Origin of the sequence: Rhodohalobacter mucosus, assembly GCF_003150675.1 — a bacterium.
Lineage (GTDB): Bacteria > Bacteroidota > Rhodothermia > Balneolales > Balneolaceae > Rhodohalobacter > Rhodohalobacter mucosus.
This window is the reverse complement of record NZ_QGGB01000005.1, coordinates 57,672-115,342: the sequence shown is the minus strand read 5'-3', so window position 1 is coordinate 115,342 and position 57,671 is coordinate 57,672. Positions and strand designations below refer to the sequence as shown.

Below are 57,671 nucleotides of genomic sequence, written 5' to 3'. Positions count from 1 at the left end.
CCTCGACCGTGAGTTTTACTGTGAAGGCCTTGGCGGACAGGACATCACCAGGCTGCGCGACATCATTAAGCTTCTCAGAAATACCTATTGCGGCAAGATAGGCGCTGAGTACATGCACATTCTGGATCTCGATGAGCGCAAATTCCTTCGCGAGTCGATGGAGTCGACCACGAACACTCCAAACCTCACCAAGGACGAAAAAGAGGATATATTGCATAAGCTCAATCAGGCTATGGCCTTTGAGCAGTTTCTTCACAGAAAATACATCGGGCACAAAAGGTTTTCACTGGAGGGTGCCGAGACGCTGATCCCCATGATGCATTTTCTAATGGAAAAAGCGGGTGAAAAGGATGTGGAGAAATTTTTCTTTGGCATGGCCCACCGCGGCAGGCTCAACATCCTGGTCAATATTATGAATAAACCTTATCAAAAAGTCTTTGCAGACTTTGAGGGGAACATTGACCCGGATTCCATCCAGGGATCGGGTGACGTGAAATACCATCTTGGCACGAAAGGAAACTATGAAACCAAGAGCGGACATGAGATCGAACTGGAGCTGCTGCCGAATCCAAGTCACCTTGAAGCGGTAAACCCGGTTGTGGAAGGTGCTGCACGGGCAAGCCAGGATCACCACGGATCGAATGATGCAGAGAAGAAAATTATTCCCGTATTGATGCATGGCGATGCTGCGTTTGCGGGACAGGGTGTGGTCGCCGAAACGCTCAATATGTCGCAGCTGCGCGGTTATGAGACCGGCGGCACCATCCATATCATTATCAACAACCAGATTGGGTTTACCACGCTTCCACTGGATGCACGCTCCACGGAATATGCTTCGGATCTTGCCAAAATGATTCTGGCTCCTATTTTTCACGTCAACGGAGACGATCCGGAAGCTGCCGTGCATGCAATGCGTCTGGCACTTGAATATCGACAGCAGTTCGGAAAAGACGTGGTAATCGACCTGATCTGCTACAGAAAGCACGGGCACAATGAAGGTGACGAACCGGCCTTTACCCAGCCCGGCCTTTATAAAGAGATAGAAAATCACCCAACTGCGCGAGACATCTACCTGGAGGAGCTGTTACGTAAAGGTGAATTCAGCAAGGAAGAGACCGACTCCATTTTCAATGAATTTGAGGAGCTGCTGAATCAGGCTTTTGAAGACGCGAAAAGCTCACCGGCTCTTGAAGTAACCGATAAGATGCTCGACCGGTCGGAGGAGACGCAAAAGGAACGCGACACCTTTCCTGATACCACCTTCCCGATTGAAGACCTTAAAGAGATTGCCGTTAAGCTGAATACGGTTCCTAAAAATTTTGACGCCAACCCAAAACTGCTTCGACAGCTTGCCAAACGTGCTGAAGCTGCCCAGAACAATGAGAAAAAAATTGACTGGGGTTTTGCAGAGGCGCTTGCTTTCGGGTCACTGCTAAAAGACGGAACCACCATTCGCCTTACCGGCCAGGATGTGGAGAGAGGTACTTTTTCACACCGGCATGCGGTGCTTCACGGAACGAATACTGCACAGAAGTTTATACCACTCAACAATCTCTATGAGAATCAGGGAATATTTACGCCCTATAACAGTCTTCTCAGTGAGTTTGCAGCGCTCGGATTTGAATTCGGATATGCCTCAGCAAAACTGGATGCCCTGGTAGTATGGGAAGCGCAGTTCGGAGATTTTGCGAACGGCGCGCAGGTCATAATTGATCAGTTCATCACTTCATCCGAAGCCAAGTGGGGGCAGCAGTCGTCCATCGTTATGACGCTTCCACACGGCTATGAAGGACAGGGACCTGAACACTCTTCCGCCAGGCTCGAACGCTTTCTGCAGCTTTGCGCTGAAGATAATATCCAGGTAGCCAATTTTACCACGCCCACACAGTATTTCCATGCTCTGAGAAAGCAGGTTCTTCAGGACAAAAAGAAACCCCTGATCATCATGTCGCCTAAGAGCCTTCTTCGTCATCCCCTTGCCGTTTGCAATGTGGAGGAGCTGGCAACAGGGAAATTTCATCCTTTTATAGAGGATCTTGACGTAGAAGATGAGAAATCGATTGACCGTCTGGTTATCTGTTCGGGCAAGGTGTACTACGATCTTTACAAGGAGCGTGATGAACAGGAGAAATCATCCGTTGCACTCGCGCGACTCGAACAGTTCTATCCGTTCCCTGACAAGGATCTGCGCTCTTATCTGAAAAAAATGAGCCATGTCAAAGAGATCGTATGGTGTCAGGAAGAGCCGCGCAATATGGGTGCATGGACATTTGTTTCCAACAGAATTGAATCTATTCTGGGCAAGGGTCAGAAGTTAACCTATGCGGGCAGGCAAGCCTCTGCGTCACCCGCAGCCGGACAAAAAGCCATCCATGAGGCGGAACAGAAAAAACTGATTGAAACAGCGCTGGGATAGAATTCAGAATCCGGGGCTCAGGGTTCAGGGCTCGTGGTGCAGTCTACTACGCTGAAGCTTCGTAGACCAAGGGGTGCAGGCAGCAAGCTACAGGCAACAAACCACCAACTTCTGCCTTTTGCCTTCTCCCGACTCAAGACCAACTTCTACCTGAGTCCGTTGGGAACGCCTTTGCAGATTCGGCTTACGGCGTCGTGGCTGTGCAGACTTTCAAGGTGGGCACATCGTACCACAAAGTCGCGGATGCGCTCATCTTTGTTCAGTTCGTCGTAAAGAAGGCGTGCTGCGTCCTCCACAAACTTCTGAAATGCACCGTTCATCTCGGCAAATGCCTGCTCATCTTCACGCTTTACTATTACCTGCGTTTCCGTCTGAAGGGCTTCACGGCAAATCTCTACCATATCATCTACAAAGATTTCACTGTTCAGCTGAGCGGTAATCGTGGCCACGCTGCGCTGGCTGTGCGGTATGGCTGCAAGATCTCTCGACTCCCGTGCGTGCTCCGATAGTTCATAGGAGCACGGACATGCACTGCTGTATTCGAAATCAAGGTGCATATAGCTTGTAAACTGTCCGCTTTCATCAAGTTTGCCTTCGATGGATACATTATAGTACTGATACCCTGCCAATCCGGACCGGAGGCTCTCCTTCATCATAGGATAGCTGAATGAGAGCTTCAGGAATGCTGACCGGCTTTCCAGGTCATCCTGATAGGCTTTGAGCACCTCTTCCAGCTTGTCGGGATGGAAAACGTCGTGCTGAAATTTGTAGAACGTTCTCATGATCCGTCCCATATTGATACCTTTCTTTCCGGCATCCAGTCCTACATATCCGTCAACCGATGTCTCGAGTGTGAGAAGCTCACCGCTCGGGGTCGGATATTTAAGTGGCAGCTTGAAATTGGAAATACCCACCTGCTGAATCGGTACATTGGCTCCTTCAATCAATGAAGCAGGGCCGTTTTGCAAATCGGGCAAACTCTCCTTGTATGAATCGGTAACTGTAAATGTGGGGTCGTAAAATCGTCGTAAATTTGTCGTAATCATGATCTGTATGTATATCTTTTTTAATCTCTCCGGAAAGGACAATATTCTGCAACATTTCGTTCGGTCTCGAATAACTTCACCGAATAAAGCTTTGATTCTCCGTAAGCTGCAGATGATACCTGTTCATTCAACCGTTGAAAAAACACCTTCACAAGATTCTCCGTAGTGGGTATAATTCCCTCCAGAAAATCCACTTCCAGGTTCAGGTTTTTATGATCGCACGGGTCGAGGATTTTGTGCTTAATAATCGATTTGAGATCTCCCAGGTCGATAACATAACCGGTTTCAGGATCCGGCAGTCCCTGAACAGTGACTTCTATCACATAGTTATGCCCGTGCCAGTTAGGATTGTTGCACTTGCCAAATGTCTCACGATTCCACTGATCGGATTTCTCCGGATTATGAAGCCTGTGAGATGCATTGAAATGAGCTTTTCTGGTTACGTAAATCAAATCGGTCTTTATTTTCTTTGGTTTGAATAGGTTTTAACACTACCTCCTGCTTTCCGGTTCCCTTTGATGAAAAGAAAGTAGCATAAGCAGTCGGATCAGCAACCGATCTCCGTATACATAAAAAAGCCGTGTACGGTTTCTCTTGCTGCCAAGAGACCGTACACGGCAGAATATTGACTTTTTATCCGTTAAACGAAGCTAAATCAAAATGAATATTTGATTCCAAGGCTGACCGACCGGCCAGGATCAAAGCTGCTGAATATTTCACTTTCAGCTCTGAAGGCTTTATACAGCTCCTGGTTGGAGTCGTTCAGAATATTGGATACGCTCAGGTTTACGGAAGCTTTATCTCCTATCGACTTGTTCAGATTAAATCTGAGGTTGTGAAACGGATCTGCATAGACGTCCGGGAAAAGCCCCCCGCCTACGATCACAAGGGTTTCACCATTTACGTTGTAGAAGAATCCTGCGTCCATGCCGATCTCCGGATTATCGTACTGAAGCCCCGCATTGATAATGTAAGGAGCCTGGCCGGCCATTTGACGTGAATTGTCAACACTTTGGCCATCTTTTTCCCTGCTGAGCCGGGCATTAAACTCCTGATCGGTCATATCGATCTGAGACAATACATAGGTAAAGTTTCCATTCACGTTAAACCATCTGAACGCTGAACCAAGAAAATTCAGATTTTTCCTGAATTCCAGTTCTGCTCCAAACACCTCGCCATCACCCACATTTCGGGGCTGAAACTCACTGGATGTTGCCTGAACCTGTATTCGAACCACTTCAATGGGTTTATCAAACGTTTTATAGAATCCGCTCAGTGACAACAGCTGCCCGTCAGCACCAAATCGCTCCCATCTCAGGTCGACATTGTCGATTCGGGTTTCGGTCAGGTTTCCGTCCCAGTCACCGATAGGGAATAATCCGCCATTAAAAATCCTGTCGGATACGGGATCCAGAATCTGTGCAAATGAAAGCTCCTTGAATGTAGGCCTTGCAATGGTTCTGGAGTACGACAGCCTCAGGTTCATATTGTCAGTAATGTCGTAGGTGAAATTAGCTGACGGAAAGAAATCGGTGGAGTCGAGTACTTTAGCGTTATCCAGGTTATTCCCGGATGTGCCGCTCTGTGCAAAAAGCGCATCACGGCCCGTGTGTCGTTGCACGTAGTTCTCTACGCGCAGGCCCAGATACGTTCTCAGTCTTGGTACCAGTACAAATTCGTTGGAGATGTACGCTGCGGCGTAATTGACATTCGATGAGTACTGGTTCGGATTTGGATCGGGGTTACCTGACTGGTAATAGACCGAACCGTTCGGGTAAATGTTCTCTTCCCTGAGCACCTCCGAAGGATCGCCCGTCAGTGCAGGCCAGGAGCCGAAACTCTGAAGGTCAAAAGCCAGAATTTCAAAATCCCTCTCCTTGTACGAATAACTTGCACCTACACGCACTTTGGCATCACCCGAAAAAAGAAAGTAATCTTTGTTGAGGTCAAGACGCCCGTTGTAATTCACTTCATCCATATATCTCCACAAACGGCTTGGGTTACCACCGGCACCGGCATTAAACCTGGGAGGATTGTCCGTCAAAGACAATGTGTAGGCTGTCTTGCGGATATCAGGGTCGTTCATGGTTGAGAACGTCGGTGAAAACCTCCAGTCAATCTCGATGCTGGGACCGTCAAAATAGTGAGTACCGCCCAAAAAGAAGTTGGTAATGCTTCGCTGAGAATATTCGAGATTGTACGAATCAGCGGTGTAACCCGACTGTCCGGGTGCATCATTGCTGTTATCAATAAAGAAGTTTCCTGCACTGCTGTCACCATTCTGAAGCCTCATGGCAGTTAAGCGATACTTTGAACGTTCTGTCTTGAATGCAATACCTCCCAGTCCGCTGAGCAATACATTTCTCTCAGAAAGTGTTCCGTTCTGCGTTGTGGCATAGATCAGGTCATAATTCGTCGCTCCCACCTGCGTCTGGTATTCACCGTACCGCATGTCTGAATAGTGATTATTCGCATTTTTGTAGGAACCTGTAAGAATATAGCCCAGCTTTTTATCACCAAATACATCAAACTGATTGCCAACGGTTACCCCAAAGCTGTAATCCATCAGGTTGGTGTTTTCCGTAGGGCCCAGTGTGGAGTTGAAGCTGTTTACAAATTCACTTACCTGCTGCGGGGAATCGCCGCTGATTGGTGTGGGGATGGTAGCGTTCCGTGCAGCATCAGGCAGAGCCCTTGCTCCGTTGTCAAAACCCAGGAAGTCCGTATTGCTGCCACCGTATGATAAAAACCCGTTGTTAAAATGCATATCGGGATTGTAGCCGATACTTGCGGAAATATCCAGAATCGGAACTTCCGGAAAATCCTTGGTCTCAATGTTCACAATACCACCGGTGAAATCGGCCGGCATATGCGCAACCGCACTTTTCGATATCACCATATTATCGATGAGATTTGTAGGAAAGATATCGATTTGAAGGCTGTTTCTGTCCGGATCAAGGCTGGGAATGTCAACCTGATTAAGCATGGTTTTGGTGTACCGGTCGCCAAGGCCGCGAACGTAAACGTACTTGCCGCCTTCAACGGACACACCGGTTACGCGCTTAAGCGCTTCGGATGCGTCTGAATCTCCTATTTCATTGAATCGCTGGGCGGTAATACCGTCCATTACATTCGGAGATCGCCTTTTCATGCTCATCATGGCCACTTCCGATGTGCTGATCATGGCAGCGGTTACCACCAGTTCATCCATCTCCTCAATGGAGCTGCGCATAAGAACATCTCCCAGAGATGTTACCTCCCCTTCAATCACTTCCACATCTTCAACCACAATCGTGGTATAGGATACAAATGAAAACCGCACATCATATGTGCCGGGAGCAATGCGAATATCAAATTTACCATCAAAATCGGTGCTTGCACCGCTTGAGGTTCCAAGAACAAAAACCGTCACCCCAAATATGGGTTCCGCGGTTTCGTGGTCAAGTACAGTTCCCCTGATCGTGCCCGTATTTTCATCAGATCCGGATCCCGGGGTAACATTTTCCTGTGCTAAAGATAGTTCTGTTAAACCCAGAGCAAAGAGAAGGGCAACAGTTATAACGGCTATTATTTTATTCATTTTATGTATTGTGTTAGACTAACGGATACTATCAACATGTAGAAAAACCCGCTTCCGGCACTTTGGCCAGAAGCAGGCTTGTATATAGGTGAGAATGATTTATTCAACTCCAAGTGAACCCAATGCTCCTGACTGGCTGGCCCAAGTCCATCCGAATACGGATGCGTCTGCGCCAAGCGTAGCCGCATTGAGGTCAGCAATTTCGGTTACTTCAGATTCGAGACCGGGAAAGAAATCTGTAACGGTGAACCCAGCCGGAATAATGGCTTCGATACTGGTGATGGCATATCCATCCGGATTAGCCGCATAATCGGGATAATCTGATGAAAGAGAACCACCTTCATCCAAGCCAAAGAAGAGAAGATTATTCATGGATACGTCTGTGTTATCATCCACATCGATCAGCTCTTCTGCGCCATTACCCTGCAGGTAGATGGTAGCATTTTGTATAGTGTGGCCGGTGCTCGTGAATGAACCTTCTGGACCGTCAAGTTCAAATGCTGAGTCTTCCGGGCTTACGATAACAGCATTATCCAGCGTTCCCGCCCATGCCTGGTCTGTATCGATGGCGTCATCGAATGAATTCCAGACCAATACGTTGGTCACGTCAACCGTGCCGCCGAACCACTCAATACCATCATCCTGATTCGCCACAACTTCTACATTCTGAATGTTTGTGCCGGAACCAACGCCACCCAGTGTGAGGCCGTTAATTTCATTACCTTCACCGATATTGGCACCGCCATGACGGATAGAGATATGGGTAATGGATCCTGAGCTGTCTGATGGATCATTGCCTCCATAGAGTCCGTTTGAATCAGAGGTCGGAATACCTTCGATTTGTGTCTCAGTGATGTCACTGCCTTCGCTTGAAGCAGAAATCGGCGCATTACCGAGAATAAGAACGCCTCCCCAGAGACCGCTAATATCGGGATCCAGGTTGGGACTTGTGAAATCACCTGCAGCTACCTGCTCGGGGGTAATCTCATCTGCAAAGGATGTGAATATGATTGGCGCATTTGCTTCACCATTTGCATTCAGCGTACCGTCACGCGCAATCAACAGTGCTGTCGCGTTGGCACCGGTTCCTGCTTCTCCTTTCACAATTACTCCCGGCTCGATGGTGAGGGTTGCACCCGCAAGAACGGTAATACGACCGCCGAGAATGTAGGTGTTTCCAGTCTCCCAGGTTGTGTTGCTTGAGATATTCTCAGTTACCTGAAACACCGTTTGCTCGGCAACTACCGTAACAACGGCCGTAGCATCGTCGGTCTGCCCGTCCGAATCGGTTACGGTAAGAGTGACAGATGCCGCACCAACACTATTCGGTGTGAATTCAACTTCTACAGCTCCGCTTGTTGCACCGCTGGCAGGCTCAGTAGTGACGTTTGCGGATCCATTCTGGGCAGATGCCTGAGCAGAAGCATATCCGCCGGAGATAGTTACGCTGAAAGAAAGAGTGACTGAATTACCGAGCACGACTTCCTGTGCTCCCGGTGCAGTTAAACTAGGTGGATTTACGTCTACTTCGGCGGGATTGTCATCGCCGCATGAAGCAATAAACCCGAGTAACAGAACAGAAATCAGGATTCCCTTTAGATAGTACGAGAGGTTCATATGATGGTTTGAATGAGTTTAGATTAGGATTAGTTTTTACCCGATCTAAAACTAACATTACACCATTATGAACAGGTTACTCCAATGTTACGAAATTGCTAAGAATTGCTGTTCCCCTTGCTATTCTGTGGGGGTAATCGTCAGAAACCTCCTGGGAGGCTGATGGCCTTGCATTAACCAATTAGATACCAATGGCTATTGATAAAAAGGCTGATATTGTTTTCATTATTTCTCGCATAGTTTAATAAATAAAGGATACTATTAACAGGTAGAAGTACCTGCTTTCGATTTAAACCGAATGCAGATATGAATTAGGAGAGAAGATTGATTATTCGAGACCGATGGATCCTTGTGGATTATCCTGCCTGGCCCAAGTCCATATAAAAGCGTTAACATTAGCTCCAACGGTTGCAGAACCGAGATTAGCAACAGATGTAACTTCCGATGCCAGCTCTGTAGGAAAGAAAGTTCCAATTGAAGTTCCAGGTGGGAGTATAACTTCGATGTCCGTAATTGCATAGCCATTCGGATTATTGGCATAATCAATATAATCTGAAGAGATTCCGCCACCTTCATCAAGGCCAGTAAAAAGCAGATTATTCATGAATACGTCCGTATTGGCATCCACATCTATCATGAGTTCAGAACCATTACCCTGCAGATATGTAGTTGCGTTTTGAATCGTGTGCCCCGTACTGGTAAAATTTCCTTCCGGTCCATCCAATTCAAAGGCTGATCCCTTAGGGCCGACAATCAGAATATTATCGATCGTGCCTGAGAATGCCTGATCGGTATCAATCGCATCATCACCTGCGTTCCAGACAAGGACGTTAGTTACGTTAACCGTACCGCCGAACAACTCAATACCATCATCCTGATTGGCAACAATTTCCACATTTTGAATGGTCGTACCAGAACCCACGCCACCCAGAGTAAGACCATTAATCTCATTTCCTTCGCCAATATTGGCACCACCATGTCGGATGGAGATATACCTGATAGAACCTGAGCTGTCGCCTGGATCGTTACCACCGTATAATCCATTTGAATCTGATGTCGGAATGCCTTCAATCTGTGTTTCGGTAACGTCGCCGCTTTCATTAGTAGCTGATATCGGGGCATTACCAAGCACAATTAAACCACCCCAGAGTCCGGATATGTTCGGTCCAAGGTTAGGACTGGCTAAATCGCCCCCTGCCAATTGTTCAGGCGTAATATCATCACTAATTGATGTAAGAACAATCGGTAAGTTTGTTTGTCCATTTGCATTCAGTGTCCCGCCTCTGGCTACAAGAAGTGCAGTCGCATTTGATCCTGAACCAGTCTCACCTTTGACAACTACGCCGGGCTCAATCGTTAATGTCGCCCCTGCCAGTACTGTAATACGGCCACCCAGAATATAGGTATTTCCGGTTTCCCAGGTCGTGTCGCTTGAGATATTCTCTGTAATGTTAAACACGGTAACATCAGGAGAATTGACTTCTGTTGAAGCTGGATTATCGTCACCACAAGCAGAAACAAATCCAAGCAGGAGAACTGACATCAGAATACCCTTGAAATAGTATGACAGGTTCATGTGACAGTATTAAGAAGTTTGTGAGTCTGGATTCATTATAGTCCACTCTCAAACTTTAATCTACTATTTAGAAAATATTATTTCAATATGACGAAATTGATAAGATTTGATGTTTCCCTTTCTTTTCTATCCGTCTTTATCGTCGCTAATCTCTTGAGAGGCCTGTTTTTTATCCGTTTCACCTGTTTTGCCATTTGAGGTACCGTTTTTGGGTACAGCCTGATCGTTCTCTTTGTTTTCCTCTTCGCCGGCCTCATCGCCATCCTGCTCAGTCTCAAATATTCCTTCAGGATAATTTCCGCTTGGCCGGTCACCCAGCATTTCCCTCAGATCCACATGGTTCAGCACTTCTTTCTCCAGAAGCGTTTCCGCCATTTGTTCCAGTTTGTCACGGTGCTTTTCCAGAAGCTCTACCGTACGCTTATAATTCCGCTGAATTATTCCCCGGACAGCTTCGTCAATCTGCTGTGCCGTATGCTCCGAGTATTTTTTGTTGAATCCGTAGCTGTTCTCGGGGCTGCTGGAGTCTTTCAGCGACAGGTATCCAAGTTCGCTGCTCATTCCGTATTCGGCCACCATGGCGAATGCCATATTGGTAATACGCTCAAGGTCATTTTGTGCACCGGTGGAAATTTTCCCAAAAACAATTTCTTCGGCAACGCGCCCGCCCAGAAGGGCACAAATTTTATCATCCAGCTCCTCTGTAGTCATCAGAAAACGATCTTCGAGAGGGGTCTGAAGGGTATACCCTAGCGCTGCAAAGCCCCTGGGTACAATGCTGACCTTGAGAACCGGGTCGGTGTACTCCAGGTACCAGCCTACAATTGCATGTCCCGACTCGTGATAGGCTACAATTTTTCTCTCATTCGAATTGATCAGCTTGTTTTTCTTCTCCAGACCGGCAACAACCCGTTCGATGGCATCCTGGAAGTCGATCATTTCGACAGCCTCCTTGTTCCTGCGTGCCGCCAGCAATGCCGCCTCATTACACAGGTTGGCAAGTTCCGCCCCCGCAAAACCGGGTGTTTGTGATGCAAGCACCTTCAGGTCAATATCTTTGGCAAGCTTAAGCTTTTTCGAATGCACCTGCAGCACCTTGATTCTGCCGTGAAGATCGGGTTTGTCGATTAGGATCTGGCGATCGAAGCGGCCGGGCCTGAGCAGAGCTGAATCGAGAATATCCGGACGGTTGGTGGCGGCCATGATGATCACGCCCTTATCCGAGTTAAATCCGTCCATCTCGCTCAGAAGCTGATTCAGGGTATTTTCACGCTCATCATTGGAACTCATCTGCATTCCGCGTCCACGCGTACGGCCTATGGAGTCAATCTCATCAATAAAAATAATACACGGCGCTTTCTCTTTGGCCTGTTTGAACAAGTCGCGTACACGCGCAGCGCCCACACCTACAAACATCTCTACGAAGTCGGAACCGCTGAGTGAAAAGAACGGTACATCCGCCTCACCTGCCGTAGCTTTGGCAAGAAGGGTTTTACCCGTACCCGGAGGCCCGACAAGGAGCACGCCTTTCGGAAGGTTACCGCCCAGGTTGGTAAACTTTTTGGGATTGCTGAGGAACTCTACAACCTCTTCCACTTCCGCTTTGGCTTCCTGAAGGCCTGCCACGTCCTTGAAAGAAACTTTACTCTCGGTTTGTTTATCGTATAGCGATGCTTTGTTTTTTCCAATGTTGAGCACCTGCTGGCCGGGGTTCATTCGTCTGAATATGAAAACCCAGAATGCAATGATAAGCGCAATCGGTATCAGCCAGATAAGGATGCCGCTGAACCAGTCTTCCTCAATCCGAACATCGTACACCACTTCGTTTTGGTCAAAAAGTGCACGTATTTCATCACCTTCAAGCATGGTGGTGGTAAAGCGGCTGGTGTCGCCTTCGGTACGCTCCCAGCGGTTTTCTGATGGCTGTGGCGGCTCAATAATACCGTCTTCAATTGCTTTGTCAGAGAATTGCCCCTCTATTCTTGTATTATTTACAATCACTACCTCTTCCACGTAGCCGTTTTGTACATAATCCAGGAACTCGCTGTACTTGATTCGTTCGGAGCTCTCTCCGGGCACGAAGTAAAAGTTAAACGCAATGAGGACGAGAAATAGAACGATGTAGATCCAAATAGGAAATTTGGGGGCCTTTCGCTCACTATTCTTCTGAGAGCTGTTTTTCTTAATTGGGTTCTGTTTTTTTGCCATTTAAATATTTTTGATCACAGACGAGCCTTAAATATAACTCTTTTTGGGTAACTGTGCGTTGGCACAGGTCAGATTAACGAAATTTTCAGGACAATCAATCCTGATTTCAGGGGTACGATGATCCTTTTTTCAACCTTTACAATTCCAGCTGGTAACTCTTATCCTCGCCTGTATTGATGGTCAGCTGCTTTTCTTTTTCCGTCATCCTGCCTATAACGACAAAGTCATCAAAATCTGATTTAAATTTTTCAACCGACTCTTCAGGTATGGTAAACACCATTTCAAAGTCTTCTCCGCCATAAAACGCGTACTTATCTACATCTTCATTCATTTCATCGGCAATCCTGCGCGTTTCAAGGGCTATGGGAACTGCCGGTGAATAAACTTCCATTCCAAGGCCGGAGCTTTTTGCAACGCTGCCAAGTTCGGATATGAGTCCCTGTGTAACGTCTATCAGTGAAGTAGGCCTGATGTCGCTCTCTGCAATCGATTCAATCAGATCTTTCCTCGCTTTCGGAACAAGCTGTTTTTGTACGGCAAATTCATACTCATGTAGATCGGGCTGAAACTGGGATTCCGAACGGCTCTCCTGCCATGCTTTTTTTTCACGCATCAAGACCCTCAAACCCGCAAGTGCACTACCAAGATCACCGGTAACACAGACAATATCCCCCAATTGAGCACCATCTCTGTATATCAGCTTATCAGCAGGAGCTGCACCCGTTGCGGTTACGGATACAGAAAGCAGCTGATGGGACGCCGTTGTGTCACCGCCGGTGAGCTGAATTCCATAGTCCCTGCAGGCTGCATCCACACCCCTGTACAGGTCCTCCATCATCTGAACGGAGTATTTGTTGGGTATGGCAAGCCCGATTAAAACCTGTTCTGGCAGTGCATTCATAGCCAGAATATCACTCACGGCAGCCGTCACAATCTTATATCCCAGGTAGTTAAAAGGAGTGTACGTGAGGTCGAAATGCACTCCTTCCAAAAAAACCTCGGTGGTGGTACAGATTGCTGATGCCTCCTCATGTACGATTACCGAAGCGTCATCGCCGATACCTCTCCTCACTGCCGGGTGCTCTGTACCGGTATGGGTTTTAAATTTATCAATCAGTCTTTTAAAACCGATTTCATGAATTTGTTGAAAAGTATCTTCTGCCATAAAAACAAAAAAGGCATTTGTCCCGCGTGATGGGGACAGATGCCTTTGATTAATTAAACGAATGGTGTTATTGGAAAGGGATCAGAAACGTTATCGATCAGATTTCCCTTCTGGTGGAGTAGTTGATTCGCAGCGTTCCGGCATGCCTGAGCTCCTGCTGAACATCGGTTACGATACCAAATTCGGAATCCTGATCCACGCGAAGCGATACAATGAGCCTGGGCTCTTCCATCAGTTTGTCATACATGATGTTTCTGATTTCACCCATCTCTTCGATCAGCACGTCATCGATCTGCACGCGTGTTTCACCAACCTGATTTCCACCCAGCCGTTCAGGCCCGATGTAGATATAGCTGACGAGACGTTTCTCCTCAATCTTCTCGATCGTTTCCGCTTCTGCGTATTCGATCTGAACCTGAAGTTCTACTTCACGAAGCACTGTGGTTACCATAAAGAAGATCAGAAGCATAAATACCACATCAGGCATAGCTGATGTTGGAACGTTCTGACTTGTTCCGGCTTGTTTCTTTTTAAAATGCGCCATAGTCGATTACCCCTCGTCCGGTTCAGCGATTGATATTTTCTTCGGATACATCTCGGTTATCTCCTCGCGTTCTACACTTTGACGCTCCAGAGCCGAAAACGGAACCCCGAAACGCTCCATCGAAGCTTCATTACGCAGTTCGTCGTACGCCGCCATCACTTCATCCAGCATATCTATGTAGACGTTGTACGGAGTTCTGCGGTCTGTTTTGATGGAAACAATCGCATCATCAGGTGATACCGACAGCTCCGGGTCTTCACCGTTATTATCCACGAATGTTTTTATTTTTTCCCGCACTGCATTAATGCTTGTGGGTTCTTCATCCATGAGTACCATACCCTGTGCATTCACCAGAATATTGAGGAGATTTCTCTCCCTGACCGGCGGCGGCGGTGTGGTTTCATCCGGTATCGGAGGCAGTACCAGCCCAATTCCGGTATCAACGTCAATCGTGGTTACAACGAGGAAGAAAATGAGGAGCAAAAACGCGATATCAGCAAGTGACGATCCGTCAATTTCCCCGCTTTCTCTTTTTCCTTTTTTCTTAAGCATACATTATAACTTAAATGTTCCGCGTGTTCCTGTAATCAGGATACCCAGTATCATGGCACCGATCATAAAGATCATGGTAGCCACTCCTGCCTGAGCTACTGAACCCAGAACGGCAAAAGAAATTCCGAATATTGCCACCGGAATCAGCATGATGCTTACTTTCTTAAACTCTGAATTGCCGTTGATCACGTTACGGACACCTGAAAAGAGGATACCGAGAACGCCAATGCCAATCAGAGCCAACGTCAGGCCTATTGCTAAATTGTCGATCATAATTTCTGAATTTGAAGGTTTGGGTTAATTCCGGTCAGTTCGATTTACACCTCGTCTGATCCTTGTTCCGGAACAATTTGCTTGCCTTCTTTCAGAAGTACGATTGAATCAATAAGAGTGATAGAGCCTTCTTCCATATCGGAAATTAAGCGGTCAATTTTGGATACACAGTAATTGTATCCGATCTGGAGTATAATACCGGCCAAGAGACCGCCTGCAGTGGTGAGAAGCGCAATTTTAATACCCCGGGCTACAAGGCTTGGAGATATATCGGCTGCGGCTTCAATGGCATCGAAAGCCTCGATCATACCTACCACCGTTCCAAGGAATCCGAGAAGCGGAGCAATGGAAATAAACAATGAAAGCCATACCAGGCCCCGTTCAAGAAAACTCATTTCTATGGAACCATACGTGGTAATGGCTTTTTCAGCTGCATCAATACCCTCATCGGCACGCATCAGTCCTGCCTGAAATACGGAAGCTACCGGCCCGCGTGTTTTGGCACATAGTTCCTGAGCCGCGGGTATGCCGCCCTCCTGCAGTGCCTGCTGAACTTCAACAATAAATTTTCGTGTGTTAATGTCGGCAAGGTTGAGTGTGATGATACGCTCGAGAAAGATCGCAAGTCCAAGTATAAGGGCGATCAATACGGGCCACATGAAGTTACCGCCTTCATTGAATTTTTCTACGATTACATTAAAAAAGCCAGCATCAGCCCCAGCTTGAAGAAAAAAGAGAGCTATGGATGAAGTCATACAATTACTCCGCGTTATGTTTTGGTTATTGAGCTAAAAATTGAAGCAAAATGATAGATCATTTGAGCCTAAATGTCAAAACAACAAACTGCCCTGAACCTCTTGCACTCCAAAAATCTTTCACTGCCAGTTTAAAAATAACTGTCTCGGAATATATTGGATGAAAAGCCTAACTGCCAAACCGAAATAGTTATTATTTTGAATTATTCTGCCTGATTTTCAAAAAATATGTAAATGACTCCGTGGTCTGCACGATGAATCAGCTCTGAATGCCGGTATTGAGTCAAGAATAATCCGTTTTCGGCCTCTGCCGATACTGCGCTACCGGGAGGCGGATACACGGTGCCTTTCAATGCCCCGGTCCAGAAATTCCTCGAAGCTCTCTGCTTTGGTGTAGCCGATCAGCTGATCGAGCACCGCACCGGATTCCGGGTTTACGATTGCATATGTGGGCAAAGCAACCGTGCCGGTGAGGTCAAACTGAAATTGCTGATTTTCACGTGCATCCGATCCCCCGTCGGTATAAAGTTTCACCAGCTCCATTTGTGAAAAGCGTTGCTGAACATTTTCAAGGGGAAATACGGTAGACTCCATGGCCCGGCAGTTGGTGCATGTGTAGCCTGTAAAATCGATAAACACGGGCCGGTTCTCCGCGGCCGCCCGTTCTGCTGATGCGGCATAATCATCCGACCACTTCTCCGAGTCCTCTGCTCCGCCTGTAACGCTGATCGAATTTACAACGCTCACATCGGTAGCCTGCCGCGCGGGGAGCCATGCGTCCCAGATTCCGAGTGAAGCCCCCAGAAGCCCCGGAATCAGATAAAATGTGAACAGAATGAACGGCATCGCAATGAGCAATCTGCCTGTCGAAATATGCTCAGGCTTTTTGTCTTCGTGAAGCGTAAATACACCCAGTATGTAGAGGCCTGCAAGAAAGAAAAAGGTCATCCAGGCAGCGATGCCCAGCGGACGTGAAATGATTCCCCATTGCCATACGATATCCGCGTTGGCAAGAAATTTTACGGCAGCAGCCAGAATTACAAACCCAAGAATTACTTTCACCACGTTCATCCATGCGCCGCTTTTCGGCAGGGATTCCAGGTAGCCGGGAAACATCGCAAAAAGCACAAAAGGACTTGCAAACGCGGTAGAGAAACCCAGCATTCCGATGATCGGATAGAACCACTCCCCTCCTGCTGTAGCGGCCAGAATCGCGCCCACAAATGGAGCCGTGCAGGAAAATGAGACGGCACTGATTGTGAATCCCATAAAAAGGGTACCCATTACTCCTCCGCTCTCATTGCTCTTCTTGTTAAGCCAGTTTGTGAGCTGATAGGGAAGCCTCAGTTCAAACATTCCGAGCAGGCTAACTCCGAATACAATAAACATGATTCCTATAACAAGGTTGACCCAGGGATTGGACGCAAACTGGCTCACGCCGCTTACACCCAAAATCAGCGCAAGGAGAGCGCCGAGCAGCGTGAAGATAAGCACAATCGATATACCAAAAATTATCGCCTGCCCCCAGCCTGTTGATTTTTTTTCTCCGGATTGATTTGAAAAGTAGGATACCGTGAGAGGTATAAGAGGAAAAACGCAAGGTGTAAGAAGTGCTGCAAGGCCCGCTGTAATGGCCAGCCAGAGATAACCCCACAGGTCATCCGAAGGAAGTCCGGAACTGCTGGTTAGTTCAAACTGCTCATCTTCCGCGATCTGCGGTTCGGGGAAATCGGTGTGCGGCGTATCGGATACTCCTGCAAGAACCACCTCGGCTTCAATCTGCTTGGTTTTTGGCGGAAGGCAGGATACATCGTCACATACCTGGTAGAGAACTTCGAGGGAGATGGATTGCAGCCCCTGCAGCTCCGAACGAAAGGCCACAGGAATAGTGAATTCGGCATTTTTTGAGTGCCAGCCGAGCTCGGTATTAAAATTGGGGTCAAATGCAATTTCGGCTTCAGATTCCGTTACCGACCCGGCGACGGCCATGTCGGAAGAGAAAGAAGAGAAAGACGTGGGAAAGGGTCCGGCATCGGGGTCATTGAGCACGGAGTAGAGATGCCAGTCGCCCTCTATGGTTGCGCCGACGCGAACATCAAATACATCTCCGGCGCGTACCGTATCGGGTACAGATATCACGGTATAATCAACCGGATCAAGAAGCTGCCCGTATACAAAAAAAGGGGAAAGCACCGATAAGGCGATCCCCATTATGATTCCAATCTTTTTCATTTAACCGGCCGATTCTATAAGGTAAAATTTACCCTGCCCGCTGATGCAGGCAGGATTTGTATCCATTGGGATGAGAATCAGTCTTCCTTAACTACCCAGACTTTTACTTTAGGGTTCAGATCTCCCATCAGGTCAACAGTGGCGGTATATTCGCCAAGGGTTTTAATATCCTGATCGAGGCTGATTTTTCGGCGATCGATGATAATATCCCGCTCTTCAAGGGCTTCGGCTACCTGTATATTGGTAACTGTTCCGTGGATCTTGTCATCTTCGCCTACCGTAACGGGGATTGTAACGGATGTTGTTTCAAGTTGTTGTGCCAGTTCCTTGGCAGCTTCAACCGACAGATCCGCGCGAAGTGCAGCCTGACGCTGCAGGTGTTCAAACTGGCGAATGGCGCCGGGCGTGGCCAGGGTTGCTTTACCCTGAGGTATCAGGTAGTTGCGGCCGTACCCGTCTTTGACATCAACCAGATCGCCGGCTTCACCCAGTTTTTCTACATTTTCTTTTAAAATAAGCTTCATAATAATTCTGGTGTTATCTCAGGTTTTCAGTTACATATGGAATCAGTGCCATAAAACGAGCTCTTTTTACAGCGGTAGAGAGCTGTCGCTGATGCCGTGCACTGTTGCCGGTTACCCTGCGGGGCAGAATTTTTCCCTGGTCGTTCACAAATCGTTCCAGTATCTCGGTTTGCTTGTAATCGATATATTCGATGCCGGCCTTGGTAAATTTGCAGTCTCTGCTTTTTAGATGGCCTTTCTTCGGATGTGATGGATTGTTAATCATGGTTGTTCTCCGGTATTCTAATCTGTAATCAGTTTAATTATTTATCGTCGTCGCTTTCCTGCTCGCCTTCCGGATCCTCAAAAAGTGCCGGTAGCTCGCCTTTTTTGCGCAGGTCATAATGCCGCTTCATTTTGGCATCATATTTCAGGGTGAGATAACGCATGATATCATCATGAATTCTCATGTTTCGCTCAACGGGCGCAATGGTTTCTGCGGGAGCATTAAAATAGAGATTCACATAATAGCCGGTGCTTTTCTTGTCGATGTCGTAGGCCAGTTTTTTCACTCCCCACTCATCAACTTCCACCAATTCACCGCCATTGTCTTCGATAAGCTTGTTGACGTAATTAACCATTTCTGAAAACTTCTCTTCATCGAGAACCGGATTCAGAATGTAGGTCATTTCGTAGAAATCTTTCTTCATTCTGGTAAGTATTTGTCTTTGGTTGATTTCCATTATTGGAAACAGTCATCGTGCACTACGCCGATAACAGAGCCTTAAAAGATACGGAAAGGCTCGGTGAGGTGCAATGACAAGGTATGGTGCAGGGTATTCCGCAGGATCGGGACTGCGCCATGAGCCGAAGGCGATTCCCATGAAGTGAACTACACGCAACAGGGTGCAGTCTACAAAGGGCACTATTGGAAATTCTTCTGAGATCGACAATCACTCCCGAGATTTCGGGACCAATCAGAGATCGCCTTGCCTTCTCCCTTTTGCCTTCTCCCTTTTTACCCTCTCACTGCTAAAAACTACACCGCATAATACGATGTAATAAGCTCAATCAATCCGGTTGTCGGCAGAACAGGCTCAACGCCGTAATAGATGGTGAGGACCGCCAGCAAAACGAGAGTGGCCTTAAAGAGCATGCCTGGAGACTTTAGTTCAACTTCCTTGTGAGCTTCCCTGAAATACATAAACACCATTACACGCAAATAGTAGTACACACTGGCGGCACTGGCCAGAACTCCAATAACGGCAAGCGTAATTAGATCTGCGTTAACGGCCGCTGCAAATACATAGTATTTTCCGATAAAGCCCACAAACGGCGGTATACCCGCAAGCGAAAACAGGAAGATGGATAGCATTACACCCATAGCAGGAACCCTGTATCCGAGCCCGGCGTAACTGTCGATCTCTGTAAAATCGAGACCCTTGTTTCGTTCATAATAGGCAATCACACCGAATGCACCCACGTTCATCAGCGTGTAAGCGAAAAGGTAGTAAAGTACACCCGAGTAGCCTGCTGCAGTTCCCGCTGCCAGACCCACCAACAGGTAGCCGGCATGGGCAATGCTTGAGTAGGCAAGCATACGTTTTACATTGTCCTGTGCGAGAGCAATCAGGTTTCCCACTATCATGGTAATTATGGATACAACCTGTATCACATTGCCCCAGGCTCCGGCCTCCGATTCGGGCAGCATCCTGGTAATAACAAGTATGAATGCGACAAATGTTGCGGATTTTGCAGCCGTTGCCATGAATGCCGTAAGTGTAGTCGGTGTGCCCTGGTAAACGTCAGGAGTCCACATATGAAACGGTACGGCAGCGATCTTAAAGAAGATCCCCACAAGCAGAAGCCCTGAGCCGGCCAAAAACAGTGGCGTCGGCTGTGCAGCTGTTGCTATTTCATTCAGGTTGGTATGCCCCGTTGCACCGTAAAGAAGCGCAATGCCGTATAGCAGGAAGCCTGTGGAAAAGGCTCCCAGCAGAAAATACTTGAGCGCCGCTTCCGCCCCTTTCTTTTCGTAATACATCAAACCCGCAAGCACATAGAGCGAGATCGACATCGTTTCGAGACTGATAAAAAGCGTAATCAGGTCGTTTGAAACGGCAAGTCCCAGCATACCTGTAGTGGCAAATAGCACCATGCCATATACTTCACTGTAATTCAGCCCTTGATCACTCAAATATTCCTTTGAGAGTATCACACAGAGAAGCGCACCCAGCAAAACAACTGCCGTACCGAATGACGCAACGCCTCCATAAACGGTCATGCCGGAAAATGCAGTACCTGTTTCACCGAAAAGATCGGTTACTGCGACTACAAGAGAAGCCGCCAAACCGGCTACAGACAACCAGTAAACAGGACCGACTCCCCTTTTAAATGCCGCAAGCAGTATCACGATCAAACCCGTTACGGCGGTGATGACACCGGGCAAAAATGAAATAATATCGTGCAGGTAGTCCATTCTCAGTACGTTTTATAAATCTTGTCGATCGCTTTGGCGAGGTTAATGTCTTTGGATGTTACTTTGTCGCCCGCATCATGCGTGCTAAGGCTGATATTGACCGTGTTGTACACATTTCTCCATTCGGGATGATGAACAAGCTCTTCGGCCTCAAAACCCACCCGAACCATAAAAGAGAGAGCCTGCCTGAAATCCCCGAATGTAAGCTCACGGTGAATTTTATCGTTACTGAACTCCCAGCCATTGAGTTCTTTCAGTTCACGGTCGATCTCATCTCTGGTTAATGTGTTCATGGTATTGGTTATGGTAAATTAATTGTTACTGCGTTGAAACAAGCGTACCGTCATCTTCTCTCTCTACGGTTCCTACATCGTAAAGTCTGGCTGTCCAGTCGGGCAGCTCATCCAGGCTGCTTGTTTCGAGAACCTGTTCGCCTTTCTGAGCTGAAGCATCGATATAACTTTCTACCCATTGCTCAGAATATTGGGTGAAATCGATAGGACGAATACCGATCCAGAACATAAATAGCATAAGCGGCACCAGCAGTCCCACTTCACGCGCGTTCAGATCGGACAACGTTTTGTTCTCTTCCTGTGTAATGGGACCAAACATCACTCTCTGGTACATCCATAGCATATATACCGCCGCCAGAATTACACCCGTAGCCGACAGAACTGCGTATGTTTTATTGGCGTATAACTCAGAGAAGAAGGATCCGTTCAGAATCAGGAACTCACCCACAAAGCCGTTCAGTCCGGGAAGGCCAATGGAGGCAAGTGTTGCAATCATGAACATGACGGCAAATACGGGTATCTGCTTTGCAAGTCCGCCAAAATCAGAAATCATGCGGGTGTGACGACGATCATAAATCATCCCTACAATCAGGAAGAGTGCTCCGGTGGCAAGTCCGTGATTAATCATCTGAATGATGGCCCCCTGCATTGAAACGGTGTTAAACGCAAATATCCCCAAAACCACAAAACCCATGTGGCTCACCGACGAGTAGGCCACCAGTTTCTTCACATCTTTCTGAACCATGGCTACCAGGGCGCCGTAAATTATACCGATCACGGCCAGTACAGCCATCCAGGGCGCGAACTCCATGAATGCATTCGGAAATGCCGGCATGGCAACGCGGATCAGGCCATAGGTTCCCAGTTTCAGCATGATCGCCGCAAGAACAACAGAACCGGCTGTTGGTGCTTCCGTATGCGCATAGGGCAGCCAGGTGTGAAACGGAAAGAGCGGCACCTTGATACAGAAAGCAAGGGCAAACGCCAGAAAAAGCCATGTCTGTTCAACCAGGCCCAGGGTATATTCGGGACCTGAAATGTACCGCCAGTCGGAAGTAAAGTCGTACAGGCCGGTGGAGGCACCTGCGTCATACCCGAGGTAAAGAAGCGCAACTAGCATCAGAAGTGAACCCACCAGGGTGTAGATAAAAAATTTGATGGTAGCCTTGATCCGGTCAGCACCACCCCAGATGCCAATAAGAAAATACATGGGGATAAGTGAAAGCTCGAAGAATACGTAAAATACAACCAGGTCAAGAGCCGCAAACACGCCAAGCGATGCTGTCTGAAGCAGAAGGAGCATCGAATAATAGCCTTTCAGGCTCTTGGTGACCGAATTCCAGGATGAGAGAATCACTATTGGTCCCATCAGGGTGGTAAGCATAAAGAGAAGCAGGCTCAGGCCGTCAAGCCCCACCAGGTACTTCACATCCATGCCGCTGAAAACCATCCCCCCTTCTGTAAGGTACTGAGGCACCGCTGAATTGGCGATGTCGAATCCGAATAGCAGGGGCAGAGACAGAATGAACGCAGCAAAGGTAACAACCAGGCTCACCCACTTTACCGCTTCATCGCTTTTTACTGCGAAAAGGGCAGCAATACCCGCAACCGGCAGATAGATAACAATATTGAGAAGAAGCTCCATAGTCATATCGTCTTAAAAAAGCAGCATGGTTAGTACGAGAATCACACCCAGAATAAGAAAGAGGGCATAACTCGTTGCAATTCCTGTTTGAATATACCGAAGCAGGCTACCGACCAGCCGCACCGTACCGCCCACAGCGTTCACGATGCCGTCAACAACTTTCATATCGAAAACGGCCAGTACCTTATCTGAAAATTTCACAATGGGCTGAACAATAGCCCCTTCATAGGCTTCATCGAAGTTGTATTTCTCTTTCCACACCTGGTAAAGACCGCCGAAACGACGCTCGATAGCCGCATCCGACTCCTCCTGCTGCCCCTGGCCGTACATTCTGAAAGCAAGAAAAACGCCTCCCACAGCAACCAGAATTGCAAAAATCATTAGAACCCACTCAGCCGGTATGGAGAGAGTGAGCGGTATATCCGCCGCTACCGGGCTCAGCCAGTCGTGCAGCCAGTTGATATGTCCGTCGCCGCCAAATGTTTTTGAGATAAAATTAGGTATTCCAATAAAGCCCCCCACAATAGAAAGAACAGCCAGTGCCCAAAGCGGAAAGGTCATGGTTACCGGACTCTCGTGGAGATATGAAGCGGCATCCTCCGCGCCCTCCACCTTATCAGGAAGCCTGAATTTTCCGTGAAATGTGGTAAGGGTAAGCCTGAACATGTAAAATGCAGTAAGAAAAGCGGTTATAGTCGCAACGGTCCAGAGAACAAAGTACATTGCGCCCGCAAATTCACCGAAGCCCATGTTGAATGTATGCATTACGATCTCATCTTTCGAGAAGAAACCTGCGAGCGGTGGAATACCCGCAATGGCAATCGTGGCAATCAAAAAAGTTTTGTAGGTGTGCGGCATATATTTTCGAAGACCACCCATAAAACGGATATCCTGGGGATCGAAATGAACATGTTTGCCTTTGTCATGCAATTCGTGCTCAACATGCTCCATGGTGTGAATGACAGATCCGGAGCCCAGGAAGAGACACGCCTTGAAAAAAGCGTGCGTTGCCACATGAAAAATCGCCGCCGTGTAGGCTCCCGATCCAAGCGCAAGGAACATAAAGCCCAGCTGTGAAACCGTGGAATATGCGAGAACTCCTTTGATATCATTTTGTGTAATGGCAATGGTGGCGGCAACAATGGCCGTAAGGGCACCGATTGCGGCTACAATCATTAGAATTTCAGGACTCATCACATACATCGGCGAAAGGCGGGTAATCAGATAAATTCCGGAGGTAACCATCGTTGCCGCGTGAATCAGTGCCGAAACCGATGTGGGGCCTGCCATGGCATCCGGCAGCCATACGAAGAGCGGAATCTGAGCGCTTTTTCCGGTTGCTCCGATAAACATCAGGAAAGCGATCCAGAACAGGGCATCATCCGTAAAAAGGTCAAGATTGGCCAGTATTACATCAAAATTGAGACTGCCAACCGCCTCAAAAATCATAAAGATAGCGATCAGAAATGCGAAGTCCCCCACCCTGTTGTAGAGAAATGCTTTTTTGGCTGCATCCGACTTCAGCATATCCGTATACCAAAACCCGATAAGCAGGTACGAACAGAGGCCCACACCTTCCCAGCCAAGAAACAGCAGCAGGAGGTTATCTGCCATAACAAGATTCAGCATGGCAAAGATGAACAGATTCAGGTAGGAGAAAAACTTCCAGTACCCCGGATCATGAAACATGTAGCCGATCGAGTAGAAGTGAATCAGCGAGCCCACACCGGTTACAACCAATACCATTACCAGTGAAAGTTCATCCAGACTGTAGGCAATGTCGGCTGAAAAGGATCCGGCCTGCATCCACGTAAAAAGCTTCGCGGATACCGCTTCTGAACCCGAAGTAAAATTGATGAAAAAGTATAGAGCGATCAGAAATGGAATAAAAACTGATAGATTGGCTATCGCTCCGATGAGGGTTTTCTTTTCCCGGTATCCTTCAGATGACAAGCCCAGCAAACCATTAAGTACAAAACCGAGCAACGGCAGACCTACGATCAGGCTAACGAGCGCTGTGGGTGATTCCATTCAACAGGTTAATTATAATTTTGCGCTTAAAGAGGCCAATAATGAAAGCCACGAAATTTCAGGTGGCAAAGATACAAAAATCTGTTCCAAGATAAACTCAATTAGGGGTAAATCTCAACGCAGTTCTTAGTCACTCTCTGCCCGCGCACGCAATTAAGGGATTCCTAACTGTAAAAGAAAGCAAAAGAGCTGGAGCCCTTTATTATAAAGTATATTACCTGCCTGCAGAAAGCATCCAGAATTTATTGCAGATGATTCCTCTTTTTTGATATGTTCTTTGACATTGAATTGTGCGGGTAAAATCCGGTATCAAACCAACTGATGAAAAAGCTCTCGTTTTTTAGTCTTGCAACTTCCTTCACCACTCTGATGATCTTCTGGCTCATTATGAGTGGTAAGTTTGACGCGATTTATATCGGCTTTGGTGTATTCTCCGTAGCCAGCGTGCTCTACGTAAATCACAATGTGAGGCGATACAGGTTTTTCGAGGATGATATCGACGGGCTGCAGCAGCTGAGGTACGGAAGGGCTACATACTATTTTTTCTGGATGATCGGTCAAATTATTGTTGCCGGTTTTCATGTCCTGAAACTTATCGCACGGCCTGCCATGCCCATCAAGCCCGCGATCATCACTTTCGACGCGGATCTGCCTAACGTACACGCGCGCATGATTCTGGGAAACTCTATCACGCTTACGCCGGGCACCATAACACTTGATATTTCCGGAAGCAGGTTCACGGTTCACTCCATCGATACCAAATCACGGGAAGGTATCATTAACGATGAGATGCCGCGTCAGGTTTTAAAGCTCTTTTCCGATGAAGACCGCCAGGTTGTGAGCAATGTACGAGTGGTCACGAAAGCCTCGGAGGTATAAACGGGCCAACCTGTTTCAGCTTAATACCATCAATGGAAGATTTTTTTCTCTATAGCGCTGTTGTTTTGACGATCATTATCGCCATCCCGCTGATCCGGGTTGTAAAAGGTCCATCTGTATTCGACCGCATTCTTGCAACCAATGCCATCGCCACCAAAACCATTGTGCTGATTTGCCTCATCGGGTTTCTTTTCGGCCGCATCGACATGTTTATCGATATTACGCTGGCCTACGCCGTTCTCGGGTTTGTGGGATCGCTTGCCATTGCAAAATATATTGAATCACCCAGAACCAGGAGGAATTGATTTATGGAGATTCAGAATATCCTCACCATCGTTCTTGTGGTTCTTGGCATTGCATTTATTCTTGTAGGCAGCGTGGGCATCATCAGGCTTCCTGACTTTTTCACGCGGACGCACGCTGTGAGCAAGAGTGATACGCTGGGCGTTATTTTTGTAATCAGCGGCCTGGTTATCTACGAAGGTTTCACCCTGAGCAGCCTTAAACTGGTTCTCATTATTCTTTTCATTGCCCTGGCAAACCCTGTCGGTTCTCACGCACTTGCAAAAGCCGCTATAAAGAAGGGGTTGAAAGCCAAACTTCAGGATGATATTGAGGAGGAGAAAGCGTCATGATCTGGGAGCTGGAACTGGTACTTTATCTCTTTTTGGCAATCACGGCAGTAGTTGCCCTGGAAAGCAGGGACCTGTTGGTTGCGGTAGTTTTGATGACTGTTTTCAGCTTTCTGATGGCCCTGCTCTTCATTGCCATGGGGGCTATTGACGTTGGCTTTACAGAGGCTGTTATAGGTGCAGGCATCACCGGAATCCTGTTCGTGGTTGTGATTTATCAAACGTCAAGACACTCAAACGATTAACCCATGCAGAAAGGCTTAAAAATACTTTTACTGATTCTGTTTGCAGCGATCATGATTTTCGCAGCTTCCGACCTGCCTTTCCGGGGCGATCCCGATAACCGCATGCATGCAGAGCGCAGCGTTAACAATACGCGCGTAATCGGGAATTATGCCATTCAAAATGCATATCGTGATGCTCATACTCCCAATATTGTAACGGTTATACTGGGCGACTATCGAAGCGTTGATACGTTTGGCGAACAGATTGTAATCTACACCGCGGGACTCATTACTCTGCTGGTGCTGCGCCGAACCAGAAGGCTTGGGAGGAGTTCCGCACTATGAGGCGTCAGTTTGAAAGTCCGATTGTACTCCTGGGTGCCCGTCTTCTGAGCCCCTACATCATGGTTTTCGGGTGGTATGTAATTTTTTTCGGGCACTACAGCCCCGGCGGCGGATTCCAGGGTGGTGCGCTTCTTGCGGCATCCGTCCTGCTGATGAGGGTGGCCAGCGGACGCAGAATATCGCGGCTGCAGATTCAGGAATTTGCAACCACCCCTCTTGCGGTTGTGGGTGTGCTGATCTATTTCGCAACCGGACTCACCGCAATGGCCATGGGTGGCTATTTTCTGGATTACGGCCAGCTGCCCATTCCGGGCCTTGAACCTGATATGCTGCGTTACTACGGTATTCTTATCATTGAAGTGGGAATTGGTCTCGCTGTAATGGCTATCCTGATTATGATATTCGACAATATGGTTAAAGGGGAAGACTATGGTTGATTTTATTACGGGCCATTATGCCTATTGGTTTACAATTATACTTCTGTGCATCGGTTTGTACGGCATTCTTTTCAAAAAGAACCTGGTCAAGAAAACCCTTGGCCTTGTGATTATACAGGCTTCCGTTGTGCTCTATTTTGTGGCCATTGCCTCCAAGTGGGGAGCTACCGTTACAGTAATTGATGATTCCATCCCGGTTGATCAGGTAGCACAGTACCTTAACCCGCTTCCCCATACGCTGATGCTGACCGCCATCGTGGTAGGTGTTGCAACACTGGGCGTAGCTTTTACACTGCTCATGGCGATCTATAACCGTTACGGCACGCTGGATGAACAGGAACTGATAGAAAAAATTCAATGATCGAGTCGCATATTCCTGCTTACATCGCTCTGACTTACGTTCTGTTCTCCATCCTGATTCCGTCGTTTGGACTCTGGAGGCGGGATCTTTGTCAGCCGCTTGCCGTCCTGGGTACCGGCCTGGCTTCTCTATTTTCACTGATTGGTTTTATCGATTATCTGAACAACGGGATGATCCGATACTACTTTGGCGGATGGGAACCGCCTATCGGAATTGAGTTCGTGTATGATGGGCTTTCCGGTTTTTTCGTACTGGTCATTAATTTGGTTGCATTCTTTGTACTGATCTACTCCAGGGAAATTTCCAGAATTGAATTTCCCGACAAGGTGATGCCCTATTTTGCCCTTTCGATGCTTATGCTGCTCGGTTTTAACGGGATGCTGATGACCGGTGACCTTTTCAATCTTTATGTATTTCTGGAAATCTCCTCCCTGTCGTCGTATGCGCTGATTTCCATCGGAGACAAACCGGCCCCTTTTGCGGCATTTCGCTACCTCATTATCGGAACCACCGGCGGCACGCTTTATTTGCTTGGTGTCGGGTTTCTATACACGGTTACAGGTACGCTCAATATTATTGACATGACCGCCATGCTCCCGATGTTCATAGACAGCTCGGCCGCATTTGCCGCCCTGATACTGATGATTGTGGGGATCGGTGTGAAGGCAGCCCTTTTCCCCATGCATGGCTGGTTGCCCGACTCCTACACCTATGCCGCTACAAGCTCCACTGCACTAATTGCACCCATCGGAACAAAGGTCGGAGCCTACATTCTGTTCAGAATTATGCTCTGGCTTTTCGGCATCGAGCTTACCGATGCGTTTGCTCCTGTCTCCTATGTAGTGGGTGTTCTGGCATGTGTAGGCATACTGTATGGTTCTGTCATGGCCATTGCGCAAACGGAAATGAAGAGGATGCTGGCTTACAGCTCGGTATCACAGATCGGATATATTATTATGGGCCTCAGCCTGGCCAATCCATGGGGATTCGCAGGCGCCCTGCTTCATGTGCTGAACCACGCCGTCATGAAAGCCTGTCTTTTCATGGTGAGCGGTCATCTTCGGGTGAAAGAGGGTCATTCCGATATCAGCCTATTCAATGACAGCTACCGGAAAAAATATCCCTGGACCATGGCGGCCTTTTCGATTGGCGCCATATCGATGGTGGGCCTCCCTCCGCTTGCGGGATTCTTCAGCAAGTGGTACCTGGCGCTTGGAACCATCGACAACAGCAACTGGCTGTTCCTTGCAGTGATACTTGTGAGTTCACTGCTTAATGCGGTCTATTTCTTCCGCATTCTTGAAAAAGTATATATGATGAATCCGTCGAAGGAGCAGAAACAACCTTCCGGCGGATCCTATAACGAGCCGAAAGCATCCATGCTGATACCCACCTCCGTGCTGGCTGTCAGCCTGTTTGTGATTGGCTTTGCAAATGCGGCCATCGTTGGAATCCTTTTGGGAGTCTTCCCGATGTAGCGCCTTGTTCTGAATAGGATGAAGCGTGCGTATTGAATGGAGTATACAGTGTCCAATTGACAACAGACAACTGACATTTGACAACTAACAAAAATTTGTAATTCCTAAACATAACCGATGGATCTTTCTCTTGTTCCTTTGATGGCAATTCTGGTATCGCTGGTTGCGGTGGTCCCGATTCTGCTGAGTTCGGAGAAACCAAACCTGCGGGAATTCTGGACCATCCTGGCGGCCGTCGTCAAATTCGGGTTGGTGCTTACACTGCTCCCCGGAGCCATTGAGGGCAGTTCGGTTGAGCTGCATATCCTGGACCTGGCGCCGGGATTGCCGCTTGCACTGAAAGCCGATCCGCTGGGTGTGTTCTTTGCGGTGATTGCATCCGGATTGTGGATATTCACATCCTTCTACTCCATCGGTTACGTACGCGGAGCGGGCGAACACAAGCAAACCCGGTATTTTGCCAGTTTTGCAGTGTGTCTGTCCGCTACAATAGGCATCGCTTTTTCAGCCAACCTTCTCACGTTTATTCTTTTCTATGAAATGCTGACGCTGGCCACCTATCCCCTTGTGATTCACAAGGAGAATAGCAAAGCGATCAATGCGGGACGAAAATATCTCGCATACACCCTTACCGCCGGACTACTGCTAATAGCTGCATCCGGAATGGTGTACACCTATACAGGGAGCCTTGACTTTACCCCGGGCGGACTCTTCAACAACACGGATATCCCCCACTCAGCCATGCTGGTCATTTTTATACTTTTCCTGGGTGCGGTGGGCGTGAAAGCGGGCATTATGCCGATTCACAGCTGGCTGCCCTCCGCTATGGCCGCTCCCACACCGGTAAGTGCATTGCTGCACGCCGTAGCCGTGGTGAAATCGGGTGTGTTTGCCGTAATACGGGTCGTCGGCTTTGTGATTGGCACCGACGTGATGCTGGCATATGGCCTGAACGATATTCTGATTGTACTGGCCGGAGCGACCATCATTATTGCGTCACTCCTTGCTTTTGCACAGGATAACCTGAAGCGCCGGCTGGCCTATTCAACCGTGGGCCACCTGTCCTACATCGTTCTCGGCGTAGCGCTGATCACACCTCTGGGGATGCAGGGAGGCATTATGCACATTGCGGCACACGCCACAATGAAAATCACCCTCTTCTTTTGCGCCGGAGCAATCTATGTAAACCTCCATAAAGAGAACATCAGCGAGCTGAACGGTATTGCAAAAGTGATGCCCTGGACCATGGCTGCGTTTACCATCGGATCGATGGGGCTTGCCGGCGTACCTCCAATTAACGGATTTGTAAGCAAATGGTACCTGGCGCTCGGTTCCCTTGAAGGAGACATGATTATTCCGCTACTTATTCTTGTGGTTAGCGGCCTGCTGAACATCGGTTATTTCTTCCCGATCATCCAGCGCGCGTATTTCCGCAAAGGCGAGGGACTCGAAAATTATGGTGAGGCATCCCCTTTTATGGTGGTGCCCCTTTTCGCAACGGCGGTACTTTCGATTCTGTTCGGGATCTTCCCGAATCTCTTTTTCAACTTTTTTGACCTGGCAAGCGCAATAGCCGCAACACTTTTTACCGGAGGCTAGGCCATCCGGAAACGATACCGAAACACATGAATCCGATATTTATATGAAAACCTGGCACTGGATAGCACTCGGCATTCTGACCGTGATCAGCCTGGTTCTGGAGTTTGTATTCCTGGCCGATTACGATTCACACTGGTGGAACGCCATACCCGGATTTTATATCTATTGGGGGTTTTTAAGCTGCGTTGTGATCATTTATGTAAGCAAGTGGCTGGGCAAACTGTTCATCTTCAGAAGCGAGGAGTATTATGATCGTTGATTTGCTTCTCATGCCGGCTGTAATTGTCATTTTGGGAGCCTTTGTCCTCCCTCTGATCCCCGAAAAGCTGCGCTCCCCGGCGTTCCTGCTCTTCCCGCTGGCGGCCCTGGGAGTACTGTGGCAGCTGCCCGACGGTTACTCGCTTACCGTTCCTTTCGGCAGTTATGAGCTCACACCGGTTTTTGTGGATTCGCTCAGCCGTATCTTCGGCACCATATTCGCAATGATTGCCGTGATAGGAGGCATTTACGCCTTTCACCTGAAAGATCTTGGCCAGCAAACTTCGGCGCTTGTTTACGGTGGAGGAGCGCTTGGGGTCACATTTGCCGGCGACTGGTTTTCCCTGTTTATTTTCTGGGAGCTGATGGCCGTCAGCTCCACCTATTTGATCTGGGCCCGACGCACGCAGGAGACCAACGAAGCGGGACTCCGCTATCTGCTGGTTCATATTTTCGGGGGCGGCCTCCTTTTCAGCGGCATACTGTGGCATATCAGCCAGACCGGTTCCATAACCGTTGAAAGCCTGCCCGATGCATATACGTTTTCATCCGTTCTGATTCTTCTTGGCGTGGCCATCAACTCCGCCATACCACCGCTTCATGCATGGCTGGCCGATGCCTATCCCAAGGCCACCGTTACAGGCGCGGTATTCATGAGTGCGTTTACAACCAAGTCGGCCGTCTATGTTCTCGTGCGGGTTTTCCCCGGCTGGGATATTCTGATCTGGTTTGGAGTGGCCATGGCGCTATACGGTGTGGTGTATGCGGTACTGGCGAACGATATCCGTCAAATCCTTGCCTATCACATTATTTCGCAGGTTGGATATATGGTGGCCGGTGTGGGTATCGGAACTGAAATGGCTTTAAATGGCACCACAGCCCACGCATTCAGCCATATATTGTACAAATCACTGCTGTTTATGGGGGCCGGTGCGGTTCTCTATTCAACCGGCAAGAGCAAACTTACGGAGCTTGGCGGATTCGCATCCAAAATGAAAGCGGTGGTTTTTCTCTACATGATCGGAGCTTTCTCGATCTCCGGTTTCCCGCTGTTTAACGGATTTATCAGTAAGTCGATGGTGGTGAGTTCCGCCGGCGAAGCGCACCTGGAGGTCGTGATGCTGCTGCTGATCCTCGCTTCGGTGGGTACCTTCTTACATACGGGTCTTAAGCTTCCCTACTTCACCTGGTTCGGTGAGTCGAAAAGTGACATCACGGTAGGACCCATACCGTTCAACATGCTGGTTGCGATGGGTATCGGTGCCTTCTTTTGCACACTGTTCGGTGTTTACCCGGCACTCCTCTACCAGTATCTGCCCTACCCGGTTGAGTACAAGCCCTACACCATCTACCATCTGGTGGAGATGATTCAGATTTTGGTGTTTACCTATATCGGATTCTGGATTCTTCGCAAGAAGCTGGAAGGCGATCCCAAAATTGCGCTCGATACCGATTGGTTCTACAGAAAACCGGCTCCCACCGTCCGCAAACTTTTTGTAAACGTACCCAATGCGGTATATGGCTGGTTTGAGGATACCGTTCTGGGAATTGCGCGATTCCTTTCTGAGCAGTTCAAAAACCCAATGACCTGGCTCAACCCATTCACCTCAAAAGAGAACCGTGCCGCCGGCTACAGCCCGGCCATGGAGGTGGTAATGAGCTTTGTTCTGCTTGGATTTTTAATCTTTGCAGCCGTTTACTTTCTGTAATCGCAGTACCCGGGTCTCATTTTCCGGATAGATATTGTATCTGCTTGTAAACATCCTCTCCTTCGCAAGGCAATGGGATTCGGTTCACGCTGAAATGCAAAAAAACGGCGTTACTGTATCACCGGAGACTGCTGAATGACTTCCTCCGGCTTTAATTTCCCGCTTTCCAGTGAAATAATCATATCGAACGTATCAGAGATAATGAGTCTGTATTCTCGTACGATGGCCGGTGACAGCCTTTCCCTCTCCTCCCACCTCACAAAAAAATTACCCAGTCGGTTACGCTCCGGATCAATAAGTATTTCCCACTGCTCTGCACTTGTCTCATTGTCCGGCCTGCCCTTTGCATATTCCCAGGCTTTCAGCAGCTCCAGTTTCAATGTCTCAACCTGCTCCCTGTTTTCTGCATAAGGCGTAGATGCTTTGTCCAGCAAATTCAATGACGCAACTTTAAGTTCCACGGCCTGTCTGTATGCCGCTTCATTAAATACAGACATTTGCGGCATACACGAGATCAGGAACGCAGTCATCAGGAGAGACCACAAGATAAGCTGACGGTATGTTGCTAAACGAATCATATAAAAAATGTAATCAAACCGTATTGAAAATGGAAACAGGTAAACAATATCAAAACAGTGTTTTGTTTATCTTTTGTGCAAAATGCAAGGTGAACCATGCCGTGAAAGAAACGGGTTTTGAAAATTTGTTCCGATCTGTTAGCATTCCATGTATACACAGCTGCCATGAGATATGTCCCCATTTTTGCACTTGTCCTGTTTGGGCTCTTTGGCTTTTCATCAAGTCAGCCATGCCTCGCACAGTCGCTGTCCATAATCGAAAGCGGCAGTACCAAAGATTTATATGCGGTTTATTTTTCAGACCAGCTGCACGGCTGGGCTGTGGGGGAAGCCGGTACGATCCTGAGAACCAGCGACGGCGGCTCGAACTGGGAACAGATACAAACCCAGTATTCCGATTCTTTTTTTGAGATCTCATTCTTTGATCACCAGACCGGATGGATTGCCGGCGGCGGTGAAATACTGTTATTTACCAACAATGCCGGTCGAAACTGGGCCGATTACAGACCGGGTTCGACGGGTGCGCGACATATCCACACACTTTATTCCAGTGGTTTAAACCGCGTTCAGGCTGGTGGCGGACCGGCACAGTGGTTTTACGCTTCTGAAAACAGCGGGCTCACCTGGCAGAGAAATACGGTTCTTCCGGAAGCCTGTACTATACGATCATTGCATTTTACCGATCCCGATACCGGGTTTTTTACGGCCTGCGGCGCCGTATGGAACAGCCGCGATGGCGGGCAGACATGGATGCGCCTGAACTCCGTTACATCGCACGAAGCTGAACTCCATTCTTTGTTTATGACCGGTTCAGATGCCGGATATGCAATTGCAGCAGATGATTCCGGAACCTTTATACAGCGAATTGAAGTCACTCAACAGGATTATGAGCTTTTCGAGCGATCTGAATCCGCCGGCTTTACGGCACTCTCTTTCCTGAATGACCGGACGGGATGGGCATCTGCGCAAAACGGTGGGCTCTGGCAGACAAGCGACGGCGGAAAAAACTGGGAAAAAATCGAAACCGGTATCGATGCAGACTTACTGGATATACATGCTCTGGAGTCCGGAACGGTATGGATATCGGGAAACGGCGGAACACTGATACGTTTGGATTTTCCGGTTACCCACGTTGATCCGGTACGGATTCAGGCTCCGGATATATTTATTGAGTCAGACAGTGAGGCAATTGAACTGCTTAACAGAGTTTTGAAATACGGCGATTTTGCAATGCAGCTGGATGACCCGCTTCAGCGTTCAAATCTCTATCGCCGGATGGTTCTCGTAATGCAGGGTATTCAAAGTTACTACAGCAGCAGCCGTATGCCTCAGGGTGTGGCCGACCACCTAAGGGATATACCGGCCATCTATTTTGCTGCGGAAAACAACCGGGGTGCAGAAATCTATAACCGTTACCTGGAAAGTCCGGAAAACATACCCGATGATTCATTACACACAGCTATCAATCATTTTACCAATGCTGCAATTATTATGCCCGACAGCAGCACTTCTTGGCTGAATCTTGCCTATGCGCGACTGCAGTCCGGCAATGCTGAATCAGCTCTCTCTGCCGCTGAAGTTGCTTTTGAGCGTTCCCAACCGACAGATGCAGGGATTGGCCTTTATGATCTGCTGATAAGATTGTATATGCTCACGGATCAGCGGAATCTTGCACGCATCACTGCCCTTGACGCCAATACCCTCTACCCGGAGGAACCGATATTTCTTGAGTACCTTGCGGATCTGGAAATCTCAATGGATGATCCCGGACAATCTGTGTCATCCGGTTCTCTTGACCGGCTCATTGAAACCTACCCTGAAGAACCCCGATACAGGTATGCACGGGCACTCGGGGTTACAGGAACGGCCATGGATCTTTTTGAACGGGCAACCGTTTTACAAGAAATGATATGGGACCTTGACATGCGCCGCTTCGGGACCACGGATGCTGAGGAACTGAAAGAAATTCAGGGCGAAAAAGACCGGCTCACCGATGAAAAGAGCATGGTACTGAACGAGGCTTATCAACTCACGGACCAGGCATCCCGCGATCTTACCGTGGCCATAAACAACGATCCCGATCACACTGAAAGTTATGCCCTGTCGGGTCGGATTAATGTGAACATTGCTTCATTTCTTGAGGAGATTCGATTGCTAACCATCGATGAAGAGGAAGCTATGAGGCTGAATGAAGAGATAGATAAGCGCATGCGCGAGGCTGCAGACTACTACAGGCAGGCCGCAGACCTTGATCCTGCAAACAGGGTTTACCGTGCCGAACTGGAACAAATTAAGCGGTTTTTGAATCAATAACTTTTAAAAAGAACCGTTATCTGAAACAGTGAACCTTTTTGTACACTCCTTTTATCTGAAAAAGTAAAAAAACGCCGTTATTGAGTTCTTCGATCTAAAGCATAATCATGAAACCTGAAACCAGCTTTTACCTTTCAGCTCTTATCTGGATTTTTCTTTTCAGTTCTGCTAAAGGCCAGGGTCTGAATCAAAACCCGGCTGCCGGAAGCTGTGGAGAGGCAGTCGAATGGACCATTGGTTCGGTTGATGAGCGGTTTGGTTTATCGAAAAATGAGCTCACCGGTATAGTGGAAGAGGTAACCGGGCTCTGGTCGGATGCTGCGGGACGTGATTTGTTCAGCTTCACACCCCTTCAAGCCGACAGCATTCTCACCATTCACCTGATTTACAGTTCACAGCAAAGCCAATTTGACGAGGAAGACCAGCTTGCCGATTCGATCAGGGTGCTCAGGCAAACATTTTTTCCCAAACAGGTTTCCTACAGAAATCAAATGGCCACATATCGACAGGCGCTGAACCGGTACCATAGTCAGCTTACCCGATATAATCGTGCGATTGAGCTATACAATGAGTCTCTTGCAAGAGTACAGGTATCCGGTGCCCGCAGTGCCAGAGAGCAGGAACGGCTTGATCAGTACAAATCGGAGGCAGAAAGAATACGGCCCGTTCTTGAAGAAGCCGGCCGGAACGCAGAAAGTGAAGAACAAAGACTCACTGATCTGGCCGATGAGCTTAATGATCTTGCAGACCATATCAATGAGCTGATCTACCGGCAAAACAGGCTGCTTGGAACCTGGACTGCATTTAAAAAAGGGTCCTACACCAATATTGCGGACCGTCCTAAAATCAATATCTATCAATTCGATGATCCGGAACAGCTCAAACTGGTACTGGCTCATGAATTCGGACACGCCCTTGGCATTCCGCATGTTGAAAACCGGCTTTCCGTAATGTACTACAGAGCCGAATATCAGCATACCACTCCCCTTCAGCTCACAGTTGAAGATATTGAGGCATTATCCGAGACCTGCGAAGAGCTCCGGGAATGAACTCTTTCATTTAAAAAAGACACTGCCAGAAGCCTCTCCCATTCGTTAGATTCCCTGCATCCAATCCCGGACCGGTTCCCTGTAGGTTTTTCCGATGGGGATCTGAAATCCGTGAACCATCAGTGTATTTCCTTCCATGTACTCAATGGCGTTTCTTGAAACAATCCAGGATTTATGAACTCTCTGGAAATTGGGCGAAAGCTGATCTTCCATTTGCTTCAATGTACCGTGAGCCGTGATTTTCCGCTCTTTTGTATGGATGGTTACATAATCACCGGCAGATTCAACGAGCAAAATATCAGCCATCTTCACAGGCCATGTTTTTTTATCTGCCCTGATCATGAGCACATTTTCCGTATCACTGCTGCCGGTCAGTTTATTCTCCGCCTTTTGCACCGCTTTCAAAAATCTCTCAAATGAGAAGGGCTTCAGAAGATAGTCGGTCACGCTCAGGTCATAGCCCTCCAGTGCGTAGTCGGGATATGCCGTTGTAAGAATTACCACCGGAGGTTTTTCCAGCGTGCGAAGCAGCTCCATCCCGCTCAGGCCCGGCATCTTAACATCCAGAAAGAGAATGTCAGGGTGTTCTGTCTTGAGAAGCTGAAACGCACTCATTCCAGAGCTGCAGCTTGCCAGAAGTGTCAGCCCCGGTGTATCAGCAATGTAGTTTTCCAGGATTTCCCGGGCTACAGGTTCGTCATCTACAATGAGACAGGTCACGATTTCTCTGTTTCTATGATCAGTTCGAGGTTGTAGGTATTCAACTCCTTGTCTGTTCGGATATCAAGCCGGTATCGATCGGGGTAATGAAGCTCCAGCCGTTTTCGCGCATTCTGAATCCCGGTCCCATTGCCTTGTTCCTCAGGGTCTCCCGCAGTAATATCATTGGCAATGCGGTTTTTCATGGTAAACTGTATCACATTATCCTCCACCGTCAGTGAGATCGCAAGCGGATCGCCCGATTCAAGATCTGCATACTTAAACCCATTTTCCACAAATACGATAAGCAGCAGGGGAATGATCATTACATTATCAACATCGCCCGATATCGTAAAGTGAACCTTATCGGGTTGATTGAGTCGCATTTTCTGCAGTCCAATGTAATCCGACAGGTATCCAATCTCCTCTTCAAGGGGTACCTTTTCCCGTTCGCTTTGCCTGATTGTGTACCGCAAAAGCTCAGATAGTTTCAGAACCGCTTCCTCTGCCCTGGGCGACTGCCTGCGGATAAATCCGTAGATAGTATTCAGGCTGTTGAACAGAAAATGCGGCTGCACCTGGCTTCGCAGTGCCTGAAGTTCATGACGTGTTTTCTCCTGTTTGATCTGTGCAAGCCGGCGCCTGTCGTCCGATTCACGAAACCAGCTGCGCGAGAACTGGATCAGGGATGTAATGCCAAGATAGGCGATCATGAAATAGAACAGATCCACTCTCTCATAGTAGGAAATGAAGAAGTAGTCAGGAAACAGGATATCCGAGAGCCAGTTGAACGTAAACTGATTGAGGCGTATACAGGCCTCCAGAAGCAGCACAAACAAAACGATGTATGTGAGATTTTTCCGGTTTGCCAGAAACCGAGGAATCAGCACAAAGCTGTTCACTGTTACCCCGAACCAGATGCTGATGTGAAATAAAAGAGTGTAGATCAGATCTATTCGTTGAATCTGATCCCCCATGGAAAAGTATGACGACAGAAACCAGATTGAGATCATCCAGAAAAGGATATATTCAATCCAGCGTCTGCCGGGTACTTTCAGTATGTCATATGAATTTCTGTTCACGTCTTTCTGCTATTCAGCTTCACCGGAATCATAGATGAACTCTGCATCAGCACTGACTTTCCTGTAGGTGAAACTGTTTCCGTAAATTCCTTCATCCTCACTCATATCGCCATACTTCCCGACAAATTTTTGAAGTTCATCGGTACCGGCTGTGAGCAAAAATCTTTCGAAATCTGTCATCTCATAGTTTATCCGCACCTGGCGGTTTTTGATCAACCCCATCAGCCATTCTTCGCTGAACGAATCAAATCTGATTTCATCATTTTCAACGGTTGCTTTCATAAAGATATGGACCGGGAATCTGAACACATCCGCACCGACATCTATAACCGTAAAATCAATGTAGTATCCGCTATTCAGTTCAATCAATCCAGCCAGGTACACATTTTCAGGCTTTCCAAGGTTCTGGACAAGATAAATATTTCCCAAACCCTTCTCCTCCAACCCTTCCAGCAGGCCCAGCACGTTGTCATCCATCGAAATTTCCATATCGTCGACCACCACCGGATCATAGGGCAGAACCATATCCTCATTCGTTTGCTCAAGTTTCTTTTTCAGATCCGTCACCGTCATTACGGCGTAACGGGTTTCTCCGCTTTCATTTTCCCATGTACCGGTCAGATTCTCGTCAACTATCAGATCTTCCTGCTCGTAAAGGGGGTGAACAGACGGAATTCCGCAACCTGTCAGAATCAACAAGGCTGCCGCGGATAAAGTCATCAACAGGTGATGTGTTGTTATTTTCATGGTACGAAAGTTTCATTTGGGTTCAGTGCAAGTATCCGTCAATATCCGCCTATCCAAAAATTTATTCGATGAAAGGCCCGTATTTCACGATGAACAAGCGCTTTTTCCAAAATAGCGGCAGATAACAGCCTTAAATCCCATTTCCAACATACTATAAAACCTGTAAAACCCATACATTACGGATTCAGTCATTTTAGGGCTGCGTTCATTTTTAAAAACTATCCTGATCCCACTTATGACCTGGAAAGCAACGATTCAGCATTACGCTGAAAAAGCAAATATTGCAGAACCCCTCACTCAAAAGCTCATTTCACTAACCGGCCTGCTTGAAAAACAGCTTGAGCATAGAGGCGACCTTCGCCTTCAGGAACTCTCGGCCCGGCTTCCGGAACTCTCTGCAAGGGCCTTCGCTGAAAGGGGCGGCCATGCCAACAGTGAGCTGCAGAAGAAGATCTCAGAAATGGGACTTGATGAGGTCATGTCACTTCTTCGTCTTACCACAATTTTCTTCCATCTTGTAAATTCGCTGGAGCAGCACGAAATCATTCGCGTAAACCGCGAACGGGCGAAGGATATTGACATTAATAACCCAAGGTCTGAAAGCATTTCCGATGCTCTCCGCTATTTCAAGGAGAAAGGCATGAGTTATGATGACGCACTCAAACTTTTCAGAAGTCTCGACATACAGCCAACCATAACTGCCCACCCCACCGAAGCGCGCCGGCGCAGTATTCTTTATAAACAGGAAGAGATCACATCCGGCATCGGGAAGATTCACAGGGAGAATCTGACGCCCATTGAGCGGGAGGCGCTCATTCAGCACATCCTGAATGAAATCGCACTTCTTATCTCTACAGATGAAGTCAGATCCGAACGTCTCACGGTGCATGATGAGGTTGAAAACGGTCTCTATTTCTTCAGAAATTCGATATGGAAAACAGTTCCCCGTCTGTATGACGATATACGCTCGGCATTCACCCAGCAGTATGGCAAAACACCCGACCTTCCCACGATTCTTCGCTATCGGTCCTGGATAGGCAGCGACAGGGACGGCAACCCAAATGTAACAAGAGACGTTACCTGGGATACCATTGTCCAGCACCGAAGGGTTGCCATCAGCACCTATCTGAAAGATCTGCGCATGATCAGGCGTTATCTATCGGTTTCGCGCAATTTTGTGGATGTACCCGAGGCCCTGGTCAGTTCCCTGGAAAAGGATGAAAAAGAGGTTCCGCTTAGCACCGTATACAAAAGACACTATAAAAATGAACCTTACCGGCGCAAGATTTCACATATTATGCGACGGCTTGAGAAGATGTATGAGGCTCTGGACGGTACCGAACAGGAGGTGATCGACTCTGCAGTCTACAGGGCGTCTGATTTTGAAAATGACCTCACCCTTATAGCCGATTCACTCACTGAAAGCGGTTTGGAAGATGTTGCGCGATTCGGTGAATTCAATGACCTGAGAATTCGCGTCCATACATTCGGTTTTCACCTGGCCGCAATGGATATTCGTCAACACAGCGGACGTCACGAAGAAGCTGTGGCTGAACTTCTGGAGACGGCCAATGTGCATGGCGACTATGCGTCGCTTGACGAAGAGAAGAAAGTGGATCTTCTTATGAAAGAACTACGTAACCCAAGACCGCTTGTTCCTTTCAGCGCGTCTCTCTCGGAATCCACAGAGGAGATCATACAAGTTTTCCGGTTAATCAACAGGCTCCTTGAGCTGGATGAAAATTCATTTGGAAGCTACATTATCAGTATGACCCATGGCGTGAGCGATATGCTCGAAGTTGTGCTGCTGGCTAAAGAGACGGGGCTCTGGCGTCTTGGCAAAGATAACAGGGTGGAAAGTAAAATCGATGTGGTACCGCTCTTTGAGACGATCGGAGATCTTGAAAAAAGTTCTGATCAGATGCAGCGCATTCTGACGAACCCAATCTACAAGGAGCAGGTGAAGGCCCGTAACAACTTTCAGGAAATTATGCTGGGCTACTCCGACAGCAATAAAGACGGGGGCTACTGGATGGCCAATTGGGCACTGCAGAAAGCACAGCTTGAGCTTGGCAAAACACTTCGGGAGCTGGATGTAGACTTCAGGCTCTTTCACGGAAGAGGCGGGTCGGTAGGTCGCGGCGGAGGTCGCTCAAACCGTGCCATACTTGGACTGCCCTCGATCAGCAACAACGGACGTATCCGCTTCACGGAACAGGGCGAAATCATTTCTTTCCGCTACTCCCTGCCCGAAATAACGCGGCGCCATCTCGAACAAATAGTGAATGCCGTCTCAAGGGTAACGGCTGGTGAGGGACAAAAACCAATCGTGGAGGGCGATCGCACAGAAGAGATCATGGATCGCATATCGGAAGGCTCCATGACTGCCTACAGGAGCCTGATTGATGATGATAGGTTCTGGCCCTGGTTTAAAAAGATCACACCCGTTGAACATATCGGAAACCTCCCGATTGCGTCAAGGCCCGTATCCCGCGGCGGGAAAAACGGTCTGCAGTTCGAAAATCTGCGCGCAATTCCATGGGTTTTCGGCTGGACACAGGTACGGTATAATGTACCCGGATGGTACGGGTTAGGCACCGCACTGGAGCCCGTTCTGGAGGATCACCAGGATGCCCTGGAACTGATGCAGAAATGGTACCGCGAATGGAGCTTTTTCGGAACCATCGTTGATAATGCGCAACGGGAAATGGCGCGCACTCATATTCTCACTACCGAGCTATATAATTCAAACACGGATAGCCGCATTCACGAAATAATTCTGGAGGATTTCCGAAAATCGAAAAAAATTATACTGGATATAACCGGTCAAAAAGAGATTCTAGACAGCAGAAAGGTTATACAAAACTCCATAGCTTTCAGAAATGTATTCACCTATCCGCTGAATGTCATTCAGGCAGAGCTGCTCGACAGATGGGAAAGTTCATCAGACACGGAGTACCAAAAGGAACTCAAACAAGCCTTGTTTCTGAGCATTAACGGTGTTGCGGCAGCCATGCAGAGTACGGGTTAACTCAGAACTCACGCCCTGTTTTTTAGCTCACACACCTGCCCCATCGTTGCGGGAAAAGCGGGCGGTCTTCTGAATGGATTTGATGCTATGAACACGGCTTCATCTCTGCGCTGATTGTGGAGCTGCACCTAATGGGGGCCCTTGCTTCACCTGGTGTATCCCACAGAATCGGCTCTCTTTCTGCAGAATAGAGTTAGCGCAATATCGAATTGATTTTATTCAGCAATTCCGATCTTACCCCTGACCCAGTTCATGTGATCCCCCCTCTGTTCACAGAGAGGAGGACAGGGGGTTAGTCCGGGTCCAGATTCAAAATCCCAAACCTTCAGCTCAGCGGATGAAGCAATATCATCCTGTGAAAAGGCTCAGGATTTTACTCCACATCCCTCGACATGTCCTCCAGGGTTCTGCCCTTGGTCTCTTTTACGAAACTTCGCACAAAGAAGAAGGCGAGTACTCCGAAACCGGCATATATCCCGTACGAAAGACCGAGTCCGATGCTTGCCAGAAGAATGGGAAATGTCATCGTGATGGTAAAATTGGACGTCCAGTGTATAAGTCCGCATACGGCCAAAGCGGCTCCGCGAAACTGATTGGGAAACATCTCGCCCAGCATTACCCACATAATTGGTCCCCATGTGAAGGCAAAAAACGCGATATACGCATTGGCTGAGAGAAGTGCATAAAGCCCCATCTGTTCATCCAGTATCAGGTCGCCGCCGGCCGATACCTGGGCCGTACCGAAAATAAGCGCCAGGCTGCCAAGCATTACGGCCTGACCCAGTGCTCCGATCGAAAGCAGCGGTTTACGGCCTACTTTATCCACCAATGCAATAGCCACAAATGTAAAAATAACGTTCACCGACCCGCTTATCACGTTCTGCAGGAGTGCATTTTCTTCTGTAAAACCTGCAGCCTGCCAGAGTGTGGCACCATAATAAAAAACCACATTTATTCCGGTAAACTGCTGTAGTGTGGTAATCCCTATACCAACCCAGATAATAGGGTGAATTCGTCCTGTTTTTTTGGAAATAATGTCGGAAAGACGCGGTTTATGGCCTTTCTCAAGTGTAGACTGAATATCTTCAATTTTTGCATTTGCGTCGTTTACGTCCGAAAGGCTGGTCAGAACATCTCTTGCGGCATCAATTTTACCGGCTGCCACCAGGTACCGCGGAGACTCAGGTATCATCAGAAGCCCTGTGAAGAAGATGGCTGCAGGAAACATCTCTACCCAGAACATCCATTGCCACGCCTGGGAACCGCCCCAGAATGTTTCGCTGGCGCCGCCTGCACTGCCCGCAATGGCGTAATTACTTAAGAAAGCCACAAAAAGGCCGATCACAATCATCAGCTGCATCAGTGTGGTGAGTGCACCCCGTATTTTAGGAGGGGCAATTTCACTGATATAAGCGGGCACGATAATACTGGAAGCGCCCAATGCGAGTCCGCCAAGAATCCTGGCAGCTACAAATATCTCGGAAGACGTGGCGGCCCCTGATCCATATGCACTGATCAAAAAACCAATCGCGGTAGATAACAAAACAGGCTTACGGCCAAATTTATCAGATAGGGTTCCGGCGAAAAATGCTCCAACCGCACAACCGAGAAGCATTGAAGCCACATTAAAACCGGTTCCAACCGCATCCGAATCAAACGCGAGCTGCAGTGCATTTACAGTTCCGTTGATTACACCGCTGTCAAACCCAAAAAGAAACCCGCCTATTGCGGCAACAGTGGAGAGAAATATTACCCTTCCCAAATTATCGGTTGAAATCGCTGTATCCTGGTCCTTTTTATCCATCACCATCAGGTTAGTTTACGTGATTGTTAGCGGACTTATATTCCCAAAAATTTTGCAGGAATCAAATCGGGATTATGACAAGCGAAAAAGCCTATACCCTCATTGCCCCAGAAGGCTTTTCGGCTGAACTCGACGTACTCTTCAGAATGGCCAGATTACGGGGATCAGCAATGTAGCCAATACCCAGAAAATGAGGTTCAGTACAGTTCCTATTTTTAAAAAATCCTTGATTTCATAATGTCCGGGGCCAAAAATCATGGTGTTTGTCTGATAACCAAACGGAGTAATCAGGCTCAGTGAGGCTGCAAATGTCACGGAATAGAGTAGCGGTTCGGGTGACACCCCTATTCTGCCTGCCGCTTCAATGGCTATGGGTGCAAGCAGTGCTGCGGATGCATTGTTCGACATAACCGATGTAACCAATAGCGTTAAACCGAAAAACCCTGAGAGCAGTACGGTCGGACCGGAGTCAGCGAGTACGTCCAACATACCCGAAGCCATCCACTGTGCCGCACCCGTTTTATCCATAGCTGTTCCTAGCGGCAGCACACCGGCAAGCAGCATGATTACTTTCCAGTTGATCGCCCTGTACGCTTCTTCTGTTCTCAGGCATCCGGTTAATATCATAAGCACAGCTCCGGATAATGCTGTTATAACGATTGGGAAAATTCCCAGTGCGGCAGTTATTACCACTGCAGCCAGAATAGCGATCGCCTGTACGGTTTTCCCGGATGCGGTTTTTTGCGTTTCCTTCTTGGATACGATGATAAAGGCGGAATCCTTTTGCAAATCATCCATTCGCTCTGCACTGATGCTGAGCAGGAGTGAATCTCCTGCCTCCAGGATCACCTCATTCAAATCATTGTGTTTTAGTTCTCCCCGCTGGCGTATAGCTAGTGGTAATGCTCCCATTTTATCTGCAAATGGAAAACTGTCAAGATTTGACTTTACAAGCGATGATTCAGGTGCAATGACCACTTCAACTATTAAATCCCCCCCGTATTCAAGATCTTTATCCCCCCATGTTTTTTTTGTAAAGATGGTGAGATCCTCACGTAACTGAAGTTTTTGAATATCCGAGCTTTTGCCTCGTACCCTCATTATATCACCCGGCTCAATGTAAACGTCTCCCCTTTGTGCAGAACTGTCACCTTTCTCTTTGAATACTCTTATTACATCCAGATCCAGTTTCTCCGTGAGCTTCTGGTGATTCAGTTTTTTGCCTATCAGATCAGATGTTTCCATAACCTGCACATCCGTCAGGTAATCCTGCATTCCATACTGTTCGGTAAGCTCACTGGCATCTCTGCGGGAGGGTATCATGCGGGTACCGATTGTAAACAGAAAAAGAAATCCAGCGGCCATAAAAACGATCCCCATTGGTGTAAGCTCAAACATGCCGATGGGATCAAGGGCACGTTCGGCAGCGATGGAGCTCACCAGAATATTGGTAGAGGTGCCTATCAGAGTAGTTACACCGCCGAACATACCCGCAAATGAGAGCGGTATCAGCATTTTGGACGGGCTTACCCCTATCCGGGCAGATATACCCATCATTACAGGAATAAAGATTGCCACGGCGGCCGTGTTATTGATAAATGCCGATATAACTGCTACACAAAGAAGCAGCCAGAAGAACCAAAAATGAAAATTGTGATCCATCTTGTCGGCAAAGTATTCGCCGACGCGCTCCAGTATACCCGTATTTTTCACGCCCGCACTCAGAATAAACATACATGCAACGGTGATCGTCGCAGAATTGCTGAAACCTGACAATCCCTCCTGCAGGCTGAGTACTCCCGACAAAAGGAGCGAAGCCATAATGATAAGCGCGACAATGTCGTAGGTGACATATTTTGTCACAAAAAGGAAAACGGCAATCCCCAGAAGCAGGAATACGAAAATGATTTCAAATGTCATGCCTCAGTGTTTTATACGTGCGCCGAAATGAACCTTAGACCCGTTCAATCATTTTAACTTAAACAGAACGGCACTGAGTTGAAACATTGGCCGAATTGTTTCAAAAAAGCATCTGCTTAGGTCATCTTTCCCCTTCTACCCCTGCCGAACCCTTACTCCACGCCAAACAGATCGAACGCATTCTTTGTAGTTGCTTTCGCAATTTCGTCCAGATTCACTTCTTTTAGTTCCGCCAGGTTTTCAGCGATCAGCCTGATGTATGAAGGTTCATTTCTTTTTCCCCTGTGGGGCGCGGGTGTGAGATAAGGAGCATCGGTTTCAAGAATGAGACGATTAAGAGGCATTTCGGCCAGTACTTTATCAACTCCCGCATTTTTAAAAGTAGATACACCTCCTACGCCAAGATAGAGCCCCAGGTCGAGTGCCCTTTTTCCCTCATCACGGGTGCCCGTAAAGCAGTGCCATACGCCCGAAAGCGTCCCGTCCTGTTCATCTTCAATCAAATCGAGCAGATCTTTTGTGCTCTCCCGGTTGTGCAGTACAACAGGCTTCCCCGTCTGCCTCGCTACATCACAATGCAACCGAAGGCTCTCTTTCTGTTCTTTTACAAATCCCGTACTCCAATAATAATCCAGCCCCGTCTCACCCACACCCAAAAAGTCGTCGCGACTGCAGAGTTCAAAAAGTTTTTCCTCATCAACAGGCCACACCTCTTCCACACTGCAGGGATGGATACCCGCCATTTTATAAAACGTTATCTCCGGATGATTCAGCCTCTCCATCTGGGATATGGAACTCCAGTCGATGGCCGGCAAGAAAATATGTGAAACGCCGGCTTCAGCCGATCTGTCAAGAACTTCCTGAAGATCTTCATGAAACTGATCAAGATAGAGATGGCAGTGCGTGTCTGTAAGTATCAAAACAGATGGATTTCTTTAACTAATTTTCAGATTCTATTGTAAATGTATTTAATCTTCATGGCTGCGAAGCCTGTCTCTCCATGCGGCAATAACCGGATGAGTCACGTCTACCCTTGAAAATCCATTTTTATTCATCACCTGTTTGAGAAGGCTGGAATGTGTGTCTGCAACCTTTCCGGTAAACCGTATCTCTTCATCTCCCGACAGATTCAGTGTTGAGAGCTGATTGGTAATAAAATCTGAAAAGGCATTACGGAGCATCGTTTCCAGCTCAACGGGAAACGGTTTTACCAAAACAGTACCCGCTACAGCAGCCAGTTCCCTGTTGGGCTTGGATAGCGTGTAAATTCTGTTCATCATCTCACCATAATCCGGGTCGTCCAGGCGTTCGCCTATAAAACGGACCACATTTTCCGGAACACTCTTTCGGTAGTACATTTTAAGCAGCCTTCTGCCCAGGTCGGCGGCACTTCCCTCATCACCAATGGCAAATCCGAGGGATGCTGATTTTTTTATTATCTGTCCGCTCTCAATTTTTGCGCACACCGATCCGGTTCCCAAAACACAGACAACACCGCTGCCATCACCATAAAATGCACGTCCCGACCCTTCCAGATCCGAATAAATTTCAATGGAGCAATCAGAAAAAACATTTCCCAAAAACCTTCGGATAATTTCATCCGATACCGGATTACCCAGGCCTGTACCGTAAAACATGACCTTATCGGGATTCAGGTGACCTACTTTGGCATGAATATCTATACTGTCGTCTGGTTCACTGATGGTTGCCGGATGGAGGCCCTGTGTTCTTACTTGAATAAATTCAAGTCCGTCATAGAATAGCCAATCTGTTTTTGTGGCACCGCTGTCAGCGATCAGAATATTCATGAAATTACTCCCAAAATTGACATGAGTTGAGTACTGATAAATGCATGAAGCGCTTAACAATGTACCCTCAACGATTAAAAAACAGAAAAAGGGTACGAATTCGAAATGTTTGTCACAACCTCAGCCAATCAGACCAAAAGCAGTCAGATAAAACGGCTTTGTATCCATCGAACCATCATTCTTATTTAAATTCGGCGACATCTGGCACATATAGAATGAAATGTCACCGTCCTCTCAGGCCGCTTATTACATTCAGTGCCGGCTGAGGGTCGCCCATGATATAAAAATGTATTCCCGGAACACCGTTATCCAGAAGCTCCTGGCACTGATTCAACGACCATTCGGTTCCGATATCCTTTACGCTGGCGGGATTTGCATCCACTTCCGCCGTTAGTTCATCGGGTATATTGAGATAGAAATACTTCGGCAGCGATTTGAGGTGATTTTCTGTAGACAAAATTTTCAGGCCCGGTATAATCGGTACGTCAATACCGTTCTCACGGCATTTTTCTACAAACTGAAAATATGCCGCATTATCAAAAAACATCTGCGTTACCACGTAGTCCGCTCCCGCATCCACTTTATCCTTCAATTTTTTTACATCCCAGTCCAGATTTGGAGCCTCAAAATGCTTTTCGGGGTAACCGGCAACGCCTACGCAAAAGTTGGTGGGCTCTGCATTGACGATATCTTCCAGGTAGTCGCCATGATTCATATTCCGGATCTGTTTCACCAGATCGACCGCATATTTGTTTACCGTACCATTCAGGTTCAGGGATACCTGAGAGCCGGTATTGTCTCCACGGATGGCAAGCACATTGTGAATGCCCAGATAATTCAGCTCGATCAGGGCGTCTTCGCTCTCTTCCTTGGTAAAACCTTCGCAAATAAGATGTGGAACAGGGTCAATGCCATACCTGTGCAGAATGGCTGCACACAGACCAATTGTGCCCGGCCGCTTTCTTCTGACTCTTCTCTTGAGCGTACCGTCGGGAAGTTCCTCCACATACGCCTCCGCTGCGTGGTAGGTTACATCAATAAAAGGCGGCTTAACCTCTTCAACCACTCTGTCGAGCGATTTAAACACATCCTGAACGGCGCCACCGCGTTTTGGCGGAATGATTTCAAATGAGATCAGAGGCTCGGTTGAGTTTTCGTAATGTTCAATAACTTTCATTTTCCGGTTGCGGACTGGTAATTGATATAATGAGAAGCCGTTATCTTACATTTTTGATGTTTTTCTGATCAAAAATGCAGATTTTACGGTCTTGCAAATAATTCTATCTGCTTAACGGTTTTTTACTGATGTCGCGTTTCAATCATCCTCTGTTTAAAATTTTACAGGACCGAATTCTGGTTCTGGACGGTGCCATGGGTACAATGATTCAGGGCCACTCGCTCGATGAGAATGATTTCAGGGGTGATGAATTTAAGGACTTTTCATCAGAACTAAAGGGAAATAATGACCTTCTCAGCATAACTCAGCCTGATATCATTCGCTCCATTCACGAAGATTTTCTCTCCGCCGGAGCTGATATCCTTGAGACCAATACGTTTAACGCAAACCCTATCTCTCAGGACGACTACAACCTGGGACATCTGGCCTATGAGCTGAACCGGGCTTCAGCACGGCTAGCCAGGGAAGCCGCCGACAGTTTTACACGGTCTGATCCGGATAAGCCCCGTTTCGTTGCAGGTGCTATCGGCCCAACCAACAAAACCCTCTCACTCTCCCCGGACGTGGAGAACCCCGGATTTCGCGCCATCACCTTCGATACCCTAGTTAACGCGTACACGGAACAAATCAGGGGCCTTGTGGATGGTGGAGTGGATGTTCTGCTTATCGAAACAGTTTTTGACACACTGAACTGCAAGGCTGCCATCTATGCGGTTCATCAACACTGCCGAACAATTGGAAAGCAGATTCCAATCATGATATCCGGCACAATTGTGGATCAGAGCGGTCGCACGCTCTCCGGACAAACCACAGAAGCTTTCTGGATTTCCGTTCAGCATGCAGCTCCGCTTTTGAGTGTTGGCCTGAACTGTGCTCTCGGCTCAAAACAGATGCGTCCATATATTCAGGAGTTGTCAAAGCACGCTACATGTTTTACAAGTCTCTATCCGAATGCCGGTTTGCCCGATGAAATGGGAGAATACGGTGAATCGCCTGAGTATATGGCAAAACAGTTCAGAGGTTACGCAGAAGAAGGATTTGTAAACATTGTGGGTGGATGCTGCGGTACCACCCCCGATCACATCCGCGCCATCGCAAACGAAGCGCAAAGCCATAAGCCGCGCCTAAGGCCGGATGTTAACCCCTACCTGCGTCTGAGCGGCCTTGAACCTTTGGTTGTCCGGCCTGATACAAATTTTGTGAATGTAGGCGAACGAACCAACGTCACCGGATCGGCCAAATTTAAAAGACTGATCAAGGAAGAGAATTATGAAGAGGCGCTTTCGGTGGCTCGTGATCAGGTGGAGGGAGGCGCCCAGATCATTGATGTAAATATGGATGAAGGGCTTTTGGACTCGGAAGAGGTGATGAAAGATTTTATTAACCTGATGGCTGCCGAACCCGATATTGCACGCATCCCGTTTATGGTCGACAGTTCCAAATGGGATGTTCTGCTTGCGGGCCTCAAAACAACACAGGGAAAAAGCGTAGTCAACTCCATCAGTCTGAAAGAGGGCGAAGAGGTTTTCAGGGAACAGGCACGTAAAATTCTGGACTTTGGTGCTGCTGTAGTGGTAATGGCTTTCGACGAAAAAGGGCAGGCTGACTCGCTCGGGCGCCGTAAAGAGATCTGCAAGCGCGCCTACGATATCCTTGTTGACGAGGTGGGTTTTCCGCCTCAGGACATCATTCTGGATCCCAATATTTTAACCGTAGCCACCGGCATGGCTGAACACAATAACTATGCGGTTGATTTTATTGAAACTGTTAAATGGATCAAGGAGAACCTGCCGCTTGCCAAAGTAAGCGGTGGAGTCAGCAACATCTCATTTTCATTTCGCGGAAACAATGTGGTCAGAGAAGCTATTCATGCCGCATTTCTCTATCACGCGATAAAAGCAGGCCTCGATATGGGAATTGTAAATGCGGGCCAGCTTGAGGTATACGAGGAGATTGAGCCGGAACTGAAGGAACTGGTTGAGGACGTACTGCTGAACCGCAGGGATGACGCAACCGAACGTCTGATTCAGTACGCCGATAAAATAAAGGATCAGAACGAAGATGATGTGGCCGTCAAAAAAGACGCATGGCGCGATGGCACCGTTGAAGAGCGTATTCAGCATGCTCTTATCAAAGGCATTGTAGACTACATCGAAGACGATGTTGAAGAGGCCCGTCAAAAATACCCGCAGCCCATTGAGGTGATTGAGGGACCGATGATGGATGGGATGAATGTAGTGGGCGACCTCTTTGGTGCAGGCAAGATGTTTCTGCCACAGGTGGTAAAAAGCGCCCGTGTGATGAAAAAAGGCGTTGCCGTTCTAATACCCTACATCGAGGCTGAAAAGGATAAGAATAACCGGTCCGAACCCAAGGCAAAAGTGCTTCTTGCAACGGTGAAGGGCGATGTTCACGATATCGGTAAAAATATTGTGGGCGTTGTTCTGAGCTGCAACAACTATGAGGTAATTGATATCGGGGTGATGAACCCGGCCGATAAAATTCTTGCAGCCGCCAGAGAACATAATGTGGACGTGATCGGCCTGAGCGGTCTTATCACCCCCTCGCTGGACGAAATGGTTCATGTGGCTTCTGAAATGAAGCGCGAGGGATTTGAAACACCGCTTCTGATTGGCGGAGCAACCACTTCGCGAATGCATACTGCCGTGAAAATTGCACCCAATTATGACAACCCCGTAATTCATGTGCTGGATGCATCACGAAGCGTTACCGTTGTAAACCGACTCGTTTCCAGGACGCTTAAGAGCGGTTTTCTGGATGAAATCAGCAGCGAATACGATGACCTCCGTGAGCAGTACAGCAGCCGGGGAAGAAAAAAATCCTACCTGAGCCTTGAAGATGCCAGGAAAAACAGTGCAGCGATCGACTGGAAACAGACCGATATTTGTCCGCCTGCCGAACCGGGCATCACCGTTTTCAAAGACATGTCTCTCGACAAGCTCCGGCGCTATATCGACTGGGGACCGTTTTTCATTGCATGGGAAATGAAGGGCAAATTCCCGGATATTCTGCAGGATGAAAAAGCGGGTGAACAAGCCCGAAAACTGTTTGATGACGCCAACACACTCCTCGATGAGATGATCAGCAAAAAGCTGATTCAGGCTCATGGCGTACTGGGGTTATTCCCGGCTAATTCGACTGGAGATGATATTGAAATCTACAAAAATCAGCAGAGGAACGATGTTTTGGCAACATTCCACACGCTCCGGCAGCAGTCCAAAAAAAGAAGCGGACAGCCCAACAAGGCGCTCTCTGACTATGTTGCGCCCAGAAGCTCGGGGCGTCCCGATTATCTTGGAGCTTTTGCGGTGACAGCCGGGCACGGCGTTGCAGAACTTGTGAAGAAGTACGAGGCAGATCACGATGATTATAACGCCATTCTGGCGAAGGCTCTGGCCGATCGCTTTGCCGAAGCATTTGCGGAAATGCTTCATCAGAAAGTAAGAAAAAGTCTTTGGGGGTACTCCCCGGCTGAGGATCTGGATAACGATCAGCTTATCCGTGAAGAGTACAGAGGCATACGCCCTGCTCCGGGTTATCCCGCCCAGCCCGATCATACAGAGAAAACGACACTTTTCGACCTGCTCTCTGTTGAAGAAAAAACAGGCATCACCCTGACCGAACATCTCGCAATGGCACCCTCTGCATCAGTTTGTGGTCTCTATTTTGCCAACCGGGAGGCACAATATTTTAACCTTGGAAAAATTAAGAAAGACCAGGTTGAGGATTATGCGGCCAGGAAAGGAATGAGTGTGGAAGAGGTCGAGCGCTGGCTCAGTCCTGTATTGGCTTATGGCGACTGAGATCACACCTCATGCACGGGCTATGGCAAGAATACCGCATCGCACGCCGCTGCTGCAAATGGCCGATGCCAGCTCATAGGTTGTAGCCCCCGTTGTGATCACATCATCTACCAGTATGGGAAAACGGTTCTCATCATCCAGCAAATGGTTGTTGGTCATTTTAAATGCACCTTTCAGGTTGTCTGCCCTTTGAAGGGTGGTAAGCCCCGTCTGGGTGCGTGTTTTACGGATCCTGATCACGTCATCCGCCTCGCAAAGATCCCACTTTAAAGATACTGAAAGACCCTCGGCAAGTGCACGAGCCTGATTGTAGCCGCGCTTTCTTCGCTTTGCGGCATGAAGCGGTACCGGTATCAACACCGGGTTACGCGCATCCAGAAACTGAAGCGTATCTGCGTCCATTCGATCCAGAAAGGTTCTTCCGGCAATGTAACCCAGTTCGTTACCCACCCCCCTTAAATGATTGTATTTCAGGCTGTGAAGCAGCTCCTGGATAAACCCTCCCTTGTCGAACTGCCACATTGCCCAGATGAAAAGAACGCTGTCGGGCATAATCTCAACGTCATTTGTTGCGGCATGCTCAAACCGATCGTAACCGCACCAATAACATATATGGCGATTCATGCCTGTAAGAGAACATCCGCAGCAGATGCAAACCGGCGGAAACAAAATATCTGTAATTGGTTTCAGTAAAAGCATAGAGCGATCTCCCTATATGTAGGAACCATTTTTCGTAAAATGCTTACAAAAGCTTTTCCAATCTCTTTGTTATCTTTTGGAATGCCTTATAATTAATTAGATTTGCTCTATTCTCTTAATTGTCAAAACTGACTTTATGCCATCATTAGGTAAAGACCTTGAAACCATCCGGAAGCATCTTGGCTTGACGATTCAGGACGTTCAGAACGCTACCAAATTACCTCTGAATACGCTGAAGTCGATCGAAAATGACGACATTTTCGAGCAGCAGGAAGAGAATATCACCTATGTGCGTAGTTTCATTCGAACCTATGCGCGTAATCTGAAACTGGATGACGAACTTGTTACACGCGCACTGGATCAGGAGGAGATCGGCAACTACAACCACCTGCTATTGAGTGCTTTCCCGGAGCTTTCAAAAGAAGTGGAGTCCGGGAAAAAACAAGGATCGGATGTAAAAGACAGGGATTCTGATGCTGATCCAGGAGATATTGACACAAAAAAAACTCCTGAACCTGAACAGAAAAAAACCCGCACGAGGCCCCGGTTTATAGCCGATTTTCCTGAAGATCCCCAGGTTCCCGTTGAATCTGAAAAGACCACATCCCCTGGAAAAGAACCGGTTCCGGATAAACATGCAGCCGCAAAAGATGACGGTGAAACCGATGTCAAATCAGATTCATCGGATTCCCTGAACGCTGAAAAGACGCCACCTAAAAAGGATGTGCGGCAGGTAAACTGGGCTGACATGGGTAAAAAGTTTTCCGACACGGAACGCAAACCGCCCGTTTGGGTAATCGGTGCAGCGGTTGTAATAATTGCTGTACTGGCAGGTATTTTTTTGCTTTCGCGTGCAGACCTGTTTACTACCGACACTCCGGAGGCCGGCGAAGCGTCACAGGCTCAAACCGGTGATGATGCCCGGCTTGATCCGGGTACCGATGGACCGGTTCTCGATCTTTCGGAAGAACAGCAGGTTCCCGAGCAGGTCGAAACGCCTGTACTGCAGGATACGCTTTATCTTACCGTCTATGCCGCAAATGAGCGGCTCGATCCGGTTCGTGTATGGAGTGATCTGAAGCCCCGGATCGATCCGTACTGGATTGAGCAGGGCACCGCTCTCAACTTTGAATTCAGCGATACCATCCGTATTCGCGGACAGTATGCCAGAATGCTGCTGTTTCTGAACGGTCACCTGATTGAAAATTTCAGACAGCAGTATTTTAATGAAGAGCAAAATGCAGTTGAACTTTCCAGATCCCTGTTTTCTGATCCGGAGTGGGCTGTAGAAATTCCTATAGAGGTCCCTGCGAATGTTGCCCCACCCGATTCTGTTGCTTTCAGACCAACGTTTTAAACCGGCAGAATCCCTGAATTATGGATAAAAAAGAGGCTAAAAAGCGCGTTGAGGAACTGCGCGACCTTTTGGAAAGAGCCAATCGCGCCTATTATGAAGAAGCGCAGCCATTCATCACAGACAAAGAGTTTGACGAGGCTCTTGATGAACTGGAAAAGCTTGAAACAGAGTTCGGACTGGAAAGTGAGGATTCACCCACAAGACGCGTGGGCGGAAAACCGAGCAGCGAGTTTCCCACGGTTACACATCCCCAGCCGCTTTTAAGTCTTGCGAATACCTATAACGAAGAGGAGCTCCGGGACTTCGACCGCAGGGTTCGCGATATTCTGGGTGATACCGATTTTACCTATGCCGTTGAGATGAAATTTGATGGCGCTGCAATCCGTCTTCGCTACGTAAACGGAGAGCTTGTGCTCGGCGCCACACGCGGCGACGGAGAACGCGGCGACGACATAACAAAGAATATCCGTACGATTTCCGACATCCCCCTGGAGGTTTCCGGGGCACCCGATGTACTGGAAATTCGAGGGGAAGCGTTCATGGAAAAAGAGGCCTTTGTGCGCCTTAATGAGTACCGTGATGAACAGGGCCTTTCCACCTTTGCAAACCCCAGAAATTCAACGGCAGGTTCCCTTAAAATGCAGGATCCACGCGAGGTGGCGCGCCGTCCGATTCGCTTTTTTGCATTCGATCTGCTTCTGGACAAAGATGACGCCACCAGAACCCAGGCATCCAAAATGGAACTGCTTAAGATGCTGGGGTTCCCGGTAAGCAACTATTTCACCACATGCGGCTCTATTGATGACATATTTGATGTTATTGCAGAATGGAAAGAACTCCGCCATGAATTGCCATTCGAAATTGACGGGGTTGTGATCAAGGTGAATGAAGAGAAGTACCGGCCCGAGCTTGGGCGTACATCCAAGGCACCCCGCTGGGCCATCTCCTATAAATACGAAGCGGAACAGGCCTCTACCCTTCTGAAAGGCATTACCCTTCAGGTGGGAAGACTTGGAAAAATTACGCCCGTGGCCGAGCTCAAACCGGTTCAGCTCGCAGGTACCACGGTACGCAGGGCCTCACTGCATAATGAGGATGAAATACATCGTAAAGATATCCGCGTGGGAGATACTGTAGTCGTTGAAAAAGCCGGAGAAATCATACCTCAGGTAATGAGTGTTGTGAACCCGGATCGTGAAAATCGCAATGAACCCTTCTCCATGCCTGAAACATGTCCCGCATGCGGTGAAGAGCTGGAAAAGTTCGAGGGAGAAGTAGCCTGGCGATGTGTTAACCCCCAGTGTCCGCCCCAGGTAGTCGAACGAATCAAACACTTTGCCTCCCGCGATGCCATGGACATAGAAGGGCTTGGCGAAGCGGTAGTTCAGCAGCTTGTGGATGCCGGCCTGATAAACACGTTTGCAGATCTGTATAAACTTGAAAAAGAAGAGCTGATTCCGCTGGAGCGAATGGGCGAAAAAAGTGCGGAAAATCTGGTAACTGCAATTGATAAGAGTAAGAATCAGCCCCTTGATCGCGTGATCTACGCTCTTGGAATTCGGTTTGTAGGCAAAACGGTTGCAAAAGACCTTGCTTCCCATTTTAAATCGATGAATGCCCTCGAAAATGCTGATGAGGAGACCATGACAGCCATTGACTCAATAGGTCCGAAAATTGCGGAATCGGTTTACACGTTTTTCAGGCATGAGAAAAACAGGACACTTGTTGAATCGCTGCGCAGCGCCGGACTCAATTTTGAACATAGCGGAACAGAATCGGTATCCGAACGACTGAGTGATAAAAAATTTGTGCTAACCGGTACCCTGCCCTCACTTTCACGCAAAGACGCAGCCATGCTGATTGAAAAACACGGCGGCAGTACTGCGTCATCGGTCAGCAAAAATACGGACTTTGTGCTGGCCGGAGAATCAGCGGGCAGCAAGCTGAGCAAAGCCAGGACGCTGGGTATTACGGTTATTGACGAAGAGACGTTTCTGGAGATGATTGGTGAGAACTGACATTCGATCTATTTTTTATTTACACCTCGCTCCCATACTTTTCACTCTTCTCCACATACATACGATCTGATGTGGATGTGCGTTTAATCTGATTATTATGAGCATCTTAGAAAAATTGGGTCTGGGACAAAAAAAGCCCGAAACGGCTCCAGCCATTGGGATAAAGAAGAAAAAAAAGCAGAAAGAGGATCGCCTGAAAAAAAACAGGTATCTGAGAATTCTGATCTTTCTCTCGTTTTTAGCCGTTGTATTAATCACCCTTCCACAGCCCGATTTTCAGCCGGTAGCCAGTTTTCAGGAAGAGGAACCCTGGAGATCGGATGATCTCACGGCTCCCTTTACATTTTCACTACTGAAAACCCAGGAAGAGCTGGAACAGGAGCGAGAGGAAATCCGGCAACAAACTCCGCCGGTATTTCACGTCAATGAAAACGCGCAGCTGCTGATCGGCTCCGAGCTCGACGCCGCCTTCAGATCCCTGCAGCCCGTTCTCGACAGCTATCTTCAGTGGCAGCAGGCTAAGGAAAGTAATCTCTCTTCGGTTGAAACAGACAGCCTGCGCTACATACAGGAGCGCAACTTCTCGGATATACAGCTGTCTGATGAGAGCTGGAATCTTCTCGCTGAAAACTACTACAATGTCATGACAAATAATCTGCCAAGGGGCCGGTTATTAACCAGTCAGATAAAGAGCGAGCTGGAAAACATTACACTCGATCTTCTGCGAA

Annotated in this window: 48 protein-coding genes (2 of these 48 cut by a window edge); 19 read left to right on the top strand and 29 right to left on the bottom strand. The window is 48.0% G+C overall.

Going from position 1 to position 57,671, the window contains the following annotated elements; genetic code table 11:
- On the top strand, nucleotides 1–2,416 hold the 3' portion of the coding sequence (locus DDZ15_RS06090; protein WP_109646162.1) for a multifunctional oxoglutarate decarboxylase/oxoglutarate dehydrogenase thiamine pyrophosphate-binding subunit/dihydrolipoyllysine-residue succinyltransferase subunit. It extends 1,259 nt beyond the left edge of the window; only the last 2,416 of its 3,675 coding nucleotides appear in the window; its start codon lies beyond the left edge, outside the window; the stop codon is at nucleotides 2,414–2,416.
- A 146-nt stretch (nucleotides 2,417–2,562) separates the two neighbouring features.
- Here DDZ15_RS06090 and folE2 read toward each other — a convergent pair whose 3' ends face one another.
- The 19 genes from folE2 to nuoL form a co-directional block, all read right to left on the bottom strand.
- Nucleotides 2,563–3,462, bottom strand: coding sequence for a GTP cyclohydrolase FolE2 (gene folE2, locus DDZ15_RS06085; RefSeq protein ID WP_109646160.1), 900 nt, complete (start codon nucleotides 3,460–3,462; stop codon nucleotides 2,563–2,565).
- A gap of 20 nt (nucleotides 3,463–3,482) precedes the next feature.
- Nucleotides 3,483–3,914: a 6-pyruvoyl trahydropterin synthase family protein gene (locus DDZ15_RS06080; RefSeq protein ID WP_109646158.1), complete on the bottom strand. Its 432-nt coding sequence runs from the start codon at nucleotides 3,912–3,914 to the stop codon at nucleotides 3,483–3,485.
- A gap of 203 nt (nucleotides 3,915–4,117) precedes the next feature.
- A complete protein-coding gene (locus tag DDZ15_RS06075; RefSeq protein ID WP_109646156.1) occupies nucleotides 4,118–7,042 on the bottom strand; it encodes a TonB-dependent receptor in 2,925 nt (974 codons plus the stop codon).
- A gap of 99 nt (nucleotides 7,043–7,141) precedes the next feature.
- Nucleotides 7,142–8,659 (bottom strand): PKD domain-containing protein, encoded by a 1,518-nt coding sequence (locus DDZ15_RS06070; RefSeq protein ID WP_109646154.1) that lies wholly within the window; start codon nucleotides 8,657–8,659, stop codon nucleotides 7,142–7,144.
- Between the two features lie 328 nt (nucleotides 8,660–8,987).
- Nucleotides 8,988–10,235: a right-handed parallel beta-helix repeat-containing protein gene (locus tag DDZ15_RS16925; RefSeq protein ID WP_242978903.1), complete on the bottom strand. Its 1,248-nt coding sequence runs from the start codon at nucleotides 10,233–10,235 to the stop codon at nucleotides 8,988–8,990.
- Nucleotides 10,236–10,361: 126 nt separating this feature from the next.
- The gene (gene ftsH, locus DDZ15_RS06055) at nucleotides 10,362–12,443 is read right to left on the bottom strand and encodes an ATP-dependent zinc metalloprotease FtsH (RefSeq protein WP_109646148.1); all 2,082 of its coding nucleotides are present in this window, start codon (nucleotides 12,441–12,443) and stop codon (nucleotides 10,362–10,364) included.
- Nucleotides 12,444–12,579: 136 nt separating this feature from the next.
- A complete protein-coding gene (gene thiL / locus DDZ15_RS06050) occupies nucleotides 12,580–13,608 on the bottom strand; it encodes a thiamine-phosphate kinase (RefSeq protein WP_109646146.1) in 1,029 nt (342 codons plus the stop codon).
- Nucleotides 13,609–13,705: 97 nt separating this feature from the next.
- The gene (locus DDZ15_RS06045) at nucleotides 13,706–14,152 is read right to left on the bottom strand and encodes an ExbD/TolR family protein (RefSeq protein WP_109646144.1); all 447 of its coding nucleotides are present in this window, start codon (nucleotides 14,150–14,152) and stop codon (nucleotides 13,706–13,708) included.
- 6 nt (nucleotides 14,153–14,158) lie between these two features.
- Nucleotides 14,159–14,704 carry an ExbD/TolR family protein gene (locus tag DDZ15_RS06040; protein ID WP_109646142.1) on the bottom strand — a complete coding sequence of 182 codons (546 nt, stop codon included), beginning with the start codon at nucleotides 14,702–14,704 and terminating at the stop codon, nucleotides 14,159–14,161.
- Between the two features lie 3 nt (nucleotides 14,705–14,707).
- Nucleotides 14,708–14,977 (bottom strand): hypothetical protein, encoded by a 270-nt coding sequence (locus DDZ15_RS06035; protein WP_109646140.1) that lies wholly within the window; start codon nucleotides 14,975–14,977, stop codon nucleotides 14,708–14,710.
- 44 nt (nucleotides 14,978–15,021) lie between these two features.
- Nucleotides 15,022–15,732: a MotA/TolQ/ExbB proton channel family protein gene (locus DDZ15_RS06030; RefSeq protein WP_109646138.1), complete on the bottom strand. Its 711-nt coding sequence runs from the start codon at nucleotides 15,730–15,732 to the stop codon at nucleotides 15,022–15,024.
- A gap of 321 nt (nucleotides 15,733–16,053) precedes the next feature.
- Nucleotides 16,054–17,964 carry a protein-disulfide reductase DsbD family protein gene (locus DDZ15_RS06025; RefSeq protein ID WP_109646136.1) on the bottom strand — a complete coding sequence of 637 codons (1,911 nt, stop codon included), beginning with the start codon at nucleotides 17,962–17,964 and terminating at the stop codon, nucleotides 16,054–16,056.
- Between the two features lie 77 nt (nucleotides 17,965–18,041).
- Complete coding sequence (gene rplI / locus DDZ15_RS06020; RefSeq protein ID WP_109646134.1) at nucleotides 18,042–18,488, bottom strand: 50S ribosomal protein L9; 447 nt, start codon at nucleotides 18,486–18,488, stop codon at nucleotides 18,042–18,044.
- A gap of 13 nt (nucleotides 18,489–18,501) precedes the next feature.
- Entirely contained in the window at nucleotides 18,502–18,753 is a 252-nt protein-coding gene (gene rpsR, locus DDZ15_RS06015; RefSeq protein ID WP_109646132.1) for a 30S ribosomal protein S18, read from the bottom strand.
- A gap of 37 nt (nucleotides 18,754–18,790) precedes the next feature.
- Nucleotides 18,791–19,177 carry a 30S ribosomal protein S6 gene (rpsF, locus tag DDZ15_RS06010; protein WP_109646130.1) on the bottom strand — a complete coding sequence of 129 codons (387 nt, stop codon included), beginning with the start codon at nucleotides 19,175–19,177 and terminating at the stop codon, nucleotides 18,791–18,793.
- Nucleotides 19,178–19,506: 329 nt separating this feature from the next.
- Entirely contained in the window at nucleotides 19,507–20,946 is a 1,440-nt protein-coding gene (locus DDZ15_RS06005; protein ID WP_109646128.1) for an NADH-quinone oxidoreductase subunit N, read from the bottom strand.
- 2 nt (nucleotides 20,947–20,948) lie between these two features.
- Nucleotides 20,949–21,239: a 4a-hydroxytetrahydrobiopterin dehydratase gene (locus DDZ15_RS06000; RefSeq protein ID WP_109646126.1), complete on the bottom strand. Its 291-nt coding sequence runs from the start codon at nucleotides 21,237–21,239 to the stop codon at nucleotides 20,949–20,951.
- Nucleotides 21,240–21,264: 25 nt separating this feature from the next.
- Nucleotides 21,265–22,884 carry a complex I subunit 4 family protein gene (locus DDZ15_RS05995; protein WP_109646124.1) on the bottom strand — a complete coding sequence of 540 codons (1,620 nt, stop codon included), beginning with the start codon at nucleotides 22,882–22,884 and terminating at the stop codon, nucleotides 21,265–21,267.
- A gap of 12 nt (nucleotides 22,885–22,896) precedes the next feature.
- Complete coding sequence (nuoL, locus tag DDZ15_RS05990) at nucleotides 22,897–24,915, bottom strand: NADH-quinone oxidoreductase subunit L (RefSeq protein ID WP_109646122.1); 2,019 nt, start codon at nucleotides 24,913–24,915, stop codon at nucleotides 22,897–22,899.
- Nucleotides 24,916–25,236: 321 nt separating this feature from the next.
- Here nuoL and DDZ15_RS05985 point away from each other — a divergent pair, with 321 nt between their 5' ends.
- The 11 genes from DDZ15_RS05985 to DDZ15_RS05935 all read left to right on the top strand — a co-directional run bounded on the left by DDZ15_RS05985 (nucleotide 25,237) and on the right by DDZ15_RS05935 (nucleotide 32,837).
- Entirely contained in the window at nucleotides 25,237–25,794 is a 558-nt protein-coding gene (locus DDZ15_RS05985; RefSeq protein ID WP_109646120.1) for a Na+/H+ antiporter subunit E, read from the top strand.
- Between the two features lie 32 nt (nucleotides 25,795–25,826).
- Nucleotides 25,827–26,099 (top strand): MrpF/PhaF family protein, encoded by a 273-nt coding sequence (locus DDZ15_RS05980; protein WP_109646118.1) that lies wholly within the window; start codon nucleotides 25,827–25,829, stop codon nucleotides 26,097–26,099.
- Nucleotides 26,100–26,102: 3 nt separating this feature from the next.
- On the top strand, nucleotides 26,103–26,429 hold the full coding sequence (mnhG, locus tag DDZ15_RS05975) for a monovalent cation/H(+) antiporter subunit G (protein ID WP_109646116.1): 327 nt from the start codon (nucleotides 26,103–26,105) through the stop codon (nucleotides 26,427–26,429).
- A complete protein-coding gene (locus tag DDZ15_RS05970) occupies nucleotides 26,426–26,671 on the top strand; it encodes a hydrogenase subunit MbhD domain-containing protein (protein WP_109646114.1) in 246 nt (81 codons plus the stop codon). The genes mnhG and DDZ15_RS05970 overlap by 4 nt, the downstream gene beginning before the upstream one ends.
- A gap of 3 nt (nucleotides 26,672–26,674) precedes the next feature.
- Nucleotides 26,675–26,995, top strand: a complete 321-nt coding sequence (mbhE, locus tag DDZ15_RS05965) for a hydrogen gas-evolving membrane-bound hydrogenase subunit E (RefSeq protein WP_109646112.1) — start codon at nucleotides 26,675–26,677, stop codon at nucleotides 26,993–26,995.
- Nucleotides 26,992–27,432 carry an MnhB domain-containing protein gene (locus DDZ15_RS05960; protein WP_109646110.1) on the top strand — a complete coding sequence of 147 codons (441 nt, stop codon included), beginning with the start codon at nucleotides 26,992–26,994 and terminating at the stop codon, nucleotides 27,430–27,432. Before mbhE ends, DDZ15_RS05960 begins: the two co-directional genes overlap by 4 nt.
- Nucleotides 27,425–27,793, top strand: coding sequence for a cation:proton antiporter subunit C (locus tag DDZ15_RS05955; protein WP_109646108.1), 369 nt, complete (start codon nucleotides 27,425–27,427; stop codon nucleotides 27,791–27,793). The genes DDZ15_RS05960 and DDZ15_RS05955 overlap by 8 nt, the downstream gene beginning before the upstream one ends.
- Nucleotides 27,790–29,271: a complex I subunit 5 family protein gene (locus DDZ15_RS05950; RefSeq protein ID WP_109646106.1), complete on the top strand. Its 1,482-nt coding sequence runs from the start codon at nucleotides 27,790–27,792 to the stop codon at nucleotides 29,269–29,271. Before DDZ15_RS05955 ends, DDZ15_RS05950 begins: the two co-directional genes overlap by 4 nt.
- Before the next feature lie 117 nt (nucleotides 29,272–29,388).
- Complete coding sequence (locus DDZ15_RS05945; protein WP_109646104.1) at nucleotides 29,389–30,870, top strand: monovalent cation/H+ antiporter subunit D family protein; 1,482 nt, start codon at nucleotides 29,389–29,391, stop codon at nucleotides 30,868–30,870.
- Nucleotides 30,871–30,913: 43 nt separating this feature from the next.
- Nucleotides 30,914–31,129 carry a hypothetical protein gene (locus tag DDZ15_RS05940; protein ID WP_109646102.1) on the top strand — a complete coding sequence of 72 codons (216 nt, stop codon included), beginning with the start codon at nucleotides 30,914–30,916 and terminating at the stop codon, nucleotides 31,127–31,129.
- The gene (locus DDZ15_RS05935; protein WP_109646100.1) at nucleotides 31,119–32,837 is read left to right on the top strand and encodes a Na(+)/H(+) antiporter subunit D; all 1,719 of its coding nucleotides are present in this window, start codon (nucleotides 31,119–31,121) and stop codon (nucleotides 32,835–32,837) included. The genes DDZ15_RS05940 and DDZ15_RS05935 overlap by 11 nt, the downstream gene beginning before the upstream one ends.
- 110 nt (nucleotides 32,838–32,947) lie before the next feature.
- Here DDZ15_RS05935 and DDZ15_RS05930 read toward each other — a convergent pair whose 3' ends face one another.
- Nucleotides 32,948–33,415 (bottom strand): hypothetical protein, encoded by a 468-nt coding sequence (locus tag DDZ15_RS05930; RefSeq protein ID WP_109646098.1) that lies wholly within the window; start codon nucleotides 33,413–33,415, stop codon nucleotides 32,948–32,950.
- 165 nt (nucleotides 33,416–33,580) lie between these two features.
- On the opposite strand from DDZ15_RS05930, the gene DDZ15_RS05925 reads away from it, so the two are divergent.
- Together DDZ15_RS05925 and DDZ15_RS05920 are read left to right on the top strand one after the other, a co-directional pair.
- Nucleotides 33,581–35,728 (top strand): YCF48-related protein, encoded by a 2,148-nt coding sequence (locus tag DDZ15_RS05925; protein ID WP_109646096.1) that lies wholly within the window; start codon nucleotides 33,581–33,583, stop codon nucleotides 35,726–35,728.
- Nucleotides 35,729–35,835: 107 nt separating this feature from the next.
- Nucleotides 35,836–36,777 (top strand): matrixin family metalloprotease, encoded by a 942-nt coding sequence (locus DDZ15_RS05920; RefSeq protein ID WP_109646094.1) that lies wholly within the window; start codon nucleotides 35,836–35,838, stop codon nucleotides 36,775–36,777.
- Between the two features lie 45 nt (nucleotides 36,778–36,822).
- On the opposite strand, the gene DDZ15_RS05915 is transcribed toward DDZ15_RS05920, so the two are convergent.
- Genes DDZ15_RS05915 through DDZ15_RS05905 form a run of 3 tightly spaced genes read right to left on the bottom strand, consistent with a single transcriptional unit; the run spans nucleotide 36,823 to nucleotide 39,305 of the window.
- Complete coding sequence (locus DDZ15_RS05915; RefSeq protein WP_109646093.1) at nucleotides 36,823–37,497, bottom strand: LytR/AlgR family response regulator transcription factor; 675 nt, start codon at nucleotides 37,495–37,497, stop codon at nucleotides 36,823–36,825.
- Nucleotides 37,494–38,558: a sensor histidine kinase gene (locus DDZ15_RS05910; RefSeq protein ID WP_109646092.1), complete on the bottom strand. Its 1,065-nt coding sequence runs from the start codon at nucleotides 38,556–38,558 to the stop codon at nucleotides 37,494–37,496. Before DDZ15_RS05910 ends, DDZ15_RS05915 begins: the two co-directional genes overlap by 4 nt.
- A gap of 9 nt (nucleotides 38,559–38,567) precedes the next feature.
- Nucleotides 38,568–39,305, bottom strand: coding sequence for a hypothetical protein (locus DDZ15_RS05905; protein WP_146198524.1), 738 nt, complete (start codon nucleotides 39,303–39,305; stop codon nucleotides 38,568–38,570).
- Nucleotides 39,306–39,540: 235 nt separating this feature from the next.
- Between DDZ15_RS05905 and ppc the strand changes: the two genes are divergently transcribed.
- The gene (gene ppc, locus DDZ15_RS05900) at nucleotides 39,541–42,336 is read left to right on the top strand and encodes a phosphoenolpyruvate carboxylase (RefSeq protein WP_109646087.1); all 2,796 of its coding nucleotides are present in this window, start codon (nucleotides 39,541–39,543) and stop codon (nucleotides 42,334–42,336) included.
- 373 nt (nucleotides 42,337–42,709) lie between these two features.
- On the opposite strand, the gene DDZ15_RS05895 is transcribed toward ppc, so the two are convergent.
- The 5 genes from DDZ15_RS05895 to DDZ15_RS05875 all read right to left on the bottom strand — a co-directional run bounded on the left by DDZ15_RS05895 (nucleotide 42,710) and on the right by DDZ15_RS05875 (nucleotide 49,045).
- Entirely contained in the window at nucleotides 42,710–44,140 is a 1,431-nt protein-coding gene (locus tag DDZ15_RS05895) for a sugar porter family MFS transporter (protein WP_109646502.1), read from the bottom strand.
- 141 nt (nucleotides 44,141–44,281) lie between these two features.
- Complete coding sequence (locus DDZ15_RS05890; protein ID WP_109646085.1) at nucleotides 44,282–46,060, bottom strand: sodium:proton antiporter; 1,779 nt, start codon at nucleotides 46,058–46,060, stop codon at nucleotides 44,282–44,284.
- Between the two features lie 152 nt (nucleotides 46,061–46,212).
- Nucleotides 46,213–46,980 carry a TatD family hydrolase gene (locus tag DDZ15_RS05885; RefSeq protein ID WP_242978901.1) on the bottom strand — a complete coding sequence of 256 codons (768 nt, stop codon included), beginning with the start codon at nucleotides 46,978–46,980 and terminating at the stop codon, nucleotides 46,213–46,215.
- A 48-nt stretch (nucleotides 46,981–47,028) separates the two neighbouring features.
- The gene (locus DDZ15_RS05880) at nucleotides 47,029–47,868 is read right to left on the bottom strand and encodes a hypothetical protein (protein WP_109646083.1); all 840 of its coding nucleotides are present in this window, start codon (nucleotides 47,866–47,868) and stop codon (nucleotides 47,029–47,031) included.
- Nucleotides 47,869–48,091: 223 nt separating this feature from the next.
- Nucleotides 48,092–49,045, bottom strand: a complete 954-nt coding sequence (locus DDZ15_RS05875; RefSeq protein ID WP_109646081.1) for a methylenetetrahydrofolate reductase — start codon at nucleotides 49,043–49,045, stop codon at nucleotides 48,092–48,094.
- A gap of 128 nt (nucleotides 49,046–49,173) precedes the next feature.
- On the opposite strand from DDZ15_RS05875, the gene metH reads away from it, so the two are divergent.
- Nucleotides 49,174–52,869: a methionine synthase gene (gene metH / locus DDZ15_RS05870; protein ID WP_109646079.1), complete on the top strand. Its 3,696-nt coding sequence runs from the start codon at nucleotides 49,174–49,176 to the stop codon at nucleotides 52,867–52,869.
- 9 nt (nucleotides 52,870–52,878) lie between these two features.
- On the opposite strand, the gene DDZ15_RS05865 is transcribed toward metH, so the two are convergent.
- Nucleotides 52,879–53,493 (bottom strand): ComF family protein, encoded by a 615-nt coding sequence (locus DDZ15_RS05865; protein WP_109646077.1) that lies wholly within the window; start codon nucleotides 53,491–53,493, stop codon nucleotides 52,879–52,881.
- 211 nt (nucleotides 53,494–53,704) lie between these two features.
- Here DDZ15_RS05865 and DDZ15_RS05860 point away from each other — a divergent pair, with 211 nt between their 5' ends.
- The 3 genes from DDZ15_RS05860 to DDZ15_RS05850 form a co-directional block, all read left to right on the top strand.
- A complete protein-coding gene (locus DDZ15_RS05860; protein WP_109646075.1) occupies nucleotides 53,705–54,925 on the top strand; it encodes a helix-turn-helix domain-containing protein in 1,221 nt (406 codons plus the stop codon).
- Nucleotides 54,926–54,945: 20 nt separating this feature from the next.
- The gene (ligA, locus tag DDZ15_RS05855; RefSeq protein ID WP_109646073.1) at nucleotides 54,946–56,943 is read left to right on the top strand and encodes an NAD-dependent DNA ligase LigA; all 1,998 of its coding nucleotides are present in this window, start codon (nucleotides 54,946–54,948) and stop codon (nucleotides 56,941–56,943) included.
- A gap of 97 nt (nucleotides 56,944–57,040) precedes the next feature.
- Nucleotides 57,041–57,671, top strand: the beginning of a protein-coding gene (locus DDZ15_RS05850; protein WP_109646071.1) for an HD family phosphohydrolase. It continues 1,838 nt past the right edge of the window; only the first 631 of its 2,469 coding nucleotides appear in the window; it begins with the start codon at nucleotides 57,041–57,043; its stop codon lies beyond the right edge, outside the window.

Bases quoted from the DNA above. Each gene is read 5' to 3' on its own strand.
- folE2 (WP_109646160.1), bottom strand. From the start codon at position 3,462: ATGATTACGACAAATTTACGACGATTTTACGACCCCACATTTACAGTT.
- DDZ15_RS16925 (WP_242978903.1), bottom strand. From the start codon at position 10,235: ATGAACCTGTCATACTATTTCAAGGGTATTCTGATGTCAGTTCTCCTG.
- DDZ15_RS06040 (WP_109646142.1), bottom strand. From the start codon at position 14,704: ATGCTTAAGAAAAAAGGAAAAAGAGAAAGCGGGGAAATTGACGGATCG.
- nuoL (WP_109646122.1), bottom strand. From the start codon at position 24,915: ATGGAATCACCCACAGCGCTCGTTAGCCTGATCGTAGGTCTGCCGTTG.
- DDZ15_RS06025 (WP_109646136.1), bottom strand. From the start codon at position 17,964: ATGAAAAAGATTGGAATCATAATGGGGATCGCCTTATCGGTGCTTTCC.
- ligA (WP_109646073.1), top strand. From the start codon at position 54,946: ATGGATAAAAAAGAGGCTAAAAAGCGCGTTGAGGAACTGCGCGACCTT.
- DDZ15_RS05995 (WP_109646124.1), bottom strand. From the start codon at position 22,884: ATGGAGCTTCTTCTCAATATTGTTATCTATCTGCCGGTTGCGGGTATT.
- DDZ15_RS05955 (WP_109646108.1), top strand. From the start codon at position 27,425: ATGGTTGATTTTATTACGGGCCATTATGCCTATTGGTTTACAATTATA.
- DDZ15_RS05905 (WP_146198524.1), bottom strand. From the start codon at position 39,305: ATGAAAATAACAACACATCACCTGTTGATGACTTTATCCGCGGCAGCC.
- rpsF (WP_109646130.1), bottom strand. From the start codon at position 19,177: ATGAAGAAAGATTTCTACGAAATGACCTACATTCTGAATCCGGTTCTC.
- metH (WP_109646079.1), top strand. From the start codon at position 49,174: ATGTCGCGTTTCAATCATCCTCTGTTTAAAATTTTACAGGACCGAATT.
- DDZ15_RS05920 (WP_109646094.1), top strand. From the start codon at position 35,836: ATGAAACCTGAAACCAGCTTTTACCTTTCAGCTCTTATCTGGATTTTT.
- DDZ15_RS05935 (WP_109646100.1), top strand. From the start codon at position 31,119: ATGATCGTTGATTTGCTTCTCATGCCGGCTGTAATTGTCATTTTGGGA.
- DDZ15_RS05970 (WP_109646114.1), top strand. From the start codon at position 26,426: ATGATCTGGGAGCTGGAACTGGTACTTTATCTCTTTTTGGCAATCACG.
- DDZ15_RS06045 (WP_109646144.1), bottom strand. From the start codon at position 14,152: ATGGCGCATTTTAAAAAGAAACAAGCCGGAACAAGTCAGAACGTTCCA.
- rplI (WP_109646134.1), bottom strand. From the start codon at position 18,488: ATGAAGCTTATTTTAAAAGAAAATGTAGAAAAACTGGGTGAAGCCGGC.
- DDZ15_RS05940 (WP_109646102.1), top strand. From the start codon at position 30,914: ATGAAAACCTGGCACTGGATAGCACTCGGCATTCTGACCGTGATCAGC.
- rpsR (WP_109646132.1), bottom strand. From the start codon at position 18,753: ATGATTAACAATCCATCACATCCGAAGAAAGGCCATCTAAAAAGCAGA.
- DDZ15_RS05985 (WP_109646120.1), top strand. From the start codon at position 25,237: ATGAAAAAGCTCTCGTTTTTTAGTCTTGCAACTTCCTTCACCACTCTG.
- DDZ15_RS05960 (WP_109646110.1), top strand. From the start codon at position 26,992: ATGAGGCGTCAGTTTGAAAGTCCGATTGTACTCCTGGGTGCCCGTCTT.
- DDZ15_RS05980 (WP_109646118.1), top strand. From the start codon at position 25,827: ATGGAAGATTTTTTTCTCTATAGCGCTGTTGTTTTGACGATCATTATC.
- DDZ15_RS05875 (WP_109646081.1), bottom strand. From the start codon at position 49,045: ATGAAAGTTATTGAACATTACGAAAACTCAACCGAGCCTCTGATCTCA.
- DDZ15_RS06035 (WP_109646140.1), bottom strand. From the start codon at position 14,977: ATGATCGACAATTTAGCAATAGGCCTGACGTTGGCTCTGATTGGCATT.
- mnhG (WP_109646116.1), top strand. From the start codon at position 26,103: ATGGAGATTCAGAATATCCTCACCATCGTTCTTGTGGTTCTTGGCATT.
- DDZ15_RS06000 (WP_109646126.1), bottom strand. From the start codon at position 21,239: ATGAACACATTAACCAGAGATGAGATCGACCGTGAACTGAAAGAACTC.
- DDZ15_RS05865 (WP_109646077.1), bottom strand. From the start codon at position 53,493: ATGAATCGCCATATATGTTATTGGTGCGGTTACGATCGGTTTGAGCAT.
- ppc (WP_109646087.1), top strand. From the start codon at position 39,541: ATGACCTGGAAAGCAACGATTCAGCATTACGCTGAAAAAGCAAATATT.
- DDZ15_RS05890 (WP_109646085.1), bottom strand. From the start codon at position 46,060: ATGACATTTGAAATCATTTTCGTATTCCTGCTTCTGGGGATTGCCGTT.
- mbhE (WP_109646112.1), top strand. From the start codon at position 26,675: ATGCAGAAAGGCTTAAAAATACTTTTACTGATTCTGTTTGCAGCGATC.
- DDZ15_RS06070 (WP_109646154.1), bottom strand. From the start codon at position 8,659: ATGAACCTCTCGTACTATCTAAAGGGAATCCTGATTTCTGTTCTGTTA.
- DDZ15_RS05930 (WP_109646098.1), bottom strand. From the start codon at position 33,415: ATGATTCGTTTAGCAACATACCGTCAGCTTATCTTGTGGTCTCTCCTG.
- DDZ15_RS05950 (WP_109646106.1), top strand. From the start codon at position 27,790: ATGATCGAGTCGCATATTCCTGCTTACATCGCTCTGACTTACGTTCTG.
- DDZ15_RS06075 (WP_109646156.1), bottom strand. From the start codon at position 7,042: ATGAATAAAATAATAGCCGTTATAACTGTTGCCCTTCTCTTTGCTCTG.
- DDZ15_RS05945 (WP_109646104.1), top strand. From the start codon at position 29,389: ATGGATCTTTCTCTTGTTCCTTTGATGGCAATTCTGGTATCGCTGGTT.
- DDZ15_RS06030 (WP_109646138.1), bottom strand. From the start codon at position 15,732: ATGACTTCATCCATAGCTCTCTTTTTTCTTCAAGCTGGGGCTGATGCT.
- ftsH (WP_109646148.1), bottom strand. From the start codon at position 12,443: ATGGCAAAAAAACAGAACCCAATTAAGAAAAACAGCTCTCAGAAGAAT.
- DDZ15_RS06005 (WP_109646128.1), bottom strand. From the start codon at position 20,946: ATGGACTACCTGCACGATATTATTTCATTTTTGCCCGGTGTCATCACC.
- thiL (WP_109646146.1), bottom strand. From the start codon at position 13,608: ATGGCAGAAGATACTTTTCAACAAATTCATGAAATCGGTTTTAAAAGA.
- DDZ15_RS05880 (WP_109646083.1), bottom strand. From the start codon at position 47,868: ATGAATATTCTGATCGCTGACAGCGGTGCCACAAAAACAGATTGGCTA.
- DDZ15_RS05860 (WP_109646075.1), top strand. From the start codon at position 53,705: ATGCCATCATTAGGTAAAGACCTTGAAACCATCCGGAAGCATCTTGGC.
- DDZ15_RS05895 (WP_109646502.1), bottom strand. From the start codon at position 44,140: ATGGATAAAAAGGACCAGGATACAGCGATTTCAACCGATAATTTGGGA.
- DDZ15_RS05925 (WP_109646096.1), top strand. From the start codon at position 33,581: ATGAGATATGTCCCCATTTTTGCACTTGTCCTGTTTGGGCTCTTTGGC.